Below are 54,718 nucleotides of genomic sequence, written 5' to 3'. Positions count from 1 at the left end.
CCTCGGTCGACAGTCTTGCCGTGCGGCTGCTGGGGAAGACGGGTGCGGCCACGCGCAGTTGGAACTACGCGGAGACCGGGGCGCGGATGGCCGACCTGCCCGCGCAGATCGGTCAGGCGGTGGCGCGCAAGCCGCAGTTGGTCACCGTGATGGTGGGGGCCAATGACGCCTGTCGGGCCTCTACCTCGGCCATGACCTCCGTGGCCGACTTCCGTGCCGAGTTCGAGGAGTCGCTGAAGTCGCTGCGCCGGGCGCTGCCGAAGACGCAGGTCTACGTCGCGAGCGTGCCGAATCTCAAGCGGCTCTGGGCGCAGGGGCGGACGAACCCGATGGGCAAGGCGGTGTGGAAGCTAGGGATCTGCCCCTCGATGCTGGCCGACGCGGACGCCCTGGACTCGGCGGCGACCGAGCGGCGCGACACCGTGCTGGACCGGGTGGAGGCGTACAACAAGGTGCTTGAGCAGGTGTGCGCGACGGACAAGCGGTGCCGGTTCGACGGGGGCGCGGTCTACGACTACCGGTTCGGTACGGATCAGTTGAGCCACTGGGACTGGTTCCACCCGAGTACGGACGGTCAGGCGCGGCTCGCCGAGATCGCCTACCGGCACGTCACCGCGCGCGAACCCGTGACCTAGGGTTTCCCTCATGAGCGAACTTTTCGGCACCCTTCCCGACGGCACGCCCGTGCACCGCTGGACGTTTGAGCGGGCCGGTGTGCGGGTGCGGGTGCTGTCGTACGGCGGGATCGTGCAGTCGGTGGAGGTGCCGGACCGGGACGGGCACGTGGCTGACGTCGTGCTCGGGTTCGCCGATCTGGACGGGTATCTCGCCCATCCCGAGCCGTATCTCGGGGCGTTGGTGGGGCGGTACGCGAACCGGATCGCGGGGGGCCGTTTCCCGCTGGAGGGTGTCACGTACTCGCTGGCGCAGAACAACGCGCCCAACTCCCTGCACGGCGGCGAGCGGGGCTTCGACAAGCGGGTGTGGGACGTCGAGCCGGTCGAGCACGGGGTGCGGTTGAGCCGGGTCAGCGCGCACGGCGAGGAGGGCTTTCCGGGGCGGCTCGTCGTCTCGGCGACCTACACGCTGGACGAGTCGGGCGCGCTGCGCTTCGGCTACGAGGCGACGACGGACGCGCCGACCGTCGTCAACCTCACCAACCACAGCTACTTCGATCTGAGCGGCGCGGGAAGCGCGGGCGGCGCAGGTGGTCATGAACTCCGGCTCGCTGCCTCGCGGTTCACGCCGGTTGACGGTGATCTGATCCCCACCGGTGTGCTCGACGAGGTCGCGGGCACGCGCTTCGACTTCCGGGAGGCGCGGAAGGTCGGCTCCGGCTACGACCACAACTTCGTGCTGGACAAGGGTGTGACCCCGGCCGCCGTCGAGATCGCCGAGCTGTACGACCCGGCGTCGGGGCGGGTGTTGACGGTGGCGACGACCGAGCCCGGCATCCAGCTCTACACCGGTGAGCATCTGGACGAGCCGTTCGCACCGGGTGCCGGGATCGCCCTGGAGACCCAGCACTTCCCGGACTCCCCGAACCGCCCCGAGTTCCCGAGCACGGAGCTGCGTCCGGGCCAGACCTACCGGTCGGAGACGGTGTACGGCTTCTCGGCCCGCTGAACGCGTCGGTCGACCGGGATGTGATGAGCCCCGGCCCAGGGGTCAGGTCCCGGGCCGGGGCTGTCTGTGGGGAGCTTGTCCCGGCTCAGACGTTAATCGTCGTGGCGACCCTGCGGTCCGCGATCGAGCGTCCCGCCTGGATCTCGTACGAACCCTTTACAACTGCCCACGAGTTCGCCGTCTCATCCCAGATCTCGAAAGCCCGTCGCGGAAGTTCGACGATCACCTCGACGCTCTCGCCGGGCCCGGCCTCGACACCGGCGAAACCGGCCAGCCAGCGGGCCGGGCGCTGCGGGTCGGTGTCGGTGTTGGTGTTGGTCTCGGCGGGGGCATCGGCGGGGGCCAGATAGATCTGGACGACCTCACGGCCGTGCCGGGCGCCCGAGTTGGTGACGCGGACGGTGACCGACGTCCCGTCCGTATCGTCTGTATCGTCCGCTGCGATCTCGTCGTAGGTCCAGTCCGTGTAGCCGAAGCCGTGTCCGAAGGGGTACGACGGGGTGCGGGCAGCTTTCTCCCAGGCGCGGTAGCCGATGAACACGCCCTCGATGTACGGGAGTTCGCCGTTGTCCGGGACGACCTGGGTGACCGGGGCGTCGGTGAGGGAGCCCCAGGTGGTGGGGAGTCGGCCGCCGGGTTCGTGGGTGCCGGTGAGGACGTCGGCGAGGGCGGCGCCGCCCTCCTGGCCGGGGAACCAGCCGAGCAGGACGGCGGCTACCTCGTCGCGCCAGGGCAGTTCGACCGGGGAGCCGGAGTTGACGATCACGACGGTGTTCGGGTTGACGGCGGCTACGGCGTGCACCAAGTCGTCCTGGCGGCCCGGGAGTTGGAGGTTCGTGCGGTCGTAGCCCTCGGACTCGACGCGTTCGGTGGTGGCGACCACGATGACGGCGGCGCCGGCGGTGCGCGCCAACTCCACTGCCTCGGCGATGAGTTCGTCGGGGTCGCGCTGCGGTTCCTGGTGGACGAGGGAGAAGCCGATGACCTTGAGGGAGCGGTTCTCGGCGAAGCTCACGACGTAGGTCAGGGACACCTCGACCGGGGTGCCGGCGGTGAGGTCGACGCGGGCGCGGGGTTCGGGGGCGCCGAAGAAGGAGCTGAACGGGTCGTCCTTGAGCGGGCGTTGGACGTCGTCGTAGTACGTCGTGCCGTCGACGGTGAGGGTGAAGGCGCCCAGGCCCTTGATGCCGAAGGTGTGCGTGCCGGTGGCGCGCGGGGTGAAGGTGCCGGTGAGTTCGACGGTGTGGAGGGTGTCGTGGGTGACGCCCTCGGGGAGGTCGGCGCCCATCCACCGGAGCTGTCCGCTGGGTGCGGAGGCGGTGCCGATGACCTGGCCCGCCGCGTCCCGGCAGACGGCGCGCAGCTCGAACCCCTTGTCCGCGTCGGCGAGTTCGGTGTTCGGGTCGGCGCCGACGGCGTAGCTGAGGGTGCCTTCGGGGAGCGCGGCGGTGAGGCCGTCGAGCGGGGAGACGATGTGCGGCGGAAAGACGATGGCGGAGCCGCCGCCGAGGACGCGGGCGTCGCGGGCGGCTGCGCCGAGGAGTGCGACGGTGCCGTTGGGCTTCAGCGGGAGGGCGTCGTTCTCGTTGCGGACGAGGACGAAGGAGCGGCGGGCGATCTCGCGGGCGAGGGCCTCGCCATCTACAGGGGACGGGAGTTGGGCCTCGGCGACGACGGGCTCGGCGCCGTCCAGGATGCCGACGCGGGCGGCGAGCCGCAGCACGTTCCGTACGGCGGCGTCGACGGTGGGCTCCTCGACCTCGCCGTCACGTACGGCCTGGGCGAGGGCCTCGCCGTAGACCGTCTTCGGGCCGGGCATCGCGGCGTCGAGGCCGCCCTCGATGGCGCCGACGGTGGAGCGGGCGGCGGTCCAGTCGGAGACGTTGAAGCCGTCGAAGCCCCATTCGCCGCGCAGGATCTCGTTCACCAGGTAGCGGTGCTCGGTCATCGTGGTGCCGTTGACCCTGTTGTAGGCGGTCATGATGCCCCAGGGGTGGGCGTTCTCGACGATCGCTTCGAAGGGGGCCAAGTACAGCTCGCGCAGGGGGCGTTGGGAGATGAGGTTGTCGACGGTGAAGCGGTCGGTCTCGGCGTCGTTGGCGACGAAGTGCTTGACGGTGGTGCCGACTCCGCCTTCCTGTACGCCTGTTACGTATCCGGTGCCGATCCGTCCGGTGAGGTACGGGTCCTCGCTGTACGCCTCGAAGTGCCGTCCGCCGAGCGGGGAGCGGTGCAGGTTGACGGTCGGGGCGAGGAGGACGTGGACGCCCTTGCGGCGGGCCTCCTGGGCGAGCAACACGCCTGCGCGGTGTGCGAGTTCGGGGTCCCAGGCGGCGGCGAGGGCGGTGGGGGACGGCAGGGCGACGGAGGGGTCGTCGGCGGTCCAGCGCACGCCCCGGACGCCGATCGGGCCGTCGGACATGACGAGGGACCTCAGGCTTATCTCCGGGAGCGCGGGCAGCGACCACATGTCCTGACCGGCGAGCAGCCGCGTCTTGGCGTCCAGGTCGAGCTTGCCGAGGGCCGCCTCCACGACTGCTTGACGCGCCTCGTCGGCCGGGGTGCGGGTTCCCGCCATCGCTGTGCCTCCTCGTTGAGTCCGTACCGTGCGGTGCCTCCATCGTGCATCGATTACCTGTAGAGCGGTAGGTTTCGTAACCTTGCTGTTATGTGAACCATTGTCGGGTGTCGTACGGTGACGCCATGAACGCCACGAACTCCAGGACCCGGCGCGAGGAACGACGCGCCGAGATCGTGCGGGCGGCCCTGGAGGTGATCGCCGAGCGCGGCTACCGGGGCGCGAGCCTGGCGGCGGTGGCGGAGCGGGTCGGGCTGACCCAGCAGGGCCTGCTGCACTACTTCCCCACGAAGGACGCGCTGCTCGTCGCGGTCCTGGAGGAGCGGGACCAGTGGGACGCCGTACCGGACAGCCGCTGGCGGGTCGACCTGCTGGCCTCGCTGGTCGAGTACAACGCGATGCGGCCCGGCATCATCCAGACCTTCTCCGCGCTGCTCGGCGAGAGCGTCACGGAGGGGCATCCGGCGCGGGGCTACTTCACCGAGCGGTACGTCCGGGTGCGGGCGAACATGGCGGGGGTCCTGCGCACCGAGTACGGCGACCGGCTGCCGAACGGGCTGACGCCCGAGCGGGCGGCGCCGTTGCTGGTCGCGGTGATGGACGGGTTGCAGTACCAGTGGCTGCTGGATCCGGAGTCGGTGGACATGCCGGGGGCGTTCCGGGACTTCCTGGCGCTGCTGGGCGAGGAGGCGTGACTCTTGGCGTTGCCGGGTCAGGAGACGTACGCCAGGGGACATGAGGGGTCGGTCAACTCCCCTGCTACTGCCCCCAGATGACAGCGAGTACTACTGCCGCCAGATGACGGCGAGCGTCTTGCTCACCGCGCACACCAGGGCGAGGACGAGCGCCCAGTCGTAGGCTCCGGCGACGACCAGCGCGGCGACCCCGGCCCCGAACCACACCGCCTCGAACCCGACCCGGCCGGCGCCCCGCACCTTGTACCTGGCCTTCGGTGAGCCGCACAGTCCCCACAGCGCGGCGAGCACGAGGGGCGCGCCTAGCCCGAGGAGCCAGGTCAGCGGTGTGGCGAGGTCCCGCGTGAACCCCCAGTAGGCGACGGCCACGAGGGCGCCGAGCTCGATGGCGAAGAGGACACCCGTGTTCGCTGCCTTCGCTGTCTTCATGGGTGGCAGTATCGCGGGCTGCTCCGCCCCGCGCGCAAGACCGCACTAGGGGGCGGCCGGTGGCGGGAGTTGGGGGGACCAGGACCAGTCGGCCAGCAGCTTCAGGCGTTCCGCGGAGGGGGAGCCCGGTTCGGCGGTGGAGACGCCCAGGATCTGCTCGGGGTCGTCGGTGGGGGCGAACGCCTCGTAGCCCAGGACGAGTTCACCGACGACGGGATGGTGGAAGCGCTTGGTGCCGTGGGTGCGCTGGAACACGTCGTGGTCGGCCCACCAGTGGCGGAAGTCCGTGTCCTGGACGGAGAGTTCGCCGACGAGTTCGGCCAGGGCGGGGTCGTGCGGGTGGCGTCCCGCGTACAGGCGGAGTGCGGCGACGATGCCGCGCGCCGCGTCTTCCCAGTCGGCGTACAGGCTCCGGAAGTGGTCGTCGAGGAAGACCAGGCGGGCCATGTTGCGGCTGCGGGCGGGCAGCGCCTCGAAGTCCGTGTACAGGGCGCGGGCGAGGTGGTTGGCGGCCAGGACGTCCATGCGGCGGCCGTAGACGAGGGCCGGGACGTCGGTGAGGCTGTCGAGCAGCAGGCGCAGGCCGGGGCGGACGCGCTGCGGGGGCAGCGGGCGCGGACGCGTGTGGGTCGGTCGGGCGACCCGGAACAGGTGGGCGCGCTCCAGGTCGGTGAGGCGCAGGGCGCGGGCGATCGCGTCCAGGACGGACGCGGAGACGTTGAGGTGGCGGCCGCGCTCCAGGCGGACGTAGTAGTCGACGCTGACGCCGGCCAGCTGGGCGACCTCCTCGCGTCGCAGGCCCGGAACGCGGCGGGTGCCGGGCAGCGGGGCCAGGCCCGCCTCCTCGGGGGTGATCTTCGCGCGGCGGGAGCGGAGGAAGTCCCGCAGCTCGCTGTTGGGTTCCTGGGCCATGTCACCACCGTAGACCGGGTGACCTGGGGAGCAGCCACGCGAAAGGGGGTCTGTCGGACCCCCGGTCCAAGTGGGTCTCCCGCTCCGGGGGCGAGCGGTGTTCGGCTGGTGGAGAGCAAGGCACGTGGGAAACACGTGGGAAAGCAGCGCGAGCACGCACCTGGAGGCCCCTCATGAAGCGCAGGATTCTCGGCGGCACCGGCATGTCGGTGAGCGAGTACGCGCTCGGCACGATGATGTTCGGCGCGATGGGCAACACCGACCACGACGAGTCGGTCCGCATGATCCACACGGCGCTGGACGCCGGGATCAACCTCGTCGACACCGCCGACGTGTACTCCGGCGGGGAGTCGGAGGAGATCGTCGGCAAGGCGTTGAAGGGCCGGCGCGACGATGTCGTCCTGGCCACCAAGTTCGGGCTGGCGATGGGCGAGGACCCCAACCGCCGTGGCGGCTCGGCCCGTTGGATCCGGCGCGCGGTGGAGGACAGCCTGCGCCGCCTGGACACCGACCACATCGACCTGTACCAGATGCACCGCCCGGACCCGCACACCGATATCGACGAGACCCTCGCCGCCCTGTCGGATCTGGTCAGGGCCGGGAAGGTGCGGGCCGTCGGCGGTTCGTTCTTCTCCCCCGAGGAGACCGTCGAGGCCCAGTGGACGGCCGAGCGCCGCGGTCACCACCGGTTGCGCACCGAGCAGTCGCCGTACTCGATCCTCACCCGCGGGGTGGAGAGCCGGGTGCTGCCCACCGCGCAGCGCTACGGCATGGGTGTGCTGACCTTCGGCCCGCTCAACTCCGGCTGGCTGTCGGGGCGTTCGGATCCCACCGCCGGGCATCGCAGCGCCGGCGCGGGGGCGAAGATGTTCGACCTCGGTCGGCCGGGTGTGCGGGCCAAGGCCGACGCCGTGCGCGAACTGACCGCGCTGGCCGCCGAGGCCGGCCTCCCGCTGCCTCATCTGGCCACCGCGTTCGTTCGCGCCCATCCGGCGGTCACCGCGGTACTCATCGGCCCGCGCCGCCCCGAGCAGCTGACCGACCTCCTCGCCGCGGCCGACGTGCGACTCGGCGACGACCTCCTCGACCGCATCGACGAGATCGTCCCGCCCGGGGTCGACGTGAATCCCGACGACTTCTACATCGACCCGACCCCGCCGATCACCGACAAGCGGTTGCGGCGGCGGTGAAGGCCGTGGGGTCGGGTGCGGGGGGGGCGGGTGTGGGGCGTGGGTGACCGGCGGGGCGAGGGCATCACTCCGTCCCCGGGACGGCGGCCACGATCTCGACCTCGATCAACGCCTCCGGCCGGAACAGGCGCGACACCTCGAAGGTCATGCTCGTGGGCGGGGTTCCGGTGAGGAACTCCCTTCGTACGGTGCCGTATTCGTCGAGCCCGGTGATGTCGGTCAGGTAGGTACGGATGTTGATGACGTCGGCGAGGGTCGCGCCGTGTGCCTTGAGGAGGGCGGCGATGGTCTCGAAGACGCCTCGGCTCTGTTCGGCGAGGGTGGCGCCCTCCGCGATCTGGCCGGAGAGGAACAACAGGGCGCTCCCGTCGGCCTGTTCGACGCGGGCGACCTGGGAGTAGTAGGGGCTCAGGGGCTGGGGTGCGGAGGCGGGGTTGTCCAGGGTGACGCGCATGGCGTCGACGCTAGGTCCGGCCCGATGGTGCGACAAGCGAATGTCTAGCATGGCCGACATGCCCATCCCGCATGGCAGTTCACCGAACGACACCGCTCCCGACCTCTCCACCGTCTGGCTGCGGGTGTTCCTGGAGGTCGCCCGGCACGGTTCGTTCACGGTGGCCGCGCGGGTGTTGGGGTGGACGCAGTCGGCGGTGTCACGGCAGGTCTCCTCGTTGGAGGACGCGCTCGGTGGGGCGGCGTTGTTCGACCGGTTGCCGAGGGGGGTGCGGCTCACGGAGGCGGGGCGGGTCCTCGTGCCGCACGCGGAGGCGGTGGTGGCCTCGCTGCACGGGGCGGTGCGTGAGTTGACGGCGTTGCGTGAAGTGGCCGGGGGCCGACTGCGGTTCGGGGCGTTCGCCACGGCCGACGCGGCGCTGGTGCCGCAGGCACTGGCCGCGTTCCGCACCCGGCACCCCGGCGTCCGGGTCTCCCGGGAGGAGGGCCTGACACCCGCTCTGCTGAACCGGCTGGCCTCCGGCCACCTCGACCTGGCGATCGTCTCGACGACGGGTGGCGTCCCACTGGAACCGTACGAACTCCACCATCTCCTCGACGAGTCGCTGTACGTCGCCGTGCCGACCGGTCACCCCCTCGCGGGGCAGGGACCGGTCCGGCTGGCCCAACTCGCCGACGCCGACTGGATATCCGGCAGCGACCGCCCCGAGGGCACCCTTCTCGACGCGGCCCTGCGGCAGGGGTTCCGTCCGCGCGTGGCCCACGTCGTCGCCGAGTGGACCGCGAAGGAGGGGTACGTCGCGGCCGGGCTCGGCGTGACCCTGGTGCCGTCCCTCGCCGCCGGGGCCGTACGGCCGGATGTCACGTTGCTACCGGTGCTGGACGAGGGGGCGCCGGCGCGGGCGGTGTACGCGGCGACGGTGCGGGGGCGGTCGCTGTCGGCGGCGGGGGCGGCGTTCGTGGGGGTGTTGCGGGAGGTGGCGGCGAGGAACTCCGCCGCGGATCGGCCCTGTCCGCCGGGGCGGATCTCCTGAAATCCGCGGGTCATGGCGGGTCCCAGGTGGGCGGAGATCCCGTGGCCCGGGTCGGACGATGGCGTACGCCGCCTCCGTCACGCGATACTGCCGCCGTCCCACATGCACCAGCCACGCTCCCCACGGCGACGGAAGGTTCCAACTCCCTTGACATCCATACGCGTTCGCACCGGCTTCCTCGGGCTGGCCCTGCTGGCGGGTTTCTCCGCCCCCAGTACCGGGGCGGCGGCCGAGACCGCTCTGTCCCCGACCGTCGAGGAGCAACGGCTCGACAAGGCGGTCCCGCGGGAGATCCTCGAACACTCCGGATTCGACACCGTGGCCCCGGAGTTCACCCACGCGCTCGAAGCCGCGCACAGTTACGCGCAGGCCCGCCGCGTCGTCGTACGCGAGGGAACCGCGTTGTGGCGGCGGGCGGTCGACCGGGCGCAGGGGCGGGGGCCGGCCGGTGGGGATCTCAGCCGGGACGACGATCGGCCGTTGTACTGGGCCCGGTTGGGGATGACCCGGGAAGTGCGGGGCTGGGAGCCGGAGTTCGGGATCAGCGAGGCTCAACGGAACGCGCTGCTCTCCGAGTTGGAGACGGCCTCGCGTGGGCAGAGCAGTATTCGGTATCCGCAGGAGAAGGGGCTGAAGCGGATTCTCGTGACCGGGTTCGACCCGTTCACGCTCGACGCGGACATCCGGATCTCCAACCCGTCCGGGGCCACCGCGCTCGCGCTCGACGGCACGGTGATCCGGACGGCGGACGGGCCGGCGCGGATCGAGACGGCCATGTTCCCGGTGCGGTGGGCCGACTTCGCGGAGGGGACCGTGGAGCGGGCGTTGCGGCCGTATCTGCCGAAGGTGGATCTGTTCACGACGGTGAGTCAGGGGCGGGTCGGCCGGTTCGACGTCGAGCGGACCAACGGGGCCTGGCGGGGCGGCTATCCGGACAACGACAAGGTGTCGCGGACGGAGACGGTCCCTGTCGCCGACCCTGCCTCGCAGCCTCAGTGGACGTCGACCACCTTGCCGTACAAGGACATTGTGGCCGCGAACACCGGGCGTTTCCCCGTCTACGACCACACCGAGGTGACGGAGATTCCGGCGGGCGGGACCGTTCCCGTCGTGCGGGCGGACGGGCCGACCTCGGGGTCCACGGCCCGTGCCGGGGGTGGCGGCAACTATCTCTCCAACGAGATCGCGTACCGCGCCACGCTGCTACGGGATCGGCTCGGGCTGCACGATTCGTTGCCGGGTGGACATATCCATACGCCGGTACTGCAGTTCGGGGCGGGGAACACGGACCCGGCGACGGGGGCGATCACTGATCCGGAGTTCGTGCGGAACCGGGTGGACATCATCGCGCAGGTCAGGGCGATGGTGACGGTGGCTGTGAACGCCTCACTCGCCAACTGACGCCGGCCCGACTTCCGTGTCCCCCTCCTGATCCCCCTCGGTCTCCTCCCCCAACAGCTCCCGCGCCATCATCGTCGCCCCCGCCACCGCCCCCGGCATCAGGAACACCGCGACGAACGGGACCAGGAAGGACAGGCCGAGGGGGGTGCCGAAGCCCCAGATGAGGGTTTTGCGGGAGCGGAGGAGGGTGAGGCGGGCGCGGAGGTCGATGCCTCGGCGTTGGAGGGCGACCGCCGTCAGCTCCTCCGTGAGGAAGAAGCCCGTGACGAAGAAGCCGATCACCGGGATGAACGTCTGGCCGATGAACGGGACGAAGCCCAGGGCGAAGAGCAGGATGCCCCACAGCACCGCGCGGGCCAGGATGCGGAGGCTGTCGCGGGCCGAGATCCACAGTTCGCGCCAGAGGGGGAGGCCCGACTCGGGGGCCGTGCCGTCCGGGGAGACGTCCCGGTCGACCTTCTCGGAGAGGGTCTCGTAGAAGGGCTGCCCTATGAGGAGGGTGACGGCCGTGAAGGTCAACACCGAGAGAAGTAGGGCGAGTACGAACAGGACCGCCGTGAGGAAGCCGCGGAACAGGCCCTGCCACGGGCTCGACCAGTCGTCCGCGAAGGGGGTCGCCCAGGTGACGAAGTCCTCGCCCCAGAGCGCCAACGCGACCAGTGCCGCCACGTAGAGGACCAACGTGATCAGGCCGGGGATCAGCCCGAAGCCGTAGTGCCTCCCGTGCCGGGCCATCCAGCGCTGGCCCTTCAGGAGATAGCTGAATCCCGCGCCAAGATCATGCATGGGGTGAACTTTACTCAGCGTCAGTGCTATGTGGTCGACACCGCCACCACGACTCCCTGATCCGCCGTCGGAGACACCGCCGCCGTCACCCGTACCGCGGTCGCCCGGGCCACCCGGCCCGCGCGGGAGGTTGCCGCGAGGAGGGTCGGCTGAACGCGTTCCAGGGCGGAGAGCAGGAGTTCCTCGCCCGCGACCAGCATCGGGGCGGTCGCCTTCGTGGTGGCCGCCGCGGCCTCCGTGAGGTCGGCGAGGGGTGGGAGGGTGGCCCGGAGGATGCTCCCGCCCGCGCTCGCCGCCCGTTGTGCGAGGGCGACCTGGAACGGCAGCAGCGGAGCCAGCGCCGCCGTCAACGCCTCTGCCACGCGCCGGAGTTCGGGGGACGCGTCGGCCAGGGTGTCGGCCAGCGCGCGGATCAGCGGGGTCAGGGCCAGCAGTACGCCCGCCGCCACACCGGCCGCCGCGGGCAGCAGCGGGGAGGCCGCCTCGACCAGGTCGCCGAGTGCCGTGGTGAATTCCTCGACCGCCGGTTCCACCGCGTCCAGGACGGGCAGCAGGCTGTCGCCGAGGACGGTCAGCAGTGCCTGGGCCGGTGCGCTCACCGGGTGTACGGCCAGCGGGGCGCCGGTCGTGCCGAGTCGGGTCAGGGTGTCGACAATGCGGTAGAACGCCTCCTGGGCCTGCGGCGACGCGCTCGCCTCGGCCAGTTCGGCGGTGGTCTCGCGCAGCACCCGTAGCGCCTCCGCGCCCGAACCGTCGCGCGGATCAAGGGTGTTGATCGCGATTCTGGTGATGTTCCCGGCCGTGTCCAGGAGTTGGCCGGTGATGTCGGTGGTGCTGCGTGCCATCCGCAGTACCTCGTCCCTGCTGGGGAGCGAAGGAATCGTTGCCATGGGACCTGGGACCTCCTCGCCGTACGCAGCATGCACAACCCGTCGCGCCCGCTGCCCGGTACCGGTACCGGTGACCTCTGCTCAGCATGCCCCCTTCCCGGCCCCGTGAATGCGCCATACGGGGCATCGACGACACCGACAACTTCCTGTTCACCGTTGAGTCGAAAAGGTGCGGCTCGCCGTACCGATCTCTGGAACCAAAGAGGAGGTACGCGTGCGCACCATTGCCAGAGCCGTCCCCCCGAGACCCGTTCTGATCGCCGCCGTCGCCCTGACCACCGCCGCCGGTTCGCTCCTGCTCTCCCCTCGCGTCGCGGGCGCCGACCCCCGCCCCGCCACCCGCGAGGGTTCCGCCCCCGACCGGAGCGCCGCCCGCGCCCCGGCCGCCGCCGCCCGCCGCGCCCTCACCGCCACCGTCCCCCGCGCCGATCCCCGCCTCGGCTATCCCCGCCGACAGGTCCTCTCCCCCGACCCCGCGAACCCCGCCGACACCTCCCTCAAGCTCGGCCTGACCCCGTACGACGCCCTCGCCCCGCGCCTGAACGCCCTTCAGCGGCTGGGTGACCGGGTGAGTGTCGAGGTCGCGGGCGTCTCGGCCGGCGGGCACCGGCTCTACCTCGTCACGGTCACCGCCCCGGAGACCGCCGACCAGGCCACCGCCCAGGAACGGATGCGCGAGCTCATCGAGAACGCGCCCGCCACCGCCGCCAAGTCCCGGGAGATCAAGGCCGGTTACAAGACCCCGGTCCTCTTCGACAACAACATCCACGGCGACGAACGCGAGGGCACCGACGCCTCCCTCGATCTCATCTCCCAGCTCGCCACCTCCAACGACGCCCAGACCAAAGACCTGTTGGCGCACAGCCGCCTCTACTTCAACATCACCGCGAACCCCGACGGCCGGATCGCCGGCACCCGCGCGAACGCCAACGGCTTCGATCTGAACCGGGACTTGATCACCGCCTCGCAGCCCGAGACCCGCGCGATCCGCGCGCTCACGATCGACAAACAGCCCGCCGTCCTGCTCGACCTGCACGGTTACGTCAACGGCACCCTCATCGAGCCGACCACGCCCCCGCACGGCGAGAACTACGAGTACGACCTCTTCCTCAAGAACACCTACGCCAACGCCCTCGGCATGGAGTCCGCCGTCAACGGCCTCGGTCACACACCGGCCAAGGACGGCGTCGAGCCCGTCCACATCCCCTTCCGGGACCAGGCGGAGGGCTGGGACGACTGGCCCCCGGTCTTCACCCCGCAGTACGCGGCCTTCCAGGGCGCGGTCGCCGCCCACACCGTCGAGATCCCGCTCCAGGTCAACAATTCGGCCTACGACACCCTCCCCACCACCGAGCTCCGCCGCCGCGCCGCGATCAACGTGGCCGTCGCGGGCGCCGCCATGCGCGCGACCCTCAACTTCGCCCGGTCCCACCGGACTTCACTCATCGCCGACCAGATCGAGATGTTCCGGCGGGGCGCGGCGGGCGCCGAGCAAGTGCCGATGTCGGCGCGGACCGTCCCGGGCGTCACGGGCATCGGCCCCGAGGACGTCTACACGACCGAATTCCCCCGCGCCTACACCATTGGAGCCGACACGGCGGGCGCCCGCCTCGTCGCCCATCTCCTCGCCAACGACGTCCGCGTGCTACGCGCGGCGACCGGCCCGTACGTCGTCGACATGCACCAGCCCAAACGGGGCCTGGCGAACGCCCTGTTGGCCGACGGCCGTGACATCAGCGACAAGGTGACGGCCATGTACGACATCTCGGCGTGGAGCCTGGGCCGCTTGTGGGGCGCCACGGTCGAGGCCGTAACCACCCTCCCCGGCACCGCACTTGCCGCCATCACCGCCCCCTCCCCCGCCGCCCGGGTCGCCCCGCACGGCGACCTGCGCCTGCGCCTCACCGACCCGGCCGAGTTCGCCGCCCTCAACTCCCTTCTCCGGCAAGGGATTCCGGTACGCCGGGCAGCGGACGGCAGCGCGCTCGTGCCGGAGTCGGCGCGAGCGAAGGCGACCGAGGCGGCCGGTGAGTACGACGTGGCCCTCGACGCGACACCCCTCACCGGCACCGGCACCGGCACCGGCACCACCGCCCTCCACCCCGTCCGTGTCGCCGCCGCCGTCACCGCGGGCGAACTGTTCGCGCTACGGGAGATGGGCTTCGACATCACGCCCGTGTCGACGGACATCCTGAACGCCGGGTTCGACTGGTCGAAGGCGGACGTGCTGTTCGTGTCGGCGGGCTTGGACCACGACGACCTCACCCCAGCCGCCCGCACCGCCCTCGGCACCTTCCTCTCCACCGGCCACGGACTCGTCGGCCGGGGCGTCACCGGCGCGGCCCTCGGCTCGGCGGCCGGGCTGCTGACGGCGACACCCGTCGAGGGCAACGAGGAGGCCAACGGCGTTGTGCGCGTGGTGAATTCAGGACCCGTCACGCTCGGCGCACCGGCCTACGGCTTCGTGTACGCGCCGGTGTGGTTCACCGAACTCGGCCCCACGGTCCGCGTCGAGCAGTCGTACGCGACCGGGAATCCTCTCCTCGCCGGGCACTGGCGGGCGCTGGACGACGGAACCGGCGGTCCGGCCGCCGCGGCAGGGCGGCCCTCGATCGTCAGTGGTCCGCACGCCGTCCTGTTCGGTACGGAGCCCCTCTTCCGGGATCATCCCAAGGGGGAACTCCCGCAGGTCGGACGGGCGTTGTTCACCATGGCACACACGTACGACGGCACACGAGCGATGGCACACGCGAGCAGCGGATCAGTCGAGGAGAGCAGATGACCCAGGAGATCCACGGCACCGTAGCCGACGGCTTCGAGGCGGTGCGGGAGGAGTTCGCCGCGGTCGTGGCGGTCGAACGCGCCGATTACGAGGGCCAGTTGTGTGCGTACGTACACGGACGGCGGGTCGTCGACCTGTGGGCGGGACCACCCGGTACCGACGGCGACTCGCTCTATGGCGTGTTCTCGTCCACGAAGGGCGCCGCGCATCTCGTGGTGGCGCTGCTCGTGCAGGACGGCACGCTGGAGCTGGACCGCAAAGTGACGTACTACTGGCCGGAGTTCGCGTCCGAGGGCAAGGGCGCGCTGACACTGCGCGAGCTGCTCGCGCACCGGGCGGGGCTGGTCGGCACGGACACCGGGTTCACGCTCGACGAACTGGCCGACGACCGCGCGGTCGCCGAACGCCTCGCCGACCAGCGGCCGTTCTGGCGCCCGGGCACGGCCTTCGGCTATCACGCCCTGGTGATCGGCGCGTTGACCGGCGAGATCGTACGGCGGGCCACGGGGCGTTCGCTCCGGGAGGTGCACGAGGAGAGAGTGCGGGCGCCGTACGGGCTGGACTTCTTCCTCGGGCTGCCGGCGGCGCACGAGCCCCGATTCCGCACCGTCCAGCCGCAGTTGCTGACCCCGGAGCAGGAGGCCGAGCGTGCGGCGGAGCCGGCCGGGCCGCACAGTCTCGTCGCGATCGCGTTCAACGAGCACGCGGCGCAGCCGACCGTCCTGGAGTCGCTGCCGAACGAGCGGGTGATCCGGGCGAAGGGTCCCGCGTCGGTCGGCGGGGTGGCGTCGGCGCGTGGCCTTGCCGGGCTGTACGCGGCGGCGATCAGCGAGGTCGACGACCGGGCCGCGCTGTTGAAGCCGGACACGGCGGCGGAGTTCGGGCAGCTGCACTCCGTCGGGTACGACGTGGTGACCGGCACGCACCGGGCGTACGGCCTGGGTTTCCAGGCGATCGCGGACGCCTGGTACCCGTTCCTGGGCGCCGGCACGATCGGCCACAGCGGCGCGGCCGGCTCCCAGGCCTTCGCGGACCCCCGCAGCGGCCTGGCCTACGGCTACACCCGGCGCCGCTTCGCCTTCCCGGGCGGCGCGGCCCTGGAGAACGAGGGGTTGGTACGGGCGGTGCACAGCGCGGCGCTGGCTCAGTGACATCCGCTCGGTGACGAACGGAGGCCGCACCCCACGTCCAGGGGTGCGGCCTCGTCGTAGAAACGTCTTGCGTCAGAGCTTGACGATCATCTTCCCCGTGTTGTCCCCCCGCAGCTGCCCGAGGAACGCCTCCAGGTTGTTCTCGATGCCCTCGACGACCGTCTCGCGGTACTTCAGCTCGCCGGACGCGACCCACGCGCCGACCTCCTGAACGAACTGCGGCTGGAGGTCGTAGTGGTCGCCGACGAGGAAGCCCTCGATGCGGCCGCGGGTCTGGATGAGGCGGCCGAGGTTCTTCGGGCCGGGGGTGGGCTCGGTGTTGTTGTAGACCGAGATCATGCCGCAGATCGCGATGCGGCCGCGCTCGTTCAGGGAGCCGATCGCCGCTTCCAAGTGGTCGCCGCCGACGTTGTCGAAGTAGACGTCGACGCCGTCCGGGGCGGCCTCGCGCAGCTGCTTGCCGACCGGGCCGTTCTTGTAGTTGAAGGCCGCGTCGAAGCCGTACTCCTCGACGAGGAGCTTGACCTTCTCGTCGGAACCGGCGGAACCGATGACCCGGGAGGCGCCCTTGAGCTTGGCGATCTGGCCGACCTGGCTGCCCACGGCACCCGCGGCGCCGGAGACGAAGACCGAGTCGCCCTCCTTGAAGGACGCGGTGCGCAGCAGACCGGCGTAGGCGGTGAGGCCGGTCATGCCGAGGACGCCGAGGTAGGTGGAGAGCGGGGCGAGGTCGGGGTCGACCTTGACGGCGCCCTTGGCGTCGATGGTCGCGTACTCGCGCCAGCCGCCGAAGTGCAGCACGTGGTCGCCGGGTGCGAAGCCCTCGGCGTTCGACTCGACGATCTCGCCGACCGCGCCGCCCTGCATGACCTTGCCGAGCTCGAAGGGGGCGGTGTACGACTTGGCGGCGCTCATGCGGCCGCGCATGTACGGGTCGACCGACAGGTACTTGTTCCGCACCAGCACCTGGCCCTCGGCCGGGGCCCGGGTCTCGGTCTCCACCAGGGCGAAGTCCTCGGGCTTCGGCCAGCCGACCGGGCGGCTGAGCAGGTGCCATTCGCGGTTGATCATCACAAGCGCCTTTCGTAGTGCAGGGGGCCGTGCGGGGTGGTTCGCATGGTTCGCATACTGCCAAATACTTCAGTACCTGAAACAACCATGCTCCTGAATATTTCATGATGTCAAGTAACGGGGTACTCTGAGTCCATGGCCACACCCGAAAAGACGCGCCGCTCCGACCCCGTAACCGTGGAGGTCGTCGAGTTGATCGGCGATGTCGTGGCGCGGTTCTACGCGGACTACGAGGAGGCGGCCGGCGACCACCGGCTGACCGGCGCGCAGGCCAGGCTGCTCAGCCTGCTGTCCCTGGAGCCGCTGCCGATGCGCAAGCTGGCGCTGAAGCTGAAGTGCGAGCCGTCGAACGTCACCGGGATCGTGGACCGGCTGGAGACCCGCGGCCTGGTGGAGCGCCGCCCCGACCCCGCCGACCGGCGCGTGAAGCTCGCGGCGGCCACGGAGGAGGGGCGCCGGGTGGCCCGTAGCCTGCGGGAGTCGTTGCGGTTCGCCCGCGAGCCGCTGGCCGGACTGTCGGACGAGGAGCGGCTGGCGTTGCGCGGGTTGCTACGGCGGATGCTGGAAGTCTGAGCCGAGCCGCCCCACCTGCGTCCGAGCCGAGCCACCCACGGGCGTCCGAGCCGAGCGGCTCAGCAGCACCACTCAGACCCTAGGAACGCAGCACCACTCAGACCCTAGGAACACCACCACAGGATCTGCTTGCAGGTTTCCGAGGGCGACGGTGTCGGGCTCGGGTCGGAGGACGGCGGGTCCGAGGACGGGGTGGTCGCCGGGTCCGTCGAGGACGTCGACGCGGGGGACGTGGCGCCGCCACTGCCTGCCGTCGGGGTGTCCGACTCCTCGGGGTCCTTTGTTTCCTTCGCGGACTTCGACGGCGACGCGGACGGGGATGCCGACGCGTCCGGAGATCCCGTACCCGCGCTGGTTCCGACGGTCTTGGTGACGTCCAGCGGCTCCGCGGTCTGGCTGGCCTCCGCGTCCGCCCCGCCCTCCGCCGACGCACCCGGCGCCGCGGACTTCTGGTTGGAGAACGGCGCGTCCGTGCCCAGCTCCGCCAGGCTCAGGCCGCCCGCCGCCAGTAGGAAACCGGCCGTTATGAGGAGCACCCGGCGCCGCCGTCGACGGTGAGCCGCGGCCTTGCGATCGCGACGACTCCCGCCCGCCGTACCGGCGCCCGCGCCCTCGATGGCGTCGTCGCCGTCATCGTCGAAGTCACCGCTGCCGCTGTGACTGCCGACCCGCCCGCGCCCACGGCTCTTCCGCCGCGCGGCACGCCCCTGGGGCTCGCCGTTCTCGGCGTCTTCGTCGCGCCCGGCATCGGGTGCGTCCGCCTGCGGGCGCGCGTCAACTGAGCGCGCGTGGGCCTGAGTTGGTTCGACCGGCGCTTCGGCTGATGCGCCGCACCCCGGGCACGCGAGGGCGCCGTTCAGGTGCCGGCCGCAGGGGTGGCAGTAGTCCATGACGCGGGAAGACTAAGTTCCTCGCAGGTAACGTTCATAGGCACGCCTGTGAAAGTTGTGTGGGGACGCGGCGGGAAACGACAAGAACCGGCACGAACCGGCGCGGCCGATCGGTATGCCGATCACACCCCTTGCCGAAACCGTTACATGTTCGACCCATTGACACCCCCGCCCCGGCGTCCTTACTGTCTGCCCAGCATTTCGAACGTGAGCCGAAATTTCGAACAGCACTGAAGAGCACAGGGGGCAGCTGCCGTGCGCATCACGGGAATCAGTACGCACGTGGTCGGGACGCCATGGCGCAATCTGACGTACGTCCAAGTGCACACCGACGAGGGCGTCACCGGCGTCGGCGAGACCCGGATGCTGGGCCACACCGACGCGCTGATCGGTTACCTGCGCGAGGCCGAGGCAAACCACATTCTCGGCTCCGACCCGTTCGCCGTGGAAGACCTCGTACGCCGGATGAAGTACGGCGACTACGGGCGCGCGGGTGAAATCGTCATGTCCGGCATCGCCGTGATCGAGATGGCGTGCTGGGACATCAAGGGCAAGGCCCTCGGCGTGCCGGTGTGGCAGCTGCTCGGCGGCAAGGTCACCGACAAGGTGAAGGCGTACGCCAACGGCTGGTACACCACCGAGCGGACCCCGGAGGCCTATCACAAGGCCGCCCAGGGGGTCATGGAGCGCGGTTACAAGGCCCTGAAGATCGACCCCTTCGGCACCGGGCACTTCGAACTCGACCACGCGCAGACCCTGTACGCCGTCTCCCTCATCGAGGCCGTGCGGGACGCGATCGGTCCGGACGCCGAGCTGATGCTGGAGATGCATGGCCGGTTCTCGCCCTCCACCGCCGTACGGCTGGCGAACGAACTCGCGCAGTTCAAGCCCGCGTGGCTGGAGGAGCCGGTTCCGCCGGAGAACCTGAAGGCGCTGGAGAAGGTCGCCGCCAAGGTGGACATCCCGGTCGCCACGGGTGAGCGCATCCACGACCGGATCGAGTTCCGGGAGCTGTTCGAGAGCCAGGCCGTCGACATCATCCAGCCCGACGTCGGTCATATCGGCGGCATTTGGGAGACGCGGAAGCTGGCCGCGACCGCCGAGGCGCACTACGTCCTCGTCGCCCCGCACAACGTCGGCGGGCCGGTGCTGACCGCCGCCTCGCTCCAAGTCGGCTTCTCCTCGCCGAACTTCAAGATCCTGGAGCACTTCAACGACTTCGCGGACGCGGAGATCAAGAAGGTCGTCAAGGGTGCGCCCGAGGTCATCGACGGCTACTTCCACCTCTCCGACGCGCCCGGTCTCGGCGTCGAGCTGGACACCGACGCGGCGGCCGAATTCCCGCAGCAGCAGGCCCGGTTCGACCTCTGGGCGGACGGCTGGGAGCAGCGCAAGCCGAAGGGCGCGAAGTGAGCACGGCGGTCGTCATCGCGGCACCGGGCGAGCACCGGCTGGCCGCGCACGAGCCGCGGCAGCCGGACGCGGGCGAGGCGCTGGTACGCGTCCACGCGGTCGGCATCTGCGGCAGCGACCGCGAGGTGTACCAGGGCAACAGGCCCGAGGGCTACGTCCGTTACCCCCTCACCCCGGGTCACGAGTGGTCCGGCACGGTGGACGCGGTCGGCGCCGGGGTGCCGTCAACGCTGGTCGGCCGCAAGGTCGTTGGCGAGGGTTTCCGCAACTGCCAGGTCTGCGACCGCTGTCACGCGGGCGAGACGACGTTGTGCACGGCGGGCTACGAGGAGACCGGCTTCACCCAGCCCGGGGCGATGGCCACCACCCTCACCCTCCCGGCCCGGCTCCTCCATGTCCTCCCGGACGAGGCCGACTTGACGGCGGCGGCGCTGCTGGAGCCGGCGGCCTGTATCGCGGCGGCGGCGCTGAAGGCGAACGCGCGGCCGGGTGAGCGGGTCGCGGTGGTCGGTACCGGCACGCTCGGGATGTTCGCGGTGCAGTTCCTGAAGGCGGGCTCCCCCGCCGAGTTGCTCGTGGTGGGTTCGCGCCCGGACCGGGCGGCTCTGTCGGAGCAGTTCGGTGCCACGGACTTCCGTACCAAGCACGAACCCCTCCCGGACGACTTCGACGTGGTGATCGAGACCGCCGGTTCCGCGGACGCGGCCCGTACGGCCGCCTCGCTGCTCCGGCGCGGTGGCCGTCTGGTCCTCACGGGCATCCCGGCGCCGGGCGCCGAGGGCCTGGACCCCACCGATCTCGTCGTACGGCAGCTGGAGGTGCACACCGTCTTCGGGGCACCGCCGGACGCCTGGGCGCACACCGTGCGGGTGTTCGGGGCGGGCTTGCTCGATCCGCTTCCCCTGGTCACCCATGAGCTGCCGCTCGCCGAGTTCCCGCAGGCCATCGAGCTGGTGGGGTCCGGCGATCCCAAGGTCGGCAAGGTGCTGCTACGGCCGTAGGAAACCCCAGCCGTGCGCCGGCACGGGGTGTCCTGACCACCCCGTGCCGGCGTACCACCAGAGTCTTTTTCTACCCCGAGCCGCGAACCTCGTCCGAAATACCGAACACGAAGGACAGCAAGTGACCGACACCGCCACGGCAGCCCGCAGGCCCGGGGAGCAGGCCCTCTCCGCGCTCGGCCTGGGCGCGCCCGCCCTCGACCCCGCCGACGCCTCCACCCACACCTTCCCGGACGGCGGTCGCTGGCGCACCGAGATCCCCTCGTGCGAGGGGCCCGAGGCGCTGGCGGTCATCCTCAAGGAGTCCTCGCGCCTCGACGTGCCGATCCACCGGATCAGCCAGGGCAGCGGGGTGTGGATGCTGACCGACGCCGAGATCACCGAGATGGTCGAGGCCAGCGCCGAACGCGACATCGAGCTGTGCCTGTTCACCGGTCCGCGCGGGACGTGGGACATCGGCGGGTCGGTGCGCTCCGACTCGCGTGGTGGTGGGCTGCGTGCCCGGGGTCATGACGCGGTCGCCGGGTGCATCGAAGACGCCGTGCGGGCAACGGAGTTGGGCGTCAAGTGCCTGCTTGTCGCCGACGAGGGTGTGCTGTGGACGTTGCACCGGGCGCGAGTGGCCGGGATCATTCCGGCCGACACGACGCTCAAGGTCTCCGCGCTGATCGGTCCGGTCAACCCGGCGGCGTACGCGGTGTACGAGAAGCTCGGCGCGGACTCGCTGAACGTGCCGAGCGACTTGACGCTGGATCACTTGACGGAGATCCGGCGGGTGTCGGCGGCCCCCATGGACATGTACATCGAGGCGCCGGACGACCTCGGTGGCTACATCCGGATGTACGAGGTCGCGGAGTTGATCCGCCGCGGCGCTCCGCTGTACCTGAAGTTCGGCCTCTCCAAGGCCCCCGGTATCTACCCGTGGGGCACCCACCTGCGGGACGTCACCCTGGACACGGCGCGTGAGCGGGTCCGTCGGGGGCGGCTGGCCCTCGACCTGCTCGCGAGGCACGGCGCGGACGTCGACATGGCGGCCCTTGGTACGAGGTTGCCGGGGACTCTCAACCGTTTCCCCGCAGAGAGTGCCACTGACTGACCGATGGGGTCTGCGGGTCCGGCTGTGGCTGGTCGCGCAGTTCCCCGCGCCCCTAAAAAACCCGGGCCAGCGCGTTTGAGCGGCGCGGGGGTGCGGGTCACCTGGAAACGGGGCCCGCTTCCGAAGGGGCGCGGGGAACTGCGCGACCAGCCCCCACCGGCCCGCACCACACAACACAACCCGCACCACCAAAGCCCGCACCACCCGCACCTCTTCAGCACAGGCCCGCTTCCGAAGGGGCGCGGGGAACTGCGCGACCAGCCCCCCACCGGCCCGCACCACACAATGCAACCAGCACCACGCAAGCCCCGCACCAACGAACCCCGCACCCTGAACCACCCCCCACGCCCGCTGCACCTCTCAACGACGAGAAGAATGAGGCCAGTTCACATGCGCATCCGTAGAAGTCGCGCCCTCCCCCTCATAGCCGGCGCCGCCACCCTCGCGCTGACCCTGTCCGCGTGCGGACAGAGCGGTTCGGGCGGCAGCAAGGAGAAGGAGACCACCGCCAAGGGCGGCACGATCGGTATCGCGATGCCGACGAAGTCCTCCGCGCGCTGGATCTCCGACGGCAACAACATGGTCAGCGACCTCAAGACCAAGGGCTACAAGACCAAGCTGGTCTACGGCGAGGACGACCCGGACACCCAGGTCTCGCAGATCGAGAACATGATCACCCAGGGCGTCAAGGGCCTGATCATCGCGGCGATCGACAACAAGTCCCTGAACAACGTGCTCCAGGAGGCCGCGGACGCGAAGATCCCGGTCATCGCCTACGACCGCCTCATCCTCGGCACCAAGAACGTCGACTACTACGCGTCCTTCGACAACACGAAGGTCGGTGTCCTCCAGGGCACTTACATCATCGAGAAGCTCGGTCTGGACAAGGGCAAGAAGGGCCCGTTCAACATCGAGCTGTTCGCCGGCTCGAACGACGACAACAACACCAAGTACTTCTTCAACGGCGCGATGAGCGTGCTCCAGCCGTACATCGACAAGAAGATACTGGTCGTCAAGTCCGGGCAGACCGCGCTGAACAAGGTCACCACCCTGCGCTGGGACGGCACCAAGGCGCAGAACCGCATGGAGGACATCCTCACCGGTTCCTACAAGAGCGGCCGGGTCGACGCGGTCCTCTCGCCCTACGACGGCATCTCCATCGGCATCCTGTCCGCGCTGAAGTCGGACAGCTACGGCTCCGCCAGCAAGCCGCTGCCGGTCATCACCGGCCAGGACGCGGAGCTGGCCTCGGTGAAGTCGATCATCGCCGGTGAGCAGACGCAGACCGTCTACAAGGACACCCGCGAGCTCGCCAAGGTCGCCGACACCATGATCGACGACGTGCTCAACAAGAAGACGCCGCAGACCAACGACACCAAGACCTACGACAACGGCACCAAGGTCGTCCCGGCGTATCTGCTGCAGCCGGTGAGCGTGGACAAGACCAACTACGAGGACGTGCTGGTCAAGGGCGGGTACTACACGGACGCGCAACTCAAGTAATTCCGCGGCCCGTTACCCGACCCCACACTTGATTGGAAGGCACGACCATGGCGGGACCCGTCCTGGAAATGCGCTCGATCGTCAAGACCTTTCCCGGTGTCAAAGCGCTGTCGGACGTCACCTTGACGGTCCGTCAGGGCGAGGTCCACGCCATCTGTGGTGAGAACGGCGCCGGGAAGTCCACCCTGATGAAAGTGCTCTCCGGCGTTCATCCGCACGGCAGTTACCAAGGCGACATCCTCTTCGAGGGAGAGGAGTGCCACTTCCGCGACATCCGGGCGAGCGAGCACCGCGGCATCGTCATCATCCACCAGGAGCTGGCGCTGGTGCCGTTCCTCTCCATCGCGGAGAACATCTTCCTCGGCAACGAGCACGCCACGCGCGGGCTCATCAACTGGAACGAGACCCTGCGGCACGGCACCGAACTGCTGCGCCGGGTGGGCCTGAGCGACCACCCGGAGACCCGCGTCGCCGACATCGGCGTGGGCAAGCAGCAGCTGGTGGAGATCGCGAAGGCGCTGTCGAAGAAGGTGAAGCTGCTCATCCTGGATGAGCCGACGGCGGCCCTGAACGACGAGGACAGCGGCAAACTCCTCGATCTCATCCTGGAGTTGAAGAACCAGGGCATCACCTGCATCATCATTTCGCACAAGCTGAACGAGATCCGCAGGGTCGCCGACTCGGTGACGATCCTGCGCGACGGCCGCTCCATCGAGACGCTCGACGTGAAGGCGCCGGAGACGACCGAGGAGCGGATCATCTCCGGCATGGTCGGCCGCGACCTCGACCACCGCTTCCCCGAGCGCACCCCGCACGAGGGCGAGCCCGAGGCGGCACCCGCGCTGGAGATCCGCGGCTGGACCGTGTTCCACCCGATCGACCAGCAGCGCAAGGTAGTTGACGATGTGTCAATAAATGTGCGCAGAGGCGAGATCGTCGGCATCGCCGGACTCATGGGCGCCGGCCGCACCGAACTCGCGATGAGCGTCTTCGGCCGCTCCTACGGCCGTTACGCCGGCGGCACGGTCCTCAAGGACGGGCAGGAGATCCGTACGAAGTCGGTCGCGGAGGCGGTCGGCCACGGCATCGCCTATGTCACCGAGGACCGCAAGCACTACGGCCTCAACCTCATCGACACGATCAACCGGAACATCTCGCTGGCCGCCCTGAACAAGGTCTCCCAGCGCGGAGTCGTCGACGAGCACGAGGAACGGCAGGTCGCCGAGCGGTTCCGCAAGTCCATGAACATCAAGGCACCGACGGTGTTCGAGCCGGTGGGCAAGCTGTCCGGCGGCAACCAGCAGAAGGTCGTCCTCAGCAAGTGGATCTTCGCGGGTCCCGAGGTGCTGATCCTGGACGAGCCCACCCGAGGCATCGACGTGGGCGCCAAGTACGAGATCTACACGGTCATCGACCAACTCGCCGCCGAGGGCAAGGCGGTGGTCTTCATCTCCTCCGAACTGCCGGAGCTGCTCGGCATGTGCGACCGCATCTACACGATGGCGGCGGGCCGGCTGACCGGTGAGGTGCCCCGGGCCGAGGCCACGCAGGAAGTGCTGATGCGCCAGATGACGAAGGACAAAGAGGTAACGCGATGAGCACGGACGTGACCGCCAAGAGCCCGGCCCCCGCGCCACCGGGCAAGAGCGGATCGGCCGCGGGCGGCGGCCTGTTGTGGCTGGTGCTGGACGGCCTGCGGCGCAACATGCGCCAGTACGGCATGCTGATCGCCCTCGGTCTGATCGTGATCCTCTTCGCGGTCTGGACCGGCGGGGACCTGCTGCTGCCGCGCAACGTCTCCAACCTGGTGCTGCAGAACAGCTACATCCTGATCCTCGCCATCGGCATGATGCTGGTCATCATCGCCGGGCACATCGACCTGTCGGTAGGTTCGCTCACCGCGTTCGTGGGCGCCTTCGCGGCCGTCCTGATGGTCAATCACCAGGTGTCGTGGCCCGTCGCGTTGGTGCTGTGCCTGCTGATGGGCGCGGTGGCGGGCTCGGTACAGGGGTTGTTGATCGCCTACGCGGGCATACCGTCGTTCATCGTCACACTCGCCGGCATGCTGCTCTTCCGCGGCCTCACGGAGATCCTCCTCCAGGGCCAGACGCTGGGCCCCTTCCCCAACGGTCTGCAGAAGTTCGGCAACGGCTTCCTGCCCGAGGTCGGCCCGAACACCAACTACCACAACATCACCCTGCTGTTGGGCCTGGCGATGATCGCCGTGGTGGTGTGGCAGGAGTTCCGCGACCGGCGCCGGCAGCAGGAGTTCTCGCTCGACGTGGCGCCGACGAAGCTGTTCCTCCTCAAGCTCGTCGTCATCGTCGCCGCGATCCTCTGGCTCACCATGCTGCTCGCCAGCTACAACGGGGCGCCGATCATCCTGATCGTCCTCGCCGTCCTGGTGGCCGGTTACGGCTATGTGATGCGCAACTCCGTCTTCGGCCGCCACATCTACGCGATCGGCGGCAATCTGCCGGCCGCGAAGCTGTCCGGCGTCAAGGACAAGCGCGTCACCTTCCAGGTGTTCCTGAACATGGGCGTGCTCGCGGCCCTGGCGGGTCTGGTGATCACCGCCCGCCTCAACGCGGCCTCGCCGAAGGCCGGCGACGGCTACGAACTGGAGGCCATCGCCTCCTCGTTCATCGGTGGCGCGTCCATGAGCGGCGGTGTCGGCACCGTCTTCGGCGCCATCATCGGCGGTCTGGTCCTCGGCGTGCTGAACAACGGCATGAACCTCCTCAGCGTCGGCACCGACTGGCAGAAGGTCATCAAGGGCCTCGCCCTGCTGGCCGCGGTCGGCTTCGACGTGTGGAACAAACGCAAGTCCGGTTCGTAACTTCAGCCCGGGCCCCGTCTGTTGACTGTCTTTCGCACAGCACGGCGGGGCCCCTTCCATGTGCAGGAGCCGCTCAATGGAACTGAACAGACGCACGGTCATTGCAGGAGCCGCGGCAGCCGGTATCGCCGCGAGCGCACTCGGTACGGGTACGGCACAGGCAGCCTCGGGAGGCAAGAAGCCCGTGAAGGAACTCTTCGGCACCCTCGCCGACGGGAGCAAGGTCTACCGCTGGTCGCTGGAGAACGGTGGCACCCGGCTCAAGGTGCTGTCGTGGGGCGGAGTCGTCCAGTCCCTGGAACTCCCGGACCGGCACGGCAAGTACGCCAACGTCTCCCTGGGCTTCGACAACATCGCCGACTACGTGGCGAAGACCCCGTACTTCGGCGCGCTGATCGGCCGCTACGGCAACCGCATCGCCAAGGGCCAGTTCACCCTGGACGGCAAGAGCTACCAGGTCTCCGTCAACGACGGGGTCAACAGCCTGCACGGCGGCACCCAGGGCTTCGACAAGCACATCTGGGACGTGGAGGGCTTCACCTCCGGCTCCGACGTCGGCCTGCACCTCTACTACACCAGCGTCGACGGCGAGATGGGCTACCCGGGCACCCTCAAGGTGAAGGTGACGTACACGCTCAACAAGCACGGCGACTGGCGCATCGACTACGAGGCCACCACCGACAAGGCCACGGTCGTCAACCTGACCAGCCACGTCTACTGGAACCTCGCCGGCGAGGGCAGCGGGACGATCGAGAACCACGAGCTCACGATCCCCGCCGCCCGCTACACGCCGACCGACTCGGGGCTGATCCCCACGGGCGAACTGGCCAAGGTCGCCGCCACTCCCTTCGACTTCCGCAAGACGAAGCCGATCGGCCGCGACATCCGGGCCGGACACGTCCAGCAGGTGCAGGCCAAGGGCTTTGACCACAACTGGGCCCTCGACAAGGGCATCACCGCGAAGCCCGAGCATGCCGCGACCCTGCACGACCCGCACTCCGGCCGCACCCTGAAGATCGCCACCGACCAGCCGGGGCTGCAGTTCTACACGGGCAACTTCCTTGACGGCACTCTCACAGGCACCGGCGGCCACACCTACCGCCAGGGCGACGCGCTGTGCCTGGAGACCCAGCACTTCCCGGACTCGCCGAACCACGCGAACTTCCCGTCGACGGTGCTGCGGCCTGGTCAGACGTACAAGACGTCGACGATCCACACGTTCGGCAACTGAAGAGGCACAACCGACGCGTAGTTCGGACCCGGGGTTCCCGAACACACACCATTTTCACATCCGTTGAACAGCGCCACACCCGTCTCCGTACTCATGGGTGGCCCGTGCTCCCCCGCGCGGGCCACCCAAGACGACGGGCCCGGTCGTCCCCGCCGGGCCCGCCTTCATACGGAGGTTCCATTGGCCGACTCCAACGTCACCTCGCTGTTCCGCAGTACGGCGGCGCACAGCCCGTCGATGGCAGCGCTGGCGCGTGAGAGCGACGGCACCGGCCCCGTGGACTTCTGCATCCCGTGCAACCCGTACTTCCCCACCCCCGCCATGTTCGACGACATGGCGGCCCGGTTGCGCGAGATCATCACGTACTACCCGAGCAGCGCCGACACCATCACGGCCGAGCTGTGCAACCTGCTCCAACTCCCGCCGAGCTGCGTGGCGATGGGCAACGGTTCGACCGAACTGATCACCTGGATCGACCACTTGATGGTGCGCGAGTCCCTCGCCATCCCCGTCCCCACCTTCGGCCGCTGGACCGACCAGCCCATGGAGACCGGCAAGCGGGTCGACATGTTCCCGCTCCAGGAGTCCAGCGGCTTCGCCCTGGACCTCACGCAGTACGCCGAGTTCATCCGCAAGCGCAACACCAAGGTCGCGGTCATCTGCAACCCGAACAACCCCGACGGCGGCTATCTGCACAAGCAGGCGCTCGTCCAGTTCATGGACGCGATGGCCGACCTGGACCTCATCGTCATCGACGAGTCGTTCCTGGAGTTCGCCGACGCCGAGGTCGAACCCAGCGTCGTACAAGAGGCGATGCTCCGCCCCAACGTGGTCGTCCTGCGCAGCCTCGGCAAGAACTTCGGTCTGCACGGCATACGGTTCGGCTACCTCGTCGCCAACCCCGCCCTGGCCGGCCGCATACGCTCGATGCTCCCCAAGTGGAACCTCAACGCCTTTGCCGAACATGTGGTGTTCATCCTCAAGGAGCACGGCGCGGAGTACGCGCAGAGCCTCCAGCAGGTGCGCCGCGACCGGCTCGACATGGCGAGCCATCTCTCCGCGCTGCCCGGCCTGACGGTCTATCCGTCGCAGGGCAACTTCCTCTTCGTACGCCTCCCCGTGGGCGCCGAAGGCACGGTGGTGCGGGACCGGATGCTGACCGAGCACCGCATCCTGGTCCGCGAGTGCGGCAACAAGATCGGTTCGTCCAGCCGCTTCCTGCGGCTCGTGGTGCGCCCCCAGACGGACGTGCGTCGCCTGGTGTCCGGCCTGGAACAGGTGCTCTACGGGACCAGGAGGGGAGCTGCCGTACCCGAGCTGGGTACAGGGACCAACTACAGCTCGGGTACGGCGGCCGTGGACCGCCTGGTCGGGGCGACGAACGGGGCGGGGATGCAGAACCTCGCCGCGCAGGCCCTCGCCACGGGTACGACGGGGGTCGGTATGCCCATGCAGGCGCCGATGCAGATGCCGGTGCCGGTGCCCGCGGCGGCTCAGATGCAGCCTCAGCCGGTGCCTATGCAGGCGCCGATGCAAATGCCCCAACAGCCTCAGCCTCAACCGCAGATGCCGCAACCGCAAATGCAGCCGATGGTTGCCGCGGCGCAGGTTCAGCAGATGCCGATGGCTGCGATGGCGGACCAGTCCAATGGGATGGGGATGCCTATGCAGGCGCAGGCGCCTCAGCAGATGCCTCAGCAGCCTTACGGGGTGCCTGCGCCGGCTCCGGCGGCGCCGCCTATGCCGCAGGGGCCGACCCCTACTGGTGTGCCTGCGCGTAATGGGCTTACTGCCGCGCAGGTTCGGGGGGCTACGAGTCCTAATGGGATGCAGAATCTTGCGCCGGCGCCTGCTACTGGGTGGCCCAATGCGCAGAGTTGGCCCAATGCTGCGGGGATGGGGCAGGCGGGTTAGGTCTCGTTGCCGGGTGCGGGGTGCGTCGTGGCTGGTCGCGCCCACGCGGCGGAGCCGCAAGTCGACACAGCCCCGCGCCCCTAAAAACAGGGTGTTGATTAGGCTCGGGGCATGACGACCTCTCTTGCCGGTAGTGCGTTCGACTCGCTCCGTCTCGACGGTGTGCGTGATCAGGAGGAGTTGCGGCGGGTCTACGAGATGCCCAATGCCACCGCTCTACGGAAGCAGATGACCGAACTGACCTCGCAGACGCGGGCGTTGATCGGGTGTTCCTCGTTGGTTTTTGTTGCCAGTGTGGATGGTGAGGGCAACTGTGATGTGTCGCCGCGTGGTGGGCCCGCCGGGTTTGTCGCTGTGTTGGACGCGCGGACCGTGGCGATTCCGGACGCGACCGGGAACAAGCGGCTGGACACGCTGCAGAACGTCCTCGCCACCGGACGGGCCGGGTTGCTGTTCGTGATCCCGGGGCGCACCACGACGCTCCGGGTGAACGGCCGGGCCTGTGTCTCCACCCGGCCGGAGCTGTTGTCGCAGCTGACCGCCGTGGGCAAGCCGCCGGCCAGCGCGCTGGTGGTGGGGATCGAGGAGGTCTACCCGCACTGCCCCAAGTCCCTGCTGCGCAGCGGGGCCTGGAAGCCGGACCAGTGGCTCCCGGCGGACGCCCAGCCGGCCTCCGCCGAGGTGACGCTGGCCCAACTGCGCAGGCCGGAACTGACGATCGCCGACATCCGGCAGACGGAGGCGGACTCGTTGAAGTACCGGTACGAGTGACGGGCCGGAGCTAGGAGGGAGTCGCCCGCACCGCGTCGATCAGTGACGCCCCGAGCGGCAGTTCCTGGCACCCCCGTACTTCGAAGCCCGCCTCCGCCAGCATGCGGGTGTAGTGGGCCTCGTCCCGTTCCCGGCCGCCCACGTTGCACAGCATGTGGACGTCCCATGCCACCGCCGTCGGGGTGGGCAACAGGCGTTCCACCACCAGGAGTTGGGCTCCCGGGCGCATCGCCTCCGCGCACCTGCCGAGGATCGTGCGGCAGCGTTCGTCGTCCCAGTCGTGCAGGACCCGGGACAGGAGGTAGACGTCGCCGCCCTCCGGTACGGACCTCGTGAAGTCGCCGGTGACGAAGGTGCAGCGCTCGGTGAGCTGGGTGCGGGCCGCCTCCAGGGCGTCCGGGCGGTCGAAGAGCACACCCTCCAGGTGGGGGTGGGCCCGCAGTACGTGCCCGAGCAGCGCGCCGTTTCCGCCGCCGACGTCCACCACCTCGCGTACGGCCGAGAAGTCGATCAGTGTCGGTACGGGGGTGAACATCTCCGCGCTCGCCGCCATCGCGCGGTGGAACAGGCTTCCCAGTTCGGGGTGTTGGACGAAGTAGGGGAAGTGGTGCTGGCCGTGGCGGTGGGCGAAGGCCTCCTCGCCGGTGCGTACGGAGTGGGTCAGGCCCGCGAAGGAGTCGTAGAACGGGCCGCCGTAGAGCTGGGCGAGCGGGTGGAGGGAGAACTCCGTGCCCGTGCGCAGGGGTTGGCCGGTGGCGGTGAGGTGGTACGTGCCGTCGGCGGAGGTGAGCAGTCCCAGTGAGGTGAGGTAGCGGAGCAGGCGGCGGAGCGCGTCCGGGTGCGTCGAGGTGAGGGTTGCCAGCCGCTCCGCCGACATGCCGGGGTGGTCTGCCAGGTGGTCCGCGATGTTCAACTCGGCCATCGTGGCGACCGCTTGGGTGGCCCAGGCCCCGGTCATGACGGTGAGGAGCGCGGTCGTCGGGGCGGGCAGCGGGTCGTGGCGTCCGGGGAGGCGGAGTTCGAAACGGCGGTGGGTGGTGGTGCGGTGGTAGAGGACGGTGACGTTCTCGTGACCGTTGTAGCCGCCGCCGTCGGGGACCGCGCCGCCCCGCTCCTGGAGGAGGAGCCGCAGGCCCGCGGGGACCACCGGGCCGGATGCCGTGACCGCGAAGGCGTGGTGCGACTCGTGTTCCGCCTCGCGTTCGTCCGCCGCCACGGCCTCCAACGCCGAGTCGGGGGACACGGGGAGCGCGAAGATCTCCACGCTGCGCCCTCCGACCGCCACGTGCACGATGCCCACCGGGATGCCGGCGAGTGCCGGGCCGTAGCGGCGGGTGAGGCGGTCGCGGACCACCACGCTGGGCGTCACCGGGCCCGGTTCGAGGCCGAGGCGGCGGAGTTCCTCGCGGAGGCCGTCGAGGGAGTCGGGGAAGACGAGGACGGCGGTGTGGTCGAAGACCAAGTGGCGGGAGACGTCCGCCCGTTCGGCCGACGTGAGGGACGGGAGGAGCTCGGCCAGGACCTGGTCCGTGTCGTGGGTCTCGACGTAGGCCGCCGCGCGCTCGATGCGCGCTACGTCGGCTTCGGCGAGGCGTGCCTGTACGACGGGGAGGTTCATGAAGGGGTTCCCGGTGAATCGTGGGGACGGGAGGCGGGAGAAAAGAGGTGGGGTCAGATGCCCGTGTAGTTCTCGGCGAAGAAGTCCTGGTGGGCGCGGGAGGTGCGCAGGCTGTCGAGGCGGGCGTACTGGAGCGCGCGGCCGTAGCGGGCGCGGGCGTCCACGGTGTTCTCGGTGTCCTCGGCGGACGGGCCGTGCAGCAGGCCGCTCATCCAGTGCGAGAACTCGTGGGCCCGCCAGACGCGCGGCAGACAGTCGGCGGCGTACCGGGCGAGGTCGCTCTCGTCGGCGTGCTTCAGTGCCGACACCAGTGCCTGGGCGAGGCGTTCGGCCTGGAGTACGGCGAGATTGGCGCCCTTCGCGGCGGAGGGGCTGATGAGTCCGGCCGCGTCGCCCGCCAGCCAGAGGCGTCCGTCGCCGGGGGTGTCCAGGACGTCGGAGCGCAGATCGACGACCGCCTTCTCCAGGACCGGGCCGTCCTTGAGCATGCCGAACTCGTCGACACGGAACCGGGTTTCCAGTTCGGCCCAGATCCGGTCCGCGCTCCAGTCGGCGGGATCGGTGCCGCGCGGGCACTGGAGGTAGTAGCGGGTGACGGTCGCCGTACGGGCCATGTGGCCGGCGAATCCCCGTTCGTGCAGGGCGTATCCGACGGCTTCCATGCTCGGCGGGGCCTCGACGAGGACCGCGAGCCAGCTCACGCCGTGGTCCCAGCGGGCGGTACGCGTCCCGTGGGCGGTCATGGTCGCGCGGGCGACTCCCCGGTGTCCGTCGCACCCGGCGACGTAACGTCCGGTGACGTCCGTGCCGTCGGACGTCCGTACCCGGCCGCCCTCGGAGATCTCCTCGACCTCCGTGTCGAAGCGGATTTCGCCGCCGCGTCGGAGGTATTCGGCGAGCAGGTCCCGTACCAACTCCTGCTGGGGGTAGACCGTGTGGACCTCGCCGCGCCCCAACTCGCCGTAGTCGAGGGTGAATTCACCGTGCTCGCTGCGGAAGAGGCAGGTGCGGTGAGTGTGCCCCCGGGCCAACAGCCCGTCCGCCAGCCCGTGTTGGGTGAGGACGCGGACGGAGTGGGCGGCCAGGAAGCCTGCCCTCGCCCGCCCCTCCACCGCCTCGCGTCCGCGCCGTTCCAGGATCACGCAGTCGATGCCGCGGTCCAGCAGCAGGTTCCCCAGCACCAACCCCGCCGGACCTGCCCCGACGATCACCACCCCGACCTGCACCCCGGGGTCGAAACGTTTCCCCATGTCCGCCTCTGACGTTGCGATTTCGGCCAATAGGTTTCATATCAGCCAGATCACGGAGACGAGCAATCGAAAGTGGTTACTTAGCCCATAAGGGCCAATTGGGCATATGTCAGTGGTCGTTGTCCAGGTGCAGCTTGAGCAGGTCCACGCCGTAGTCGCCGCCGTTGGGGGTGCGGATGATGGTGTGGATGTGCTGCTGGGTGGGGGTGCCGTTGGGCCCGCCCATTCCCCCCTTGGTCCCATACGCGAGCGGGGACTGGGCGTCGTACTCGATGAGGACGACCGGGCCGTGCACGCGGTAGTAGAAGGCGGAGGAGTCCTTGGTCGCGCCGATCCAGTAGAAGTAGGTCGCGTCGAGGTGGTCCTCGACCTCCGACATCCTCACCTCGGCGTGGCCGTCGTTCATGTTGCCGACGTAGACGCGGACGAGGTCGAGCAGGTTCTGCTTCTGGGCGCTGGTGAAGTCCTTGGCGACGAGGCCCTGGTAGGCGAGCTTGGCGTTGTCCTGCCCGGCGCCCGCCTTCATGTTGTCGCCGGCCTTCTTGCCACTGGAGATCACCTTGGCGCGCTGGGCGGCGGTGAGGGAGCGCAGGAGGGTGAGACCGGCCTTGGTCTCGGGCTTGAAGAGGGTGATCTTCTCGCCCTTGTAGGTGGCGGAGGTGGGCTCGGACCCCATGAAGGTCGGGGTCATCACGACCTGGTCGCCGAGCACGAAGAAGTTGATGGCCACGTGGTGGCCCTCGTACTGGAAGCCCCACGGCTTGGTGGTGGACGGCGTCCCCATGAAGGTGAAGAAGTACGCGCCCTCGGTGAGGGTGTCCCGGTTGCCGCCGCTGTAGTCGCCGAGGAAGGCCTGCGCGGCCTTGACGATCCCGTCGGTCGAAACGCCTTTGAAGTCGGCGTACTTGACCTCGCTCTGCCCGGGACCCATACCGTTGCCGCCCCCTCCCCCGGGCCCGCCGGAAGGCATCGCGCCGGTGGACATGCCGCCGCCGGGGCCGCCCGAGGGTGCGCCGTTCGGGGCGCCGGAGGACGAGGACGCGGTGGCCGTGTCGGAGGAGTTCGACGAGCAGCCGGTCATGGTCGCGACAGCGGCGACTCCGCCGGTGAGCAGCGCCTTGTTCATGAACCAGCGGCGGCTGCGGTCGGCTTCGGGGGCGCGGGGGCGGTGTCCGCGCATACCGGCCAACCTCCCGCACCGACCTGAGCCGACCCTGAAGCCGAGTCTGAAGCCCGGCCCAGCCCCCTGACCAGTGCCAACCACCTCGGCAGGTCGATTTCCACCCTTACGGTCTTGCCCGGCGGAGGCACCCGTTCCACCACCTCCCACCGATCCGCGAGCGCCTCCACGATCACCAGCCCGCGCCCGTTCTCGTCGAGCGGCTCCGGCTGTTCTACGGCACCGGGTGCGGGCGGAAGCGGTCCGGTGCGGGTGTCGGTGACCTCGATGCGGACACTCCCGGTGACGAGGGAGAGCCGGAGTTCGAAGTCCCGGCCGGGTACGCGGCCGTGGGTGACGGCGTTGGCGGCGAGTTCGGCGACGATCGCGGCGGCGGTGTCGGAGGCGGTGCTGCCGTGCGGGATGCCCCAGGCGTGGAGTTGATGCAGGGCGAGGTGTCGGGCCAGGCGGGCACCGCGAGAGGTGGGGCTGAGGCGCTGGACGAACGTATGTACGGTGACGGGGAGTTGGGTGGTCATGTGCCCAATGTGGCGTCCGGGGAGGGCAGTTCACCAGGTTCCGAGCCCGTACGCTGCGGTAGCGTACGGGGTCACCCGCTGGACAGTACGCGCTACGTTCCGTAACCATGTCCGCGGGAGGTGGGTGACCATGACCGAGGGCAGCAGCGAGCCCGAAGTGTCCGACAGCCTGCGAACGTTCGGGGCGATGTTGCAAGCCTTACGCGAGCATGCGGGGTTGAGCCGGGAGGAGTTCGGGCGGCAGATCCAGTACTCCAAACACACCGTGGAGTCGGTGGAGTTGGGGAGGCGGATGCCGGACGCACGGTACGTGGAGCGGTCCGAGCCAGTGTTGGGCAACACCGGGGCGGTACGGCGAGGTGCGGAACACCTGGAGCGGCGGCCTGGGTTGGCGGCTTGGTTCCGACAGTGGGCGCTGAAGGAGAAGACGGCGATCACGCTGTACACGTACGAATGCCGCATGATTCCGGGGTTGTTGCAGACGGAGGCGTACGCCCGGACGCTGTTCAACGAGCATCTGCCACCGATGGACGACGCGCAGATCGAGACCCAGTGGGTGGAACGAGAGAAGCGGCAACGGCTGTTGTGGGAGCGGTCGAACACGGCGTTCAGCTTCATCCTGGAAGAGAGCATGTTCCTGCGCCACACAGGTGGACCAGACGTTACGCGGGAACTCATCGACCACGTGCTGCGGATCGCCGAGCTGCGGAACGTAGAGGTCCAGATCATGCCCCAACTGCGCGACCGTCACGCCGGGTTGAATGGCCCCATGCAGCTACTCGAGGAGCCCAACAACCGGTGGTACGCATACTCCGAGGGACACGAGAGCGGGCTGCTCATCACTGATCGAAAAGTGGTGAGCATGCTCCAGATGCGATATGCCAGAATGCGTTCGCAGGCTCTCACCATCCAGGACTCCTTGAGCCTGTTGCGGCGCATGCGAGGAGACCTATGAGCACGTCCGAACTGGCCTGGTTCAAGAGCAGCTACAGCAGCAGCGGCTCCGGTGACTGCGTCGAAGTCGCCCTCTCCTGGCACAAGTCCAGCTACAGCAGCAGCAGTTCGGGCGACTGCGTCGAGGTGGCCACCTGCCCCTCCACCATCCACATCCGCGACTCGAAGAACACCGAAGGCGCCCAGCTCGCCCTCGCCCCCGCCACCTGGACCAAGTTCATCGTCACCCTGTGATCGGGGGCTCCGCCACGAGCACCACTGAACTGGCCTGGTTCAAGAGCAGCTACAGCAGCGGCGGCGATGGAGACTGCGTAGAGATCGCCACCTGCCCCACCACCATCCACATCCGCGACTCCAAGAACACCCAGGGCCCCCAACTCGCCCTCGCCCCCACCACCTGGACGGAATTCATCCGCGCAGTCTGATCACATGACGCACGTTTCCGCGCCGCTCGCCAGAACGCTGGGCGCGGCGGCCCTGTTGTCGGCATTCACAGCCTGGGCGGTGACTGCGATGCCACCCGAGGACGCTCCGCGTCTGACCGTTCTCGTGCCACTGGGACTCGCCGCGCTGTTCAGTCTGGGGTGAGTGCTCGCCAGCCGGCGGGCGCCGCCCGTGAGACCGCTGACGCTGGACCGCCAGGGCGTGGACCGGGAACCGTGGACCGCACGCACGACATCACACCCGTCGCCGCGCTGAGCCCGGCGTCTTGCGCAGCGGGCACTCCGTCCCTGCGCGGGCGGTCAACTCGGCGCGGAGTGCGGCCAGTTCGGCCATGCGGGTGTCGATGACGCGGATCTTGTCGGCGAACAGGGCGGACAGCGCCTCCGCTTGATCGGGAGCCTCGCTCAACTCCTCCCCATGGTCGGCGATTTCGGCCAGCGAGAATCCGAGGGCCTGCGCCGTACGGACGTACTCGAGCCAGGGCACCGCCTCCGGCGGGTACTCCCGATAGCCGTTCGCCCGCCGCTCACTGGTGAGGATCCCCACCTGCTCGTAGAAGCGAAGGGCGTCCCTGGTCAGGCCCACCCGTGCCGCCAACTCCCCGATACGCATGCCCACATGATGACTTGACCTTGGACCGCACTCCACTGTTTAGCGTGAGCGGCATGACCACCAATTCCTGTCCCAGTTCCCCTCCTGCTTCCCGTCCCGCTTCCCGTCCCGCTTCCCGCCCCATCTCCTACCTCCGTGTCGTACGCGCCAGCGCCTGGTACGACCTCGTCGTCACGGCCGGCTTCGCGACCCCGTGGACGTACGCGCTGGTGCACGACACGTTGTCGGCGCTGGGCCGCGCCTGGGGGCTGGGCGTACTGCCCGGACTCGACCCGATACAGACCCTGTACGCGAACCTGATGGGCTCGGTGGTGGTCGTCTGGGCCGTCCTGCGCCTCGTCCGGCCACTGCCTCTGTACGGTCTGCTCGACGGGGTGGCCCGCGTTCTCTTCACCGTCTGGCAGGCCTACGCCCTCACGCAGGGCGCCCCGCGTTTCCTGTGGCTGTTCCTGGTCGTGGAGGCGATGTTCGGTGTGCTCCAACTGGCGCCGTGGTGGCGCCCGGCAACGGGGATGCGGGAACCGCGAGTGCGATGATGCCGGCCATGTCACAGTCACCGCAGGACGCCTCTGACTCCCCTGGCTCCTCTGTCACGGAAGACGGCATGACCGCGGCCCAGGCTGTCGACCGGATCGAGGCCGCCGCGCACCCGCGTCCGCACGATCGCCGTCTGCACGCACGCGGGGCTGTGTACGACGCACGGTTCGTGCCCACCGGGCAGATCGCGGAGTGGACCACCGCCGCCTGTCTCACCGCCGAGTCCGCCGCCGTCATCCGGTTCTCGAACGGCTCCGGCAACTTCGCCGCCGACGACCGGGCACGGGGCGTACGCGGGATGGCGGTCAAGTTCCTTGACGGCGACGGCAGTAGCGATGACGCGAGGGCCGTCATGGATCTGGTGGCCGCGAACTTCCGGGTCTTCTCCAGTCACAATCCCGAGGGGTTCATCGACCTCGTCGAGGCGCTGGGCATGGCGGCCACGGAGGGCGGGTTCGCGGACCGGGCGAAGGGAAAGCTGGCCGCGGCCGGGAAGTTCGCCACCGTACTCGCCCAACACCCGGAAAGCCGGGGCGCGTTGAAGTCCTTCGCCGGGCAACAGGCACCCGCCGGTTTCGCGACCACCCGCTACGACGGGCTGCACGCCTTCGTCCTGGTCGACGAGTCCGGCGTGCGCCGCCCCTTCCGCTACCGTCTCGTGCCCCAACTGGGCGAGGTCGAGATCGATCCCGCGTACGCCGAGACACTCGCCCCGGACTTCCTCATCGGCGACCTCGACTCCCGGCTCACCACCGGTCCCGTCACCTTCACCGTGGTGTACCAGCTCGCCGAGCCGAACGACCCGACCCACGACCCGTCACAGGCGTGGCCGGAGCACCGCCCGCTGATCCCGGCCGGCCACCTGCACGTGACAGCCCGCTCGCCCCGCGAGGACCATTGGCAGCAGCAGGTCTTCGACCCGACCCGCCTCGCCCCGGGCGTCGAAGCCTCCGACGACAAGATGCTGGCGTTCCGCCGCCACGCCTACTCCGTCTCGGCGGAACGCCGGCTCGCTCCCTAGGTCGTGTCCGCGAAGTCCCGTCGTCCGCCCGAAGGGCGGGCCCCGCGCCCCGCCGAGGCCGCGACCCAACTCCGCGTGTTCCAGACCGAGATGGCGGCGGAGGTGGAACACCACCTGCGCCGCCTCGACCTGGGTTCCCCCGACCCGACCCTGACCGCACTGCTCCTGGTCCAGGCGGCCGAGGCCCAGATCCACGGCGCGATCCTCGATCCGCCGCCGGGGCGCACCCCGGCCGAGTGCGTGGAGGCGGCGATCGCCCTGTGCCTGGCGGCGCTGGGCATCCGGCCGACCACGTAGAGCGGCGCTACGGCTGTGTCACGCCGGCGAGTTCCCCCACCGGCGCGAGGTCATGGCAGTCACCGCCGGCCGTACCGCCCCTGCACCACCACACCAGACGCCCGCTCCAGCCGTCGTCCCAGTCCCAGTCGGGCGCCGTGCCCTCGGGGCGAAGATGCGTGCCGAGCTTGTGGAACGGGCACATCGGCCAGGCCAGCCAGAGCCGGTCGGCCACCGTCTCCTGCGCCGCGTCCGCGACGGGGCCCAGGGCGTCGAGGGCGTCGTCGTCCGGTTCCTGGAGACCGTTGTGGTGCCAGGTTCCGTCGGACACGGCGACGTAGACCTGTTCCTCCCAGACCATCAGCACGAGTGGCGGCTGGTCGGGGAGGGTTGCCGCGAGGTCACGGTTGACGGTGGCGAGAGCGGCCTCAAGTCGCGGGTAGCGGCCGGGTTCCGCGCGTTGGGGGTCGAAGGGTTCCATCGGCCGATCTTCGGTCATGTCCCTCACCCGGGACCAGCGGCTGCTTCACGTCACGCGAGCGACTTGTCCGCCAGGATGCGTTCCAAGGACCGCCTGCCCGTCCGGCTCATGACCGGGTTGCTTTCGACGTAGTACCAGACCAACCCCATCGCCTGAGCAAAAGCCCACGCCTTGCCTCGCGCCCATTCAAGGTCGTCGCTGCCCAGGCGGTCACGGAGCACCTGCCGCGGCCCGGCCTCAAGCAAATGCCACGCGCTCACGAGATCCAGCGAAGGGTCGGCCGGCCCGAAGCCGCCGACGTCGAGAATCCCCGCGAGCCGACCGGCGGACACGAGCACGTTGCCAGGAATCAGATCGCAGTGGGCCATGGCGTCCCGAGCCGCACCTCGCGGCAGATCACGCAGAGTCGCCCAGACACGGCGCAGCCGAGGGACATCCAGGAGTTGCTCACTGTGTCCGAAACAGGTCTCCATCCACGAGTCATGGGACCGCAGGTCGCCTCCTCGACCGGTGCCGGCGAACGTGCGGCCATGGGTGTCGATCGCGCGCAGGTCGCCGATGAGATCGGCCAGGTCACCGGCGAACGCCGACGATTCGCCCGGGTCCTCGTCGGCGGCCACGACGCCGGGCAGCCATGTCTGCACCGACCACGGAAGCGGGTAACCCGCCCCGGGCTCACCGAGCGCGACCGGCTCGGGCGTGGGGAAACGTGTGCGACCTGCCAGCTCGCGAGCCGCTTCCGCTTCGGACGCCAGCCGGCGCCGCGTCGACTCGGCCTCGGCGGGCTCAAGAGGGAATCGGGCCGCGAGCCGATCGCCGATACGGAAGACTGCGTTGACCGTGCCCTGCGCGGCGATGCTCCTGACCGGCAGGCCCCGCCACTCGGGAAACTGCTGCTCCACCAACGTGCGCGCCGTCTCAGGCGACACCGTCAGCTGGTTGGCATGCATCTCCATGAGGGAAGCATTCGCGTCACGATCTTCAGCTGCAACCCGTTTTCTGTCGCCGCGGCTCAATGCCATCGCGCCAACGGTGACCCGTAGGGCAGTGTTCGCGTATGCCGTGCGGAGATGACCAGGGGGGCACACATGCGCGTGGGGATGACGGTATTGCCGGAGCACTCCGGAGAATCCGCCCGGAAGATCTGGGCGAGCCTCGAAGAGTACGGGTTCGACCACGGCTGGACCTTCGACCATCTCGGCTGGGACGGGCTGCTCGACGGCCCGTGGTACGGCACGGTGCCGACGCTGACCCTCGCCGCACTGGTCACCTCGCGGCTGGAGATCGGCACGCTTGTGGCCAGCCCGAACTTCCGCCACCCGGTGGCCTTCTCCCGCGACCTGATCGGCCTCGACGAGATCAGCGAAGGGCGTCTCACTCTCGGCGTCGGCGCCGGTGCGGAGAGCGGGTACGACGTCGACGTCTTCGGGGCGGGAGCGCCGAAGAGCCGGGTTCGCAGGTTCGGCGAGTTCGTCGAGCTGCTTGACCGGCTCCTCCGCGAGGACCATGTCTCCTTCGAGGGTGACTACTACTCCGCCGTCGACGCTCGTTCGGTGCCCGGGTGCCGGCAGCGGCCGCGGCTGCCGTTCATAGTGGCGGCCAACGGTCCCGGGGCAGCGTCCGTCGCGGCACGGTACGGGCAGGGGTGGGTGACGATCGGAGGCAGGGCGGAGCGGCTCGATGCGTGGTGGGGTCTTGTCTCGGAGGCGAGCGACCGGATGACGGCCGCCCTCGCGGTGCACGGACGCGAGGGCGATCCGGCGTTCCGGCGGATGCTGCAGACCGATGCCGCACCGGTGCTCAGTATCCAGTCGGCCGACTGCTTCGACGATTTCCTGGGCCGGGCCGACGAGTTGGGGTTCACCGATGTCGTCGCCCCGTGGCCGCGTGCGCAGGGTCCCTTCTCCGCGCCGCGGTCGGTGGTCGACCGGATCGCCGCGGACGTTCTTCCCCGGTGGCGGACCTCGGGAAGCGACCGTCCGTGACGACGGGCAGAGCATCACAGCGGCGTCGGTGATCAACTGGCGGGCGTGTTCAGGGTGTTGGGTGGCGCGGGGCCGCTTTCGGGGAGGTCGTGGTGGACCTCGCCCATGCTCTTCGGTTACCGAGTACTGACGGGCCGAGCCGCCTTCCAGGCGAGGTAGTGCCGGGTGGGCGCGTCCGTGAACGAGGTGTGGCGCGGGGTCCAGCCCAGCAGGCGGTGGGCCTTGGCGCTGGTGACCAACTCGTCCTGGTCTGCGGCCAGTTGCATCATGCCGCCGGCCTCCGCGCTCTCCAGGGCGATCTCGCCGACGCCGGGCTGCGCGCCATGCACGCGGCCCAGCCCTCCCACCTCGCCAGCGCCCGGCGCCGGGTCCTCGACCACATCCCGGCCGACCTCCTGCCGGCCATCGCGGCGACGCTCGCCGAACTCGCCGAGCTCACGGAGGGCGGGCGCCGACAGCAACCGTCGTAGCGCGACCGGCAGCAGCCGTCATAGCGCGACCGGTGACAGCGCCGTAACTCGCCTGTCTTGCAATTGACTTGACGGACCATCACTTTGCGATTCGCACAGCCTGGCGACAGCTTCCGCTCCTAAGGTGCCGTGTTCATGACAGACAACAACGGAGCCACCCCCACCCCGGTCGGACGCCGTACCGTCCTGATCGCCACCGGCACCACCGCCGCCGTACTGGCCGTGGGCGCCGCCGCTCCCTCATCCCCCACGACCACCACCGCCGCGGACACGACTCCCGCAGCGGCGGCGGCAGTCTGCACCCTCACCAAGGAGATGACCGAAGGTCCCTACTACCTCGACGGCGCCCTGGTCCGCGCCGACGTCACCGAAGGCAAGGCCGGCATCGCGCTCAAACTCGCCCTCACGGTCGTGGACGACAGCACCTGCGCCGTCATCCCCAACGCGCTCGTCGAGATCTGGCACAGTGACGCGCTCGGCGAGTACTCCGGCTACGTCGGCCAGAACGGCCACAGCGAACCGGACGACGGCACCTTCCTGCGCGGTGGCGTCCTGACCGACTCCAGCGGTCTCGCGAGCATCACCACGATCTACCCGGGCTGGTACCGCGGCCGCTGCATCCACATCCACGTCAAGGTGCACACCGGCGTCACGCTCACCTCGGACGGCTCGTTCACCGGCGGCAGCGAACTCCACACGGGCCAGCTCTTCATCGACGAGACCATCACCACGGCCGTCGCCAAGATCTCCCCGTACTCGACCAACACGGTCACCCGCACCACCCTCGCCCAGGACTCGATCTACGACGACGCAGGCGCCGCGTCCGGCCTCATGACCGTCACGGGTTCGACCTCCGCGGGCTACACGGGCACGCTGACCCTCGGCGTCCAGCAGAGCTGAGCCGAAGGGGTGGCCCGCGGTGCGAGACGGGCCACCCCTTCCTCATGTCACCTCACAGCACCGCACGTCAGGAACCCGGGCAGTGCTCCCACGCCATGTGGTACACCGTGCTGATGTCGCCGTCCGTCGAGTCCATCGTCATGAAGCTGACCGCACTGGACGACGAGGAACCGGCGCTGACCCGCAGCTCCGTGTTGATGTTGAAGTTGCGCTGAACTCCGCAGGGCGCCCAGACGAGTTGGGCCACCTCCGTGGTGTCGTTCGCTTGCCAGTTGTCGTCGTAGGGGCCACTGAAGGGGTGGTTCTTGCTCGTGGTGTTCGACGAACCCTGGAAGTAGTACGAGGCCTTCTGCGCACCGCTCGCGCCGCGCTGGAGCGAGGCGAAGCCCCGGTAGTCGGCGCTCGCGATGGCGTACGTGAAGCCCTGCGGGACGTGGACGACCAGGTTGAGCTGGCAGTTCTTGCGGAACGCCGTGGGGTCGGAGTTGCCGCCGACCTGGGCGAGGTACGCGCTGTAGGTCACCGTGAAGGCGGTGTTGTCCTCGGAGACGGCGACCGCCGTCGTGCCCTGCGGGCAGCCCGAGCCGTTCACCGTGGCGACGTTGATGACGATCTTGTCCGGGGGCGGGTCGTCGAACACGGGTGAGGACGAGTGCTGCGCGGGCAGCACGGTGGTGAGAAGAGCGGCGACGGCGCCGCTCAGGAGGAGCCCACCAGGCATGGTTTCTCCTTGGGGTTGGGGGGTGGCTGCGCCCCAAGTCTTTGAAGAACCAATGAAGTTCCTGTGAAGACCGACGGCGCGCTCGCATCGTAGGGAGCCCCACAGGAAGCGGTCAGCGCGAACTCAGGCCATTCACAGACGCGTCTTTCACATTCTCTCCACAGCGTGTGAACTCTGTTGAAATAAGCGGCCGTTGACCGTTCCGTCCCCAGGCCCTTCACAGCCGCACATTAAGGAATCCTTCAGGTACCGCCCTAGCTTCCTTGCCATGACGGGAATCAACGAGAACGACCAGCAGCTCGACCAACAGCCCGCCCGGCACCGCCGGGACAAGGGCGTCCAGCGCCGCCGCGTTCTGATCGGCGGCGGCACCGTGGCCCTGGCGGGCGGCCTCGCGGCGGCCGGCTTCGCCTCGGCCGACACCCCCACGACCACCACCGACGCGTCGACCTCCACCGTGACCACCGACGCGTCCGCGTCGGCCACGAGCAGCGTCTGCACCCTCACCGCGGAGGTCACCGAAGGCCCGTACTCGCTCGACGGCGCCCTGATCCGCGAGGACATCAGAGAGGAGAAGGAAGGCGTCGAGGTCCAGTACACCTTCACCGTCGTCGACCAGGACAACGACTGCGCGCCGCTCGCCGACGCCCTGGTCGAGCTCTGGCACTGCGACTCGCTCGGCGAGTACTCCGGCTACGTCGGCAAGAACGGCCACACCGAGGACGACGACGGCACCTTCCTGCGCGGCGGTCAGATGACCGACTCCAGCGGGCAGGCGAGCATCACGTCCATCTGGCCGGGGCACTACGTCTCCCGCGCCGTCCACGTCCATATGCGGGTGCACACGGACGTGACGCTCGCCGACGGCACCTACACCGGCGGCACGGTCGTCCACACCGGCCAGCTGTTCTTCGACGCCGACATCAACGAGGAGATACAGGCCAGTTCGCCGTACTCGGACAACACCACGGCGGAGACGGCGCTCGCCGACGACTCGATCTACGACGAGGGCGGCGCCGCGTCCGGCCTGCTCACCCTGACCGCGCTCGGCACGAGCGTGTCCGACGGCTACACGGCCACCCTGACCGTGGGCGTCAGCACAAGCTGAACTGGAGGCAGATGACCAGGAAGTACTGATCGGGATCCGCCGATCACATCCCTACCGGCTGCCGCCCTCCGGCGGACTCGGACTCGGTCCGCGCCAGCGCCCTCTCCCGGCGATGGGCACGGACCGAGTACGCCAGGCGGCAGCCGGTATCCCGTACAACCCCTATCCCGAACGACCCGTAGTCCGTAGTCCGTAGTCCGTAAAGAACTACGCATACCGGAGCGCTACTTGGGCAGCAGCGGCTCGACGATCTTCGCGAGCTGGTCGCGGGTCACCGCGCCCATCCGCGTCGCCGCCACCTTCCCGGTCGGGTCGATGACGATCGTGTACGGCAGCGCCTGTGTGTTCACCAGGCCGCGCGGCAGCCGCAGGGCCTGCTTGCTCGACGGATCGTGCAGGGACGGATAGGCCAGGTCGTGGGCCTTCTGGAACGCGAGACCGGCGGAACGGTTCCCGTCGTTGTCGAGCCCCAGCACCCGCAGTCCGCGCCCGCCCCACTCCTGCTGGACCTTCTTCAGCTCGGGCGCCTCCGCCCGGCAGGGACCGCACCAGGACGCCCAGGCGTTGAGCAGGACCACCTTGCCGCGATAGTCGGAGAGCCGGATCGCGTCGCCGTCCAGCGAGGTCCCGGCCAGATCCGCCACGGCGGGACGCTTCCCCTCCTTGAAGGTCCGGGTGAGTGGATCCCCGGGGCTGGCGTCGCTGATCGGGGCCGGTGCGGAGCAGCCCGCGAGGACCGCGCACGCGGCGGCCACGGTCACGTACGCGCGTCGAGTCGTCGTCACCGCTCGCGCACGTCCCTGCGGGTGTCCCCGGCGGCGACCGCGCTGAGTACGACCTCCAGGTCCCGGGACCGCCACGCGCCCAGCGCCCAGGCCGCGGGAAGCTGGAGGGTGAACAGGGCGTAGATCGCCACCACGAACGCCGCGTCCGCCGGCGCCTCGTCGCCCGTGGCCCACGCCGACAGCCCGGCGCAGAGCAGCAGGGCCAGCAGGTACACGGATCCGTCGACCACGACCACGCGCCAGCGCGGCAGGGGCGCCAGCAGTCGCCGGGCCAGCGTCAGGACCGCCGTGCCGCACACCAGGAAGACCCAGTTCCCCGGGTCCTTCAGCCAGAAGGACGCCCATGCGCCGAGGCCACCGGTGGCGGCCTGCCACACCAGGTCGACGCCGGCGCCGATCAGCCAGGACAGGACAACGACGGTGAGCGCGTAGCGGACGGCCCCGCGCCAGGTGACAGTCACGTCACTCCCCCTTTCGTCGACGGGCCGCCGCCCAACAGCGGCCGTCCCACGATCATTGTCCTCCCCGTGCTCCGCCGAGCGGGCTCGGGGTCAGTAGCCGCCGTTGTTGCCGATGGTGCCGAGTTCGCACATCGGCTGGGACAGGCACAGCAGGCTCTTCATCCTCGACTGGTGCACGGCCTTCGTGGAGTGCTTGGTCGCGCTGGTGTACCCGTACAGGTACATCTCGCTGTCCGGGGCCTGGCGGTACTTGCCCGACACGTAGAAGTCGCCGTTGCGGGCGAGCCGCGCGTCGTAGTACACGCCGATCCCGGCCCGCTTCGCGCCGGTCTTCGGGCAGAAGGGGTCGGTGGCCTCGATCTGGCCGTGCACGGCACGGGTCTTGCCGTCGAAGCGCGTCTTCGTGGTGAAGTCGATCTTCTTCGTGGAGGCCTTCCGCTTGGCCACGAACTTGCCCGTCTTGGCGTTGTAGACCTGCGTCCAGCCGGTCTCCGGGAAGAGGTCGTACGCCGACTTCGTCCAGTACACGACCCCCCGCAGGCCGGCACGGAACGACGGGCCGGTCACCTTCGAGGAGAAGCTGCGGTTGTCCCCCTTGTACTTGTAGCCCTTGGTGTACTTGCACCCCGACACCGAGCCGAGCTTGGTCGGCACGGTGGCCCACTTCTGCCGGATGAACGACCGCCAGACCACGGTCGTCCTGGTGTACTTCTTCGCCTTCGCCTCGATCTGCGACGCCGTCTTCGCCAGCGTGGCGGCGTCGTCGGAGCGGGGCACCGTCGCCGTCAGACCCCAGGTGTGGCCGAGCTCCCCGACCTCACCGGTGATCTTGTAGTCGACCTCGCCGCCCGCCGTCACACCGGTGTCGCGGAGGCTGTGTCCGGTCGTGTCCGCGATCCGCACACCGTCGCGGTACACCGTGTACCGGCCCGCGCCCAGGTCGGGCCAGGACAGGTCGACGAACCGCGACGAGGCGGCCCACGCGGCCCGTTCCGCCGCCACCGGGGAGGACGCGAGCGTGGTGTCGGCGATCACCTTCTGCCCGCCGGCCGAGAGGATCTGACTGTCGCTCGCCTGCCCGACGTAGCTGCTGACCGTCGACACCCGGGTCGAGGACGAGGTCAGGGCCTGCCGCGTCCCGCCGAACCGGCCGCTGTCCGAGTCGAGGACGAACACGGCCTTGCCGACGGACGCCCCGGACGCCCCGGACGCCCCGGTCGCCCCGGTCGCCTCCTGGCCGGAGGCCGACGTCAGCGAGGACACCATGAGCACAGCGGGAATCGCCGTCACCGCGAGCACGCGCGGCACGGATCGGCTCCACTGCATGCGAACACCCCTTCTTGGTACGAGAGTTGTGGTGGGACCTGTTGCTACGACGACTGGAATCCGCCGCCTCAGGAGAGGCCCCACTCCTGGCGCACCCGCTCCGCCTTCGACGCGCTGGAGTGGTACGCCTCCAGGTACGGCTTCGAGCCCGCGCGGGTGGAGTTCGAGGCAATCGCCTTGTTCTTCGAACGGCTGATGATCCGCGAGCCGTTGAGCGCCCACTGGTGGCTCTTCGACGAGGGCTTGCAGGTGGCCTGGACGATCCGGGAGGCGGAGTCCACCGCCAGACACTTGCCGGACTTGTCGTTCTTGATGGTGAACACCGAGCCGCTCAGCCGCTTCAGGGTCCACCGGAAGGTCTTGTCGGTCTTGCCGCACTTGGCCACGACCAGCCGGGCGTTGTTCTTCTTGCTGCCGCCCATGGACAGGCACACGTTCGGTGCCCACACCCGCTCCAACCGGGTGTGCGCGTACGGGTTCGCCGCCTGCGTCGCGGCCTGGGCGGGAGCCGACATCGTGGCCATCGCCCCGGCCGCGACCGCGGCGAGAGTGAGGGCACTGGCTGTCTTGCGCATCGCTTCTCCTCAACAAGTCGATCTTCTTGAGTGACCGAAGGTAGGCGCGAACTTCCGCCGCCACCACGGCTGTTGGGGAGGTGTCCAAAGGGGCGATGCACAAAGGGGCAAGAGCCAGGGCCGCCTCGGATCCGGCCGCCCGGGTGCCCTAACGTTCTGTCGGAGTCAACCGTTTTCGCCCCGAGAAGAGCACCCGCGCGCATGCCCTGGAACCGCCCGAACCGACTCGCCCTGACCGTGGTCGGCTGCGCCCTGCTCGCCGGCACCGTCGTGACGGGCTACACCCTCGTCAACGCCGACGCGGACGCCGCGGCCGGCATCCGGCCCGCCGCGTCCGCGAACGCGCCGCACTGCCATCGCATCGCCACCAGCGCCCCCGCGTCCCTCGGCGGCCTCGCCCGGCGCGACAGCAGCCTTCCCGGGATCGCCGTCTGGGGGGACCGCGCCATCGTGCTGCGCTGCGGAGTCACCCCGCCCGGCCCCACCAGCGACCCGTGCTTCGCGGTCGACGGCGTGGACTGGGTCATCGACACGGCCCAGTCCACGCGCGGCAGAAAAGTGATCGTCACCTACGGCCGGGTCCCGGCGACCCAGGTCGTCTTCGAGGGCGGGGGACAGACCGACGCGGCACTGGTCGATCTGTCCCGGATCGTCGCCCCCATCCGGCAGACATCGAACTGCGTCGAGACCGGGTGACTTCCGGGCGCGGAGTGACTTCTCCGCGCCCCCCTGTCCCCCTATCCGCCGGAGGACGCCACCTGCCGCCCGGCCGGAACCCGCTCCGGATGGCGCGTGCACGCGGACTCCGAGCACAGGGCGTCATGGGCCAGCGCGGCGACGATCGCCGCCTGTGTCCGTGTCTGCTGCCCGGTCTTGTCCACGATGTTCGCGACGTGCGCCTTCACGGTGCGCTCCGCGATCCCCAGTTCACGTGCCAGTTCCCGATTGCCCACGCCTGTCCCGAGCAGCAGGAGTACCTGCCGTTCACGGACCGTCAGCGCGTCCAGCCGCCAGGTTCCCCGCTCCGGATTGCTTCCGGTGCGCCAGTACGCACATGCCGTATCGAACTTCGAGGCCATGTCGCCCCTCCTTTGATCCCGGCTCTTCCCAGCAGACCCCCGTGGTCCGGTTGCAGCCAAGATCACCGCCCAATCTACCCGCCCGGTCTGACATGGCCACGGCTTTACGGAACGCCCACCTCCCCTTCACCAAGGGGCATTGCCCCAAGAGACAATGTCCGCCAACTGCCGGAATCCCTAGGGTCGTTGCCGATCAGCACCACCATCAGCAACGAACGGGGACACCATGATCAACCGCACCCTGAGCCGCGGCACCATCGCCGCTCTCGCCACTGCCACGGCAGTCGCCGTGCTCGCCCCGGCCGCGCAGGCCGTCACCGCCGCCGCCCCCATCGCGCCCGTCGCCCACACCGCCGCCGTCCTGCCCGCGCACCTCACCGTCGACGGCTACCAGGCCTACCTGAAGAAGAACTGGGCGAAGGGCGGCCGGGAGACCTCCGCCGCGTTCAAGAAGCTCACTCCGGCCCAGCGCAAGAAGTTCCTGCTTCACCTGGAGGACCGCAAGATCTACCTCGCCCTCCGCAACACCGTGAAGGGCAACGTCGGCCACCGGCTGCACATCGTCAACAGCTACAACCAGGACGTCCAGCTGGTCACCGATGTCACGTCCCGTATCGCCGGCGACAAGGTCGCGACGGCCACCCTGAACTTCACCGTCTCCGAGCGGATCTACGGCATCACGGTCACCACCGAGACCGTCACGGTCGGCTTCGAGACGCGCGGCCACGCCAAGAACAAGAACGCCCACGCCAAGGTCACCCTGAAGAACGTCAACGCCGCCATCGCGGTCAAGGCGTCCAAGCCGAAGGCCGTCGCCAAGGGGGCCATCACCAACGGCTCCACGGTCTGGACCGCCACTCCTCAGGTGCGGGCCTTCGGCAAGAAGGTCGTCAAGGACCAGCTCATACAGTCGGCCGTCACCAAGACCGGCAAGACCTTCAGCGCCAGGCTCACCAACCGCTGACCCACCCGCCGGGCCGACCCACGCACCGAGCGGCGGCCGGTGCTACGGGTTCTCCCAGGCCGCCGGTTCCGCGGCCAACCGCCGTACCGGTTCCGGGAGGGCGTCCGCCGCGATGTCCGCGACCGTGACGCCCTCCAGGATCTTGCGGACGTTGGCGCGCAGCGCGATCCACAATGGAAGGAGGGGTTCGGCGGTGCCGGTGTAGGAGAGGCCGGTGGGACGTTCACCGCGCACGGACACGATCGGGCCGTCCACCGCGCGGATGACGTCCGCCACCGTGATCGCCCCGGCCGCGCGCGCCAGCCGGTAGCCGCCGCCCCCGCCGCGCCGGCTGTCGACGATCCCGGCGCGCCGGAGGTCGCCGAGAATTCCCTCCAGGAATTTGTGCGGGATGTCCTGCGCGGTGGCGATGGTCTCGGCCTTCACCGGACCGTCCGGCACAAGGCCGTCGTCACCCCGTACGGCGAGCTCCAGTACCGCCCGTACCGCGTAATCCGCCCGTGCCGAGATCCTCATGCGTCCATTGTGGTCCGTTCTGGCGTAGAGAATGGCCCCGCACGACAGCCTCCCTGGACCACCACGGAAAATGGCTTCGCACGTGCCGCCGACGGACCGGACCCGGGAGGAGCTTCCAGTGGAGCTGAGCAGGCGTACCTTCAGCACCCTCGCGGGGACGGCCGCGCTCGGCCTCGCGCTGGGCGGCGGCAGTGCCGCCCCCCAGGACGCGTACGCCGCACACGTCGTGCCGACCGGCCCGCCCCCCGCCCCACCGGGCGCGGACGGGCAGCCGCACACGATCGGCTACGACCGCTACTCCCTGATCGTCGACGGCAGACGCCTGGTCCTGTGGTCGGGCGAGATGCACCCCTTCCGGCTGCCGAGTCCGTCCCTGTGGCGCGATGTCCTGCAGAAGATGCGCGCCTTCGGCTACAACGCCGTCAGCATCTACGTCTCGTGGAACTACCACTCCCCCGCCCAGGGCCACTACGACTTCACGGGCATCCGGGACCTCGACCTGTTCCTGCGCATGGCCACCGAGACCGGCCTCTACGTCATCGTGCGCCCCGGCCCGTACATCAACGCGGAGATCGACGCGGGCGGCTTCCCGGGCTGGCTGACCGCCACCAAGGGCACCGCGAGGACGGCCGACCCGACGTACCTCTCGCACGTCGACGAGTGGCTGACGCAGGTCAACTCCATCGTCTCCAAGCACCTGTTCACCCAGGGCACGGGCACGGTCCTGCTCTACCAGATCGAGAACGAGTACGACGCCCACGTCACCGAGCCGACCGGCCGCGACTACATGTCCCACCTGTACAAGAAGGTGCGCGCCGACGGCATCGACGTCCCCCTGTTCCACAACGACAAGGGCCGCAACGGTTATTGGACCCCCGGATCCTTCGACACCGGTGCCGACACGGGCGGTTGGCTGTACGGCTTCGACGGGTATCCGACGCCGTCCCAACCGCCGCCGGACTGGGGGCACTTCGGGATCGGCGGGGCGAAGGGCGGGGCTACCGCCAGCCCCAAGACCCCTGGTTTCGTGCCGGAGTTCGGCGGCGGCTGGTTCGATCCGTGGGGCGGGTCGTGGTTCGACGGCAAGGGGTACGCGGAGTCGCGCCGGACGCGTGACGCCGCGTACGAACGGCGTTTCTATCTCACCAACCTCGCCAACGGACTCACCCTGCACAACGTCTACATGACCTTCGGCGGCACCTCGTGGGGCTGGCTGCCGGCGCCGGTCGTCTACACGTCGTACGACTACGGCGCCGCCTTCGACGAGGGCCGCAACGCGACCGCCAAGCTCGTGCCGATGCACCAACTCGGCCATCTGCTGCGGACCGTGCCCGACTTCGCCAAGCTGGACAAGGCGGCGGACGTCGCGGTGGACGGCCTGAAGACCTACCACCTCACCAACGCCGACACCGGCGCCCACGTCTACGTCCTGCGCAACGACGGCACGAAGGAGGTCACTTCGACGCTGCCGACCGCGACCGACGACATCGAGGTCACCGTCCCGGCCCAGGACGCCCGCCTCCTGGTCACCCAACTAGCCCTCGGCGGGCGCAAGTTGAGGTACTCGACGGTCACGCCGATGATGTCCCTCAGCACCGGCCGGCAGGACCTCGCCGTGTTCGCCGGGAAGCGCGGCGAGATGGCCCACGTCGTCGTCGAGTGCCCGGAGGAGCCGGTGGTGACCCGGCTCGACGAGCAGGCCGCGTGGGTGTGGGACCGCGGTCTCCTGCACGTCACCGTCCCGCTCGGCATCGGCGGCCTGACCCGGGTCCTGGTCCAGGCCGGCGGCGTCGACAACCCCCTCGTCCTGCTCTTCGCCGACGAGGCCACCTCCGTACGCCTGTGGCCGTACGAGACCGGCTCGGGCACCGCCCTGGTCTACGGCCCCGCGCTGCTCCGCGGGGCCACGATCAGCGGTACGACCGCCCAGCTCACCGGCGACACCATCGCCGAGACCGGCGTGGAGGTGTGGGGCCCGCGCGGCATCACCGACGTCACCTGGAACGGGCGGCCCGTGCCCGCGACCGTCACCAACGCGGGCAGCCTGCGCTCGAACCCGGACGCGCTGCTGCCCGGCGTGCCCGCGGTACCGCTCCCCGCGCTCGACGGCTGGCGGCGGAAGGTGGAGAACCAGGAGGCCGCGGTCGCCTTCGACGACTCCAAGTGGACTGCGGCGAACAAGACTTCGACGTTCAGCACGACGGCCATCCCCTCCGGGCAGCCACTGCTCTTCGCGGACGACTACGGCTTCCACTACGGCGACGTCTGGTACCGGGGCCGGTTCACGACGAGCACGGCCGACGACCTTGAGTCGCTGACCCTCGCCTACAGCACGGGTACGCAGGGGTTGCTGATGGCGTGGCTCGACGGGGAACCGCTCGGCACCCACCGGATGCCGGTGCCGACCACCAGCAGTGTGCGGCAGGGCAGTTGGACGGCGAAGGCGACCCTCGCCGTCCCGGAGAAGCCCGCGAAACTGCGCGCGGCCGGTCCGCATGTCCTGTCCGTCCTGGTGCGGCGGATGCAGCACGACCAGGACGGCAAGGCCCTCGACACCCACAAGGTGGCCCGCGGCCTGACGGCGGCGACCTTCAAGGGCGCCTCCCCGAAGGTGAGTTGGCGCCTCCAGGGCGAGGCCTCACCCGATCCCGTGCGCGGGCCGCAGAACAACGGCGGGCTGTACGGCGAGCGGAAGGGCTGGCATCTGCCGGGATACGGGGACGGCGGCTGGGAAGCCGTCACCCTTCCCCGCGCCGACAAGCGCCAAGGCGTGGCCTGGTACCGGACCAGCTTCCAGCTCGCCGTGGACACCGACATCGACGCCTCGATCGGCCTCGTCCTCGACGACGACCCGGCGCGCGCCTACCGCGTCCAGATCTTCCTCAACGGCTGGAACATGGGCCAGTACATCAACGACGTGGGCCCACAGCACACCTTCGCGCTGCCGAACGGGATCCTCCGCACACGTGGCACCAACACACTCGCCCTGGCCGTCCTGTCCGACGGCACCACACCTGCGGGCCCGAAGGACGTACGGCTGACGCTGTTGGGGAGTGCGGCCGGAGGAGTACCGGTCTCGCCGGTGGCCTCGCCCGGCCGCTGACCCCGCTTCGGTTCAGGCTCCTGCTTCGGTTCAGCTGATCCTGATCATGTTCCAGGACAGCGGCTCCAGTACGGCGGTCAGGGTGCCGTCCTGGAGGGTGGTGCCCTCGACCTCGTGCGGGGCCACCCGCTCCGGGTCGGCCAGGGTGTTGCGGGCGTCCGGGTCGGTGTCCGCGAGGGCGCTGTGCTCGACGACCGACGTCAAGTCGAGGCCGTTCAGGCCGACTTCGAGCGGGAGGGACTCGGTGCGGCTGCGGTTGACGGCGAACACCGTGACCGAGCCGTCCTCGCCGCGCACGGCGGTGGCGTGCAACAGGTCGGCCTCGCCGTGCTTCTGCGTCTCGTGGGTCGGGGAGTCGACGCGGACGTCGAGGACCTGGCCGCGGCCGTGCTTCGACGCCTGCGCGAAGGGGAAGAACGTCGTCTGCCGCCAGGCCGGGCCGCCGGGCTCGGTCATGATCGGCGCGATGACGTTGACGAGTTGGGCGAGGCACGCGACGGTGACGCGGTCGGCGTGCCGGAGCAGGGCGATCAGGAGTGAGCCGAAGACGACCGCGTCCATGACGCTGTAGTTGTCCTCCAGGAGGCGCGGGGCCTCCGGCCAGTCGGCGGGGTCCGCGTTCTTCGCCTGCTCCTCCCAGTCCGACGTGTACCAGACGTTCCACTCGTCGAAGGAGAGGTTGATCTTCTTCTTCGACTTGAGGCGGGCGCCCACGTGGTCGGCGGTCGCGACCACGTTCTCGATGAAGGACTCCATGTCGACGGCCGAGGCGATGAAGGAGTCGAGGTCACCGTCGGTCGGCTGGTAGTAGGCGTGCAGCGAGATGTAGTCGACCAGGTCGTACGTCTCCTGGAGGACCGTCGACTCCCACTCGGCGAAGGTCGGCATGGCCTGGGAGGAGGAGCCGCAGGCGACCAGTTCGACACCGGCGTCGATCTGGCGCATCGCGCGGGCCGTCTCGGCGGCGATCCTGCCGTACTCCTCGGCGGTCTTGTGGCCCGTCTGCCAGGGGCCGTCCATCTCGTTGCCGAGACACCAGACCCTGATGCCGAAGGGGTCCTTGTCGCCGTGGGTGATCCGCTGCTCGGAGAGGGTCGTGCCGGAGGGGTGGTTGGCGTACTCCTGGAGTTCCAGGGCCTCGGCTACGCCTCGGGTGCCGAGGTTGATCGCCATCATCGGTTCTGCCTGGGGGCCCAGCTTCTTCAGGAACGCGATGTACTCGGAGAGGCCGAAGCGGTTGGACTCCGTCGAGCGCCAGGCCAGGTCTAGGCGGCGGGGGCGATCCCCTGCGGGGCCTACCGAGTCCTCCCACTTGTAGCCGGAGACGAAGTTTCCGCCGGGGTAGCGGATGGTGGTGACGCCGAGTTCGCGGACCAGGTCCAGGACGTCCTGGCGGATGCCCTGTTCGTCTGCGGTGGGGTGGGTCGGTTCGAAGATGCCGGTGTATACGCAGCGGCCGAGGTGTTCTACGAAGGAGCCGAAGAGGCGGGGGTTGACTTCGCCGACCGTGAAGGCAGGGTCCAGGGTGAAGCGGGCGGTGCGCATGCGGGCCTTTCTGGGTTGAGTTTTGTCTGCGGCTTGTGGGGGCTGATCGCGCCCACGCGG

54 protein-coding genes and 1 pseudogene (1 of these 55 cut by a window edge) are annotated in these 54,718 nt (G+C 69.5%); 31 read left to right on the top strand and 24 right to left on the bottom strand.

The features are described from left to right. Together SPR02S_RS28035 and SPR02S_RS28030 are read left to right on the top strand one after the other, a co-directional pair. Positions 1 to 635, top strand: the 3' portion of a protein-coding gene (locus tag SPR02S_RS28035; protein ID WP_026150926.1) for an SGNH/GDSL hydrolase family protein. 271 nt of this gene lie to the left of the window's left edge; the window shows 635 of its 906 coding nt (coding positions 272-906); its start codon lies off the left edge, out of view; the stop codon is at positions 633 to 635. 10 nt (positions 636 to 645) lie between these two features. Continuing rightward, positions 646 to 1,626, top strand: a complete 981-nt coding sequence (locus SPR02S_RS28030; RefSeq protein WP_019060336.1) for an aldose epimerase family protein — start codon at positions 646 to 648, stop codon at positions 1,624 to 1,626. An 85-nt stretch (positions 1,627 to 1,711) separates the two neighbouring features. Here SPR02S_RS28030 and SPR02S_RS28025 read toward each other — a convergent pair whose 3' ends face one another. Continuing rightward, the gene (locus tag SPR02S_RS28025) at positions 1,712 to 4,204 is read right to left on the bottom strand and encodes a beta-glucosidase (RefSeq protein ID WP_019060335.1); all 2,493 of its coding nucleotides are present in this window, start codon (positions 4,202 to 4,204) and stop codon (positions 1,712 to 1,714) included. Between the two features lie 107 nt (positions 4,205 to 4,311). Here SPR02S_RS28025 and SPR02S_RS28020 point away from each other — a divergent pair, with 107 nt between their 5' ends. Next, on the top strand, positions 4,312 to 4,899 hold the full coding sequence (locus SPR02S_RS28020; protein ID WP_019060334.1) for a TetR/AcrR family transcriptional regulator: 588 nt from the start codon (positions 4,312 to 4,314) through the stop codon (positions 4,897 to 4,899). A 90-nt stretch (positions 4,900 to 4,989) separates the two neighbouring features. Here the strand turns inward: SPR02S_RS28020 and SPR02S_RS28015 are convergent, their stop codons facing one another. Both SPR02S_RS28015 and SPR02S_RS28010 read right to left on the bottom strand, forming a co-directional pair. Further along, on the bottom strand, positions 4,990 to 5,328 hold the full coding sequence (locus SPR02S_RS28015) for a YrdB family protein (protein ID WP_019060333.1): 339 nt from the start codon (positions 5,326 to 5,328) through the stop codon (positions 4,990 to 4,992). A 45-nt stretch (positions 5,329 to 5,373) separates the two neighbouring features. Continuing rightward, the gene (locus SPR02S_RS28010) at positions 5,374 to 6,240 is read right to left on the bottom strand and encodes a helix-turn-helix domain-containing protein (protein ID WP_019060332.1); all 867 of its coding nucleotides are present in this window, start codon (positions 6,238 to 6,240) and stop codon (positions 5,374 to 5,376) included. Positions 6,241 to 6,413: 173 nt separating this feature from the next. On the opposite strand from SPR02S_RS28010, the gene SPR02S_RS28005 reads away from it, so the two are divergent. Further along, positions 6,414 to 7,430 carry an aldo/keto reductase gene (locus tag SPR02S_RS28005; RefSeq protein WP_019060331.1) on the top strand — a complete coding sequence of 339 codons (1,017 nt, stop codon included), beginning with the start codon at positions 6,414 to 6,416 and terminating at the stop codon, positions 7,428 to 7,430. A 64-nt stretch (positions 7,431 to 7,494) separates the two neighbouring features. Here SPR02S_RS28005 and SPR02S_RS28000 read toward each other — a convergent pair whose 3' ends face one another. After that, positions 7,495 to 7,884 (bottom strand): RidA family protein, encoded by a 390-nt coding sequence (locus tag SPR02S_RS28000; protein WP_019060330.1) that lies wholly within the window; start codon positions 7,882 to 7,884, stop codon positions 7,495 to 7,497. 49 nt (positions 7,885 to 7,933) lie between these two features. On the opposite strand from SPR02S_RS28000, the gene SPR02S_RS27995 reads away from it, so the two are divergent. Beyond that, on the top strand, positions 7,934 to 8,917 hold the full coding sequence (locus tag SPR02S_RS27995; RefSeq protein ID WP_019060329.1) for a LysR family transcriptional regulator: 984 nt from the start codon (positions 7,934 to 7,936) through the stop codon (positions 8,915 to 8,917). Between the two features lie 147 nt (positions 8,918 to 9,064). Further along, entirely contained in the window at positions 9,065 to 10,318 is a 1,254-nt protein-coding gene (locus SPR02S_RS27990) for a pyroglutamyl-peptidase I (RefSeq protein ID WP_019060328.1), read from the top strand. Here the strand turns inward: SPR02S_RS27990 and SPR02S_RS27985 are convergent. Continuing rightward, positions 10,304 to 11,104 carry an EI24 domain-containing protein gene (locus SPR02S_RS27985; protein ID WP_019060327.1) on the bottom strand — a complete coding sequence of 267 codons (801 nt, stop codon included), beginning with the start codon at positions 11,102 to 11,104 and terminating at the stop codon, positions 10,304 to 10,306. The two genes, SPR02S_RS27990 and SPR02S_RS27985, sit on opposite strands and share 15 nt — an antisense overlap. A gap of 26 nt (positions 11,105 to 11,130) precedes the next feature. Beyond that, positions 11,131 to 11,994, bottom strand: coding sequence for a hypothetical protein (locus SPR02S_RS27980; RefSeq protein WP_026150925.1), 864 nt, complete (start codon positions 11,992 to 11,994; stop codon positions 11,131 to 11,133). A 214-nt stretch (positions 11,995 to 12,208) separates the two neighbouring features. Here SPR02S_RS27980 and SPR02S_RS27975 point away from each other — a divergent pair, with 214 nt between their 5' ends. Together SPR02S_RS27975 and SPR02S_RS27970 are read left to right on the top strand one after the other, a co-directional pair. Continuing rightward, a complete protein-coding gene (locus tag SPR02S_RS27975) occupies positions 12,209 to 14,776 on the top strand; it encodes a M14 family zinc carboxypeptidase (protein WP_019060325.1) in 2,568 nt (855 codons plus the stop codon). Beyond that, entirely contained in the window at positions 14,773 to 15,927 is a 1,155-nt protein-coding gene (locus tag SPR02S_RS27970; protein ID WP_019060324.1) for an EstA family serine hydrolase, read from the top strand. Before SPR02S_RS27975 ends, SPR02S_RS27970 begins: the two co-directional genes overlap by 4 nt. Positions 15,928 to 15,999: 72 nt before the next feature. Here SPR02S_RS27970 and SPR02S_RS27965 read toward each other — a convergent pair whose 3' ends face one another. Then, positions 16,000 to 16,998 carry an NADP-dependent oxidoreductase gene (locus tag SPR02S_RS27965; RefSeq protein WP_019060323.1) on the bottom strand — a complete coding sequence of 333 codons (999 nt, stop codon included), beginning with the start codon at positions 16,996 to 16,998 and terminating at the stop codon, positions 16,000 to 16,002. A gap of 135 nt (positions 16,999 to 17,133) precedes the next feature. On the opposite strand from SPR02S_RS27965, the gene SPR02S_RS27960 reads away from it, so the two are divergent. Beyond that, positions 17,134 to 17,571: a MarR family winged helix-turn-helix transcriptional regulator gene (locus SPR02S_RS27960; RefSeq protein ID WP_019060322.1), complete on the top strand. Its 438-nt coding sequence runs from the start codon at positions 17,134 to 17,136 to the stop codon at positions 17,569 to 17,571. A 104-nt stretch (positions 17,572 to 17,675) separates the two neighbouring features. Here the strand turns inward: SPR02S_RS27960 and SPR02S_RS66470 are convergent, their stop codons facing one another. Continuing rightward, the gene (locus tag SPR02S_RS66470; RefSeq protein ID WP_078623015.1) at positions 17,676 to 18,461 is read right to left on the bottom strand and encodes an SCO2400 family protein; all 786 of its coding nucleotides are present in this window, start codon (positions 18,459 to 18,461) and stop codon (positions 17,676 to 17,678) included. A gap of 255 nt (positions 18,462 to 18,716) precedes the next feature. Here SPR02S_RS66470 and SPR02S_RS27945 point away from each other — a divergent pair, with 255 nt between their 5' ends. The 9 genes from SPR02S_RS27945 (at position 18,717) to SPR02S_RS27905 (ending at position 30,229) form a co-directional block, all read left to right on the top strand. After that, on the top strand, positions 18,717 to 19,874 hold the full coding sequence (locus SPR02S_RS27945) for a mandelate racemase/muconate lactonizing enzyme family protein (RefSeq protein WP_019060319.1): 1,158 nt from the start codon (positions 18,717 to 18,719) through the stop codon (positions 19,872 to 19,874). Beyond that, positions 19,871 to 20,875 carry a zinc-dependent alcohol dehydrogenase gene (locus SPR02S_RS27940; RefSeq protein ID WP_019060318.1) on the top strand — a complete coding sequence of 335 codons (1,005 nt, stop codon included), beginning with the start codon at positions 19,871 to 19,873 and terminating at the stop codon, positions 20,873 to 20,875. The genes SPR02S_RS27945 and SPR02S_RS27940 overlap by 4 nt, the downstream gene beginning before the upstream one ends. 121 nt (positions 20,876 to 20,996) lie before the next feature. Beyond that, complete coding sequence (locus SPR02S_RS27935) at positions 20,997 to 21,971, top strand: hypothetical protein (RefSeq protein ID WP_019060317.1); 975 nt, start codon at positions 20,997 to 20,999, stop codon at positions 21,969 to 21,971. Between the two features lie 390 nt (positions 21,972 to 22,361). After that, complete coding sequence (chvE, locus tag SPR02S_RS27930) at positions 22,362 to 23,474, top strand: multiple monosaccharide ABC transporter substrate-binding protein (RefSeq protein WP_019060316.1); 1,113 nt, start codon at positions 22,362 to 22,364, stop codon at positions 23,472 to 23,474. Between the two features lie 47 nt (positions 23,475 to 23,521). Next, a complete protein-coding gene (mmsA, locus tag SPR02S_RS27925) occupies positions 23,522 to 25,072 on the top strand; it encodes a multiple monosaccharide ABC transporter ATP-binding protein (RefSeq protein ID WP_019060315.1) in 1,551 nt (516 codons plus the stop codon). Further along, positions 25,069 to 26,313, top strand: coding sequence for a multiple monosaccharide ABC transporter permease (gene mmsB, locus SPR02S_RS27920; RefSeq protein ID WP_019060314.1), 1,245 nt, complete (start codon positions 25,069 to 25,071; stop codon positions 26,311 to 26,313). The genes mmsA and mmsB overlap by 4 nt, the downstream gene beginning before the upstream one ends. Positions 26,314 to 26,389: 76 nt before the next feature. Beyond that, on the top strand, positions 26,390 to 27,544 hold the full coding sequence (locus SPR02S_RS27915) for an aldose epimerase family protein (RefSeq protein ID WP_019060313.1): 1,155 nt from the start codon (positions 26,390 to 26,392) through the stop codon (positions 27,542 to 27,544). A gap of 180 nt (positions 27,545 to 27,724) precedes the next feature. Further along, positions 27,725 to 29,458 (top strand): pyridoxal phosphate-dependent aminotransferase, encoded by a 1,734-nt coding sequence (locus tag SPR02S_RS27910; RefSeq protein ID WP_019060312.1) that lies wholly within the window; start codon positions 27,725 to 27,727, stop codon positions 29,456 to 29,458. A gap of 111 nt (positions 29,459 to 29,569) precedes the next feature. After that, positions 29,570 to 30,229, top strand: coding sequence for an MSMEG_1061 family FMN-dependent PPOX-type flavoprotein (locus tag SPR02S_RS27905; protein WP_026150924.1), 660 nt, complete (start codon positions 29,570 to 29,572; stop codon positions 30,227 to 30,229). 10 nt (positions 30,230 to 30,239) lie between these two features. Here SPR02S_RS27905 and SPR02S_RS27900 read toward each other — a convergent pair whose 3' ends face one another. The 4 genes and pseudogenes from SPR02S_RS27900 to SPR02S_RS56520 form a co-directional block, all read right to left on the bottom strand. Continuing rightward, positions 30,240 to 31,847 (bottom strand): methyltransferase, encoded by a 1,608-nt coding sequence (locus SPR02S_RS27900; RefSeq protein WP_019060310.1) that lies wholly within the window; start codon positions 31,845 to 31,847, stop codon positions 30,240 to 30,242. 53 nt (positions 31,848 to 31,900) lie between these two features. After that, complete coding sequence (locus SPR02S_RS27895) at positions 31,901 to 33,097, bottom strand: 4-hydroxybenzoate 3-monooxygenase (RefSeq protein ID WP_019060309.1); 1,197 nt, start codon at positions 33,095 to 33,097, stop codon at positions 31,901 to 31,903. Between the two features lie 109 nt (positions 33,098 to 33,206). After that, entirely contained in the window at positions 33,207 to 34,277 is a 1,071-nt protein-coding gene (locus SPR02S_RS27890) for a DUF3500 domain-containing protein (protein ID WP_019060308.1), read from the bottom strand. A gap of 59 nt (positions 34,278 to 34,336) precedes the next feature. Beyond that, positions 34,337 to 34,795: pseudogene (locus SPR02S_RS56520) on the bottom strand (ATP-binding protein); the annotation flags it as partial. 130 nt (positions 34,796 to 34,925) lie between these two features. On the opposite strand from SPR02S_RS56520, the gene SPR02S_RS27880 reads away from it, so the two are divergent. From SPR02S_RS27880 to SPR02S_RS27870, 3 genes are read left to right on the top strand one after another with little or no spacing between them, the layout of a single operon-like run. After that, positions 34,926 to 35,750 carry a helix-turn-helix domain-containing protein gene (locus tag SPR02S_RS27880; protein WP_019060306.1) on the top strand — a complete coding sequence of 275 codons (825 nt, stop codon included), beginning with the start codon at positions 34,926 to 34,928 and terminating at the stop codon, positions 35,748 to 35,750. Beyond that, entirely contained in the window at positions 35,747 to 35,983 is a 237-nt protein-coding gene (locus tag SPR02S_RS27875) for a DUF397 domain-containing protein (protein ID WP_019060305.1), read from the top strand. Before SPR02S_RS27880 ends, SPR02S_RS27875 begins: the two co-directional genes overlap by 4 nt. After that, a complete protein-coding gene (locus SPR02S_RS27870) occupies positions 35,980 to 36,174 on the top strand; it encodes a DUF397 domain-containing protein (RefSeq protein ID WP_019060304.1) in 195 nt (64 codons plus the stop codon). The genes SPR02S_RS27875 and SPR02S_RS27870 overlap by 4 nt, the downstream gene beginning before the upstream one ends. Positions 36,175 to 36,427: 253 nt before the next feature. On the opposite strand, the gene SPR02S_RS27865 is transcribed toward SPR02S_RS27870, so the two are convergent. Further along, positions 36,428 to 36,805, bottom strand: a complete 378-nt coding sequence (locus tag SPR02S_RS27865; RefSeq protein ID WP_019060303.1) for a MerR family transcriptional regulator — start codon at positions 36,803 to 36,805, stop codon at positions 36,428 to 36,430. Positions 36,806 to 36,858: 53 nt separating this feature from the next. Between SPR02S_RS27865 and SPR02S_RS27860 the strand changes: the two genes are divergently transcribed. From SPR02S_RS27860 to SPR02S_RS56515, 3 genes are all read left to right on the top strand, one after another. Continuing rightward, positions 36,859 to 37,341, top strand: coding sequence for a hypothetical protein (locus SPR02S_RS27860; protein WP_019060302.1), 483 nt, complete (start codon positions 36,859 to 36,861; stop codon positions 37,339 to 37,341). Between the two features lie 68 nt (positions 37,342 to 37,409). Further along, complete coding sequence (locus SPR02S_RS27855) at positions 37,410 to 38,363, top strand: catalase (RefSeq protein WP_019060301.1); 954 nt, start codon at positions 37,410 to 37,412, stop codon at positions 38,361 to 38,363. Between the two features lie 3 nt (positions 38,364 to 38,366). Continuing rightward, entirely contained in the window at positions 38,367 to 38,660 is a 294-nt protein-coding gene (locus tag SPR02S_RS56515) for a hypothetical protein (protein WP_019060300.1), read from the top strand. 7 nt (positions 38,661 to 38,667) lie between these two features. On the opposite strand, the gene SPR02S_RS27845 is transcribed toward SPR02S_RS56515, so the two are convergent. Then, on the bottom strand, positions 38,668 to 39,138 hold the full coding sequence (locus SPR02S_RS27845) for a hypothetical protein (protein ID WP_026150922.1): 471 nt from the start codon (positions 39,136 to 39,138) through the stop codon (positions 38,668 to 38,670). 32 nt (positions 39,139 to 39,170) lie between these two features. Beyond that, positions 39,171 to 40,076 (bottom strand): aminoglycoside phosphotransferase family protein, encoded by a 906-nt coding sequence (locus SPR02S_RS27840; protein WP_019060298.1) that lies wholly within the window; start codon positions 40,074 to 40,076, stop codon positions 39,171 to 39,173. A 144-nt stretch (positions 40,077 to 40,220) separates the two neighbouring features. Here SPR02S_RS27840 and SPR02S_RS27835 point away from each other — a divergent pair, with 144 nt between their 5' ends. Beyond that, on the top strand, positions 40,221 to 41,105 hold the full coding sequence (locus tag SPR02S_RS27835) for an LLM class flavin-dependent oxidoreductase (protein WP_019060297.1): 885 nt from the start codon (positions 40,221 to 40,223) through the stop codon (positions 41,103 to 41,105). Positions 41,106 to 41,221: 116 nt separating this feature from the next. On the opposite strand, the gene SPR02S_RS27830 is transcribed toward SPR02S_RS27835, so the two are convergent. Next, a complete protein-coding gene (locus tag SPR02S_RS27830; protein ID WP_019060296.1) occupies positions 41,222 to 41,434 on the bottom strand; it encodes a hypothetical protein in 213 nt (70 codons plus the stop codon). Here SPR02S_RS27830 and SPR02S_RS63275 point away from each other — a divergent pair. Together SPR02S_RS63275 and SPR02S_RS27820 are read left to right on the top strand one after the other, a co-directional pair. After that, a complete protein-coding gene (locus tag SPR02S_RS63275) occupies positions 41,429 to 41,575 on the top strand; it encodes a hypothetical protein (RefSeq protein ID WP_019060295.1) in 147 nt (48 codons plus the stop codon). The genes SPR02S_RS27830 and SPR02S_RS63275 overlap by 6 nt on opposite strands. A 135-nt stretch (positions 41,576 to 41,710) precedes the next feature. Then, the gene (locus tag SPR02S_RS27820; protein WP_019060294.1) at positions 41,711 to 42,475 is read left to right on the top strand and encodes an intradiol ring-cleavage dioxygenase; all 765 of its coding nucleotides are present in this window, start codon (positions 41,711 to 41,713) and stop codon (positions 42,473 to 42,475) included. 67 nt (positions 42,476 to 42,542) lie between these two features. Here the strand turns inward: SPR02S_RS27820 and SPR02S_RS27815 are convergent, their stop codons facing one another. Then, the gene (locus SPR02S_RS27815) at positions 42,543 to 43,196 is read right to left on the bottom strand and encodes a DUF4360 domain-containing protein (RefSeq protein ID WP_019060293.1); all 654 of its coding nucleotides are present in this window, start codon (positions 43,194 to 43,196) and stop codon (positions 42,543 to 42,545) included. Between the two features lie 268 nt (positions 43,197 to 43,464). On the opposite strand from SPR02S_RS27815, the gene SPR02S_RS27810 reads away from it, so the two are divergent. After that, a complete protein-coding gene (locus SPR02S_RS27810) occupies positions 43,465 to 44,304 on the top strand; it encodes an intradiol ring-cleavage dioxygenase (RefSeq protein WP_019060292.1) in 840 nt (279 codons plus the stop codon). A gap of 224 nt (positions 44,305 to 44,528) precedes the next feature. On the opposite strand, the gene SPR02S_RS27805 is transcribed toward SPR02S_RS27810, so the two are convergent. From SPR02S_RS27805 to SPR02S_RS27790, 4 genes are all read right to left on the bottom strand, one after another. Further along, a complete protein-coding gene (locus SPR02S_RS27805) occupies positions 44,529 to 45,089 on the bottom strand; it encodes a TlpA family protein disulfide reductase (RefSeq protein WP_019060291.1) in 561 nt (186 codons plus the stop codon). Further along, on the bottom strand, positions 45,086 to 45,550 hold the full coding sequence (locus SPR02S_RS27800; RefSeq protein ID WP_019060290.1) for a hypothetical protein: 465 nt from the start codon (positions 45,548 to 45,550) through the stop codon (positions 45,086 to 45,088). The genes SPR02S_RS27805 and SPR02S_RS27800 overlap by 4 nt, the downstream gene beginning before the upstream one ends. Positions 45,551 to 45,640: 90 nt before the next feature. Further along, complete coding sequence (locus SPR02S_RS27795) at positions 45,641 to 46,876, bottom strand: hypothetical protein (RefSeq protein WP_043258544.1); 1,236 nt, start codon at positions 46,874 to 46,876, stop codon at positions 45,641 to 45,643. Between the two features lie 68 nt (positions 46,877 to 46,944). Beyond that, positions 46,945 to 47,451 (bottom strand): RICIN domain-containing protein, encoded by a 507-nt coding sequence (locus SPR02S_RS27790; RefSeq protein WP_019060288.1) that lies wholly within the window; start codon positions 47,449 to 47,451, stop codon positions 46,945 to 46,947. A gap of 201 nt (positions 47,452 to 47,652) precedes the next feature. On the opposite strand from SPR02S_RS27790, the gene SPR02S_RS56510 reads away from it, so the two are divergent. Next, positions 47,653 to 48,147, top strand: coding sequence for a DUF3515 family protein (locus tag SPR02S_RS56510; protein WP_019060287.1), 495 nt, complete (start codon positions 47,653 to 47,655; stop codon positions 48,145 to 48,147). Positions 48,148 to 48,188: 41 nt separating this feature from the next. On the opposite strand, the gene SPR02S_RS56505 is transcribed toward SPR02S_RS56510, so the two are convergent. Further along, positions 48,189 to 48,530, bottom strand: coding sequence for a LuxR C-terminal-related transcriptional regulator (locus SPR02S_RS56505; RefSeq protein ID WP_019060286.1), 342 nt, complete (start codon positions 48,528 to 48,530; stop codon positions 48,189 to 48,191). Between the two features lie 226 nt (positions 48,531 to 48,756). Between SPR02S_RS56505 and SPR02S_RS27775 the strand changes: the two genes are divergently transcribed. Then, complete coding sequence (locus SPR02S_RS27775; protein ID WP_019060285.1) at positions 48,757 to 49,494, top strand: hypothetical protein; 738 nt, start codon at positions 48,757 to 48,759, stop codon at positions 49,492 to 49,494. Between the two features lie 42 nt (positions 49,495 to 49,536). Here SPR02S_RS27775 and SPR02S_RS27770 read toward each other — a convergent pair whose 3' ends face one another. Further along, positions 49,537 to 50,010, bottom strand: a complete 474-nt coding sequence (locus SPR02S_RS27770) for an RrF2 family transcriptional regulator (RefSeq protein ID WP_019060284.1) — start codon at positions 50,008 to 50,010, stop codon at positions 49,537 to 49,539. A gap of 118 nt (positions 50,011 to 50,128) precedes the next feature. Here SPR02S_RS27770 and SPR02S_RS27765 point away from each other — a divergent pair, with 118 nt between their 5' ends. After that, positions 50,129 to 53,113 carry a glycoside hydrolase family 35 protein gene (locus SPR02S_RS27765; RefSeq protein ID WP_019060283.1) on the top strand — a complete coding sequence of 995 codons (2,985 nt, stop codon included), beginning with the start codon at positions 50,129 to 50,131 and terminating at the stop codon, positions 53,111 to 53,113. Between the two features lie 30 nt (positions 53,114 to 53,143). Here the strand turns inward: SPR02S_RS27765 and arfA are convergent, their stop codons facing one another. Further along, positions 53,144 to 54,658, bottom strand: a complete 1,515-nt coding sequence (gene arfA, locus SPR02S_RS27760) for an arabinosylfuranosidase ArfA (RefSeq protein WP_019060282.1) — start codon at positions 54,656 to 54,658, stop codon at positions 53,144 to 53,146. Between the last annotated feature and the right edge of the window lie 60 nt (positions 54,659 to 54,718).

The organism is Streptomyces prunicolor NBRC 13075 (assembly GCF_000367365.1).
Lineage (GTDB): Bacteria > Actinomycetota > Actinomycetes > Streptomycetales > Streptomycetaceae > Streptomyces > Streptomyces prunicolor.
This window is presented reverse-complemented; position numbering and strand designations above follow the sequence as displayed.

Excerpts from the sequence above, each read along its gene's own strand:
- SPR02S_RS28030 (WP_019060336.1), top strand. The coding sequence starts at position 646 with ATGAGCGAACTTTTCGGCACCCTTCCCGACGGCACGCCCGTGCACCGC.
- SPR02S_RS28025 (WP_019060335.1), bottom strand. The coding sequence starts at position 4,204 with ATGGCGGGAACCCGCACCCCGGCCGACGAGGCGCGTCAAGCAGTCGTG.
- SPR02S_RS28015 (WP_019060333.1), bottom strand. The coding sequence starts at position 5,328 with ATGAAGACAGCGAAGGCAGCGAACACGGGTGTCCTCTTCGCCATCGAG.
- SPR02S_RS28010 (WP_019060332.1), bottom strand. The coding sequence starts at position 6,240 with ATGGCCCAGGAACCCAACAGCGAGCTGCGGGACTTCCTCCGCTCCCGC.
- SPR02S_RS28005 (WP_019060331.1), top strand. The coding sequence starts at position 6,414 with ATGAAGCGCAGGATTCTCGGCGGCACCGGCATGTCGGTGAGCGAGTAC.
- SPR02S_RS28000 (WP_019060330.1), bottom strand. The coding sequence starts at position 7,884 with ATGCGCGTCACCCTGGACAACCCCGCCTCCGCACCCCAGCCCCTGAGC.
- SPR02S_RS27995 (WP_019060329.1), top strand. The coding sequence starts at position 7,934 with ATGGCCGACATGCCCATCCCGCATGGCAGTTCACCGAACGACACCGCT.
- SPR02S_RS27985 (WP_019060327.1), bottom strand. The coding sequence starts at position 11,104 with ATGCATGATCTTGGCGCGGGATTCAGCTATCTCCTGAAGGGCCAGCGC.
- SPR02S_RS27980 (WP_026150925.1), bottom strand. The coding sequence starts at position 11,994 with ATGGCAACGATTCCTTCGCTCCCCAGCAGGGACGAGGTACTGCGGATG.
- SPR02S_RS27970 (WP_019060324.1), top strand. The coding sequence starts at position 14,773 with ATGACCCAGGAGATCCACGGCACCGTAGCCGACGGCTTCGAGGCGGTG.
- SPR02S_RS27965 (WP_019060323.1), bottom strand. The coding sequence starts at position 16,998 with ATGATCAACCGCGAATGGCACCTGCTCAGCCGCCCGGTCGGCTGGCCG.
- SPR02S_RS27960 (WP_019060322.1), top strand. The coding sequence starts at position 17,134 with ATGGCCACACCCGAAAAGACGCGCCGCTCCGACCCCGTAACCGTGGAG.
- SPR02S_RS66470 (WP_078623015.1), bottom strand. The coding sequence starts at position 18,461 with ATGGACTACTGCCACCCCTGCGGCCGGCACCTGAACGGCGCCCTCGCG.
- chvE (WP_019060316.1), top strand. The coding sequence starts at position 22,362 with ATGCGCATCCGTAGAAGTCGCGCCCTCCCCCTCATAGCCGGCGCCGCC.
- mmsA (WP_019060315.1), top strand. The coding sequence starts at position 23,522 with ATGGCGGGACCCGTCCTGGAAATGCGCTCGATCGTCAAGACCTTTCCC.
- mmsB (WP_019060314.1), top strand. The coding sequence starts at position 25,069 with ATGAGCACGGACGTGACCGCCAAGAGCCCGGCCCCCGCGCCACCGGGC.
- SPR02S_RS27915 (WP_019060313.1), top strand. The coding sequence starts at position 26,390 with ATGGAACTGAACAGACGCACGGTCATTGCAGGAGCCGCGGCAGCCGGT.
- SPR02S_RS27905 (WP_026150924.1), top strand. The coding sequence starts at position 29,570 with ATGACGACCTCTCTTGCCGGTAGTGCGTTCGACTCGCTCCGTCTCGAC.
- SPR02S_RS27900 (WP_019060310.1), bottom strand. The coding sequence starts at position 31,847 with ATGAACCTCCCCGTCGTACAGGCACGCCTCGCCGAAGCCGACGTAGCG.
- SPR02S_RS27895 (WP_019060309.1), bottom strand. The coding sequence starts at position 33,097 with ATGGGGAAACGTTTCGACCCCGGGGTGCAGGTCGGGGTGGTGATCGTC.
- SPR02S_RS27890 (WP_019060308.1), bottom strand. The coding sequence starts at position 34,277 with ATGCGCGGACACCGCCCCCGCGCCCCCGAAGCCGACCGCAGCCGCCGC.
- SPR02S_RS27880 (WP_019060306.1), top strand. The coding sequence starts at position 34,926 with ATGACCGAGGGCAGCAGCGAGCCCGAAGTGTCCGACAGCCTGCGAACG.
- SPR02S_RS27875 (WP_019060305.1), top strand. The coding sequence starts at position 35,747 with ATGAGCACGTCCGAACTGGCCTGGTTCAAGAGCAGCTACAGCAGCAGC.
- SPR02S_RS27865 (WP_019060303.1), bottom strand. The coding sequence starts at position 36,805 with ATGCGTATCGGGGAGTTGGCGGCACGGGTGGGCCTGACCAGGGACGCC.
- SPR02S_RS27860 (WP_019060302.1), top strand. The coding sequence starts at position 36,859 with ATGACCACCAATTCCTGTCCCAGTTCCCCTCCTGCTTCCCGTCCCGCT.
- SPR02S_RS27855 (WP_019060301.1), top strand. The coding sequence starts at position 37,410 with ATGACCGCGGCCCAGGCTGTCGACCGGATCGAGGCCGCCGCGCACCCG.
- SPR02S_RS27845 (WP_026150922.1), bottom strand. The coding sequence starts at position 39,138 with ATGACCGAAGATCGGCCGATGGAACCCTTCGACCCCCAACGCGCGGAA.
- SPR02S_RS27840 (WP_019060298.1), bottom strand. The coding sequence starts at position 40,076 with ATGGAGATGCATGCCAACCAGCTGACGGTGTCGCCTGAGACGGCGCGC.
- SPR02S_RS27835 (WP_019060297.1), top strand. The coding sequence starts at position 40,221 with ATGACGGTATTGCCGGAGCACTCCGGAGAATCCGCCCGGAAGATCTGG.
- SPR02S_RS63275 (WP_019060295.1), top strand. The coding sequence starts at position 41,429 with ATGCACGCGGCCCAGCCCTCCCACCTCGCCAGCGCCCGGCGCCGGGTC.
- SPR02S_RS27820 (WP_019060294.1), top strand. The coding sequence starts at position 41,711 with ATGACAGACAACAACGGAGCCACCCCCACCCCGGTCGGACGCCGTACC.
- SPR02S_RS27815 (WP_019060293.1), bottom strand. The coding sequence starts at position 43,196 with ATGCCTGGTGGGCTCCTCCTGAGCGGCGCCGTCGCCGCTCTTCTCACC.
- SPR02S_RS27810 (WP_019060292.1), top strand. The coding sequence starts at position 43,465 with ATGACGGGAATCAACGAGAACGACCAGCAGCTCGACCAACAGCCCGCC.
- SPR02S_RS27795 (WP_043258544.1), bottom strand. The coding sequence starts at position 46,876 with ATGCAGTGGAGCCGATCCGTGCCGCGCGTGCTCGCGGTGACGGCGATT.
- SPR02S_RS27790 (WP_019060288.1), bottom strand. The coding sequence starts at position 47,451 with ATGCGCAAGACAGCCAGTGCCCTCACTCTCGCCGCGGTCGCGGCCGGG.
- SPR02S_RS56510 (WP_019060287.1), top strand. The coding sequence starts at position 47,653 with ATGCCCTGGAACCGCCCGAACCGACTCGCCCTGACCGTGGTCGGCTGC.
- SPR02S_RS56505 (WP_019060286.1), bottom strand. The coding sequence starts at position 48,530 with ATGGCCTCGAAGTTCGATACGGCATGTGCGTACTGGCGCACCGGAAGC.
- SPR02S_RS27775 (WP_019060285.1), top strand. The coding sequence starts at position 48,757 with ATGATCAACCGCACCCTGAGCCGCGGCACCATCGCCGCTCTCGCCACT.
- SPR02S_RS27770 (WP_019060284.1), bottom strand. The coding sequence starts at position 50,010 with ATGAGGATCTCGGCACGGGCGGATTACGCGGTACGGGCGGTACTGGAG.
- arfA (WP_019060282.1), bottom strand. The coding sequence starts at position 54,658 with ATGCGCACCGCCCGCTTCACCCTGGACCCTGCCTTCACGGTCGGCGAA.